This is a genomic window from Vibrio sp. VPAP30 (assembly GCF_001188205.1).
Taxonomy (GTDB): Bacteria; Pseudomonadota; Gammaproteobacteria; order Enterobacterales; family Vibrionaceae; genus Vibrio; species Vibrio bivalvicida.
On sequence record NZ_LBLS01000043.1, the window covers coordinates 576716 to 634386 of the forward strand.

The following is a 57671-nucleotide window of genomic DNA, read 5'->3' on the forward strand; positions in this document are numbered from 1 at the left end:
TGTTGTGGCGTTTGTTCAGCTATCCGCTGTGGCGGGGATTATTGGTAATGTCGCAACTTATATCTTAGTGGCTGCATGCAAGAAATTTTTTAAGAGAGTTTTAGAGCTTCCAGAAATGTTACCGGGCGCGATGGAACAGAGTCGAGTGAAGAGGGAACGTATTGAGCCAACATATAATGCCTTTGAAGTGAGTTCTCAAAAGGAACTCGAAGAAGCTGTTGAAGAACGAAAAAAAATGAAAAAAGAGCAGCTGCACTAACATGCAATACAAAGATATCGAATACAGCTTGAAACAAAGCAAGCGAAAGACCACCAGCATTCTTATCGAGCGAGATGGGAGTGTCACTGTGCTTGCGCCTGAAAACTACGATATTGGAAAAATAGAAAGCATCGTTGAGGAAAAACGCAGTTGGATTTATCGCAACCTTGCAGAGTGGGAAGATCTTAACCGCACCAAAGTCGAGCGGGAGTTCGTGAGCGGTGAAGGCTTCCTCTACCTGGGTCGTAATTATCGCTTAAAGTTGGTGAACGAGCAGAAAGAAGATTTGATCCTGAAAAATGGTTACTTTCTGATGCGCCGTGATAAAGCGGAATATGGTAGTGAGCTATTCAAACACTTCTATCGCACCAAGGGGCTATCTCGCATTAGCAGACGGGTAGAGCATTTCGCCCCAAAGCTAGGAGTGGATTATCGTGCAATTCGCGTAATGGAACTTCAGCACCACTGGGCCTCCTGCTCACCAAAAGGCGACCTCAACTTTCATTGGCGTTGCCTGATGGCACCACTCGCAGTTCTGGATTACATCGTGGTTCATGAACTAGCACACCGCATTGAGCGCAATCATAGTGCTGCTTTTTGGAACCTCGTCGATAAAATTATACCTGACTACCAAAAACATGTTTCTTGGCTAAAGCATAATGGTGCGGGGATGGATTTGTAGTCTGTCGCGGAATAGTTATTGAGGCTAGTAAAATTTCTATTTTTCAGAAAGCTATTGATGAATCGACATTTGTTAGTTACTAAGAAAGAATGATGTGTTTGGCTTTAATATCTGAATTGCAATGGAATACAGTAAGTAATACCTATGGTAATACCATTAAAGTTTCTGTGATATTTTTTGTTATATTTCAGTGTTTTGACTCTCTAACTCTGATGTCTCACTCGCCACATTCTTGAAGAAAGACGTCTTAGGACGCCTTTTTTATGCCTGTAATAAAGTTAAATCAATGACTTAGATTCTATTTTAGACTTTTAGGGGTAAGTGATATTTCTTGTAATCCGCTATCTCGAATTAAAGCGAGCACTTCGGGGAACCTTATATAATTTGTGTAATTTCAAATGAAACTGAGCTTATAAGGCTATTTGCTATTCTCAGTGTTTATCGTTTGTGATTAAATGCGCTCAAATGCTTATTGGAGGGAGTCAGATGGCGCGAAAGAACGATGGAATTATATGGCACTTAATGGACAAGCCTTGGTGGTTAAGCGTTTTACTCTCTGCGAGTATTTATCTCGGTTTTTCATATATCTTACCAAGCATGGCTACAAACAGTGGTAATTTTGTTTTTGATGCTATTGGTCAAAGCCTTCCTCAAATAGCGCCTTACTTTGCGCTTTTATTTTTGCTCCCTGCACCTGTGGCGTTTTTTAAGCAGCATCAGAGAAAGCGCAGCTATGTCACAACGACATCTCGGATTAAATCGCACAAAAGTACCTCGCCATTGCACGCTCTTAGCTGGTTAGAGTTTGAAAGCTATATCGGTGAGTACTTCAAACGCCAGGGATACAAAGTCAAACAGGAGTTCTCACAGAAACCCGATGGGGGTGTTGATATTTGGCTTACAAAGGATGGTGAGTTAAGCCTCGTACAATGTAAACATTGGAAATCTCGAAAAGTTGGAGTGCAAGTGCTGCGCGAGATGTACGGGGTAATGATTGCTAACAATGCCAGTAAAATGATTATTGTAACGTCAGGAGATTTCACGTCCGAAGCTGTCGCTTTTGCGTTAGATAAGCGACTGTGGCTGGTCAATGGTAGTGAACTGGTTCATATGATTGAAGATGGGCGTCGTTTTCAGGATCAGCCATCAGTACCTGAACCAATACCTGCGCCAAAGACAGATTCCGAAGTTTGCCCTAGCTGCCAATCCAAACTTGTGCTGCGCGTAGCTAGGAGAGGGCCAAAAGCAGGGCGTCAGTTTTATGGTTGTTCTGCTTATCCGAAGTGTCGTTACACTAGTGATTTGTGAACGTGAAGCTGAGCAGGTTTCAGGTAAAGGAATTTTCGCTTTAACAGTCGCCGAACTTGCACTGAATAAAACACATTTTTACCCCTAAACAAGCTAGAACAAATACTCTATAAGATCTGTGTCGTTCATTTTACTCTACAAAACGTTATCCGACAGAATGCAACTTACCGCGATTGATCTTTCATTCTGCCTGTTTAACCTATCAAACTGCCTATTTAACTGGTTAAATTATCAGTTTATCTCATTGAGGGTGATAAACCACTGAAAATATTGTTATTATCGTTTTTATTTATCCGTCAAACCGACTCCCATGAGATATGAATCCGCTCCTGTAGCTCCAGAAGTAAGACAAGAAACCACAAGAGAACGTGCAGCACGTCAACACCGAGAACGTCAGGAAGAGCTGAGATATACCGCGAGCGATGAGAAACGATGGGCTGAAATTAGAGAGAGGGTTCTTCGAGACAGACAAGAAGCTGGGTTAGGTCAAATCTCTCATGGGTTGAAAACACCTCAAATTCTGAGTGACTCTATCGGGCTACAGTGTTCGCTTGAAGATGAAATGGCGAAGAATCACCAGCATGTACTTATCACTGATTTAGAAGATGCTCACAAGATATTGCATAACGTTTGGTTGGATTCTGGTAAAGACGTTGCAGCTCTTGCTGCGAGTATAAACACCGCGAAATCATGGTTTAACCACACCGATCCAATGTTTGATGCTGCGTCTATTACTAAGCAATTCGGGGATATGAACATTAAGGCAGATCTCGTAGAGAGCAAAGGAAAAATATTTGTCGCTTTTAATGGGACAGATCAGAACGGAAAAGTACTCAAACATGCGTTTGTGAATAGTACTCGTATCAACATGAACGGAAAAAAATATCCGCTCAACTCATTTAAATCAATGCAAGCTGGTTTTAGCCCGAAATCAAAAGCTGCGAACTTTAAAGGGGCAGGAGTTTTAACGTTTGTGGTATCCGCGAGTATTGCGACCAGTGATTTAGTTTTTAAAGATGACTATCACCTTGTTGATTGGTTTGGAAATGTTGGCTCTGACATGTTCAAATTTATGCTCCAGAGCGCAGTTGGTGAAGCTGCTTTGTTCGCTGTTGCTGCTCTAGGTGGTACTGTTTTAGTCGGTGCTCTGGCGTGTGTTGCTGCCTACGTAATTATAGAGTGGGCTTGGGGTGAGTTTAAAATATCAAAAACAATTGTTAAAGAGTTAGAGAATGTTACCCAAAACTAGCGTTAGGTTTGCAATACTTTTTATGTGGAGTTTCTTTTTTCCTAGTTGGTTCTATGTATCCAAAGGAGTATTAGAAGATTATCTTGATCTGTTGAACCATGCTGACCTTGTACAAGTTTCAATTATTACTTTATGGCTACCTGTAGGTTTTTTTGGACTGTTACTTTATTTGTTATTTTTAACACCTAAGGCTTTCGTCCGTGGTGAAAAGATAAAAGACATTTACCGTCCTCAAACAATAAAAATCTGGGATAAGATTGTAACTATATTTGCTTTATGCGGAGTTGCATTTGCTGCTGGTTGGACATATCACTCTATCGACTTGTTAGAAAAATATGGGTATGTGTACAGTCGAGATTTAACTCAGATAACCCCGACAGGGATTCACTTGATGTACATTAAAGCTACGCTTTGAACATAAAAACATTTAGTGTGCAACTAAAAAAATCAACCTTTTTGCTAGTGCGATTTTACTCATCGCACTAGAACTTCACAACAAATTTGCCATACCTCTGGTTATTCATGTTTTGCTAATACTAAATTTTCCGAAAATGATAATTGTCCAGAACCGTTACAGTCGGCACTTTAAAACACGTGTGAGTGAACTAGTGATTGACTTACACGCTCGACTTCAGCTTTTTAACAGAGAATTTCGTATCTGGCCTCATCGATCCGTATTCTCATCGCAATCCCTCATTCCTTCTTAATACTTTATCGCTATATGCAATCAAGATGGTTATTATTCCTTTAGGGAAACTTTTGGGTATTGGCCATGGATGTAAACCTCTCTTTTTACGACGAAAATGCGGCTCAATTGGCTGAGCAGTATGACTCGGTTGATTTTGAATCCGTACATAGCAGCTGGCGTTCACACTGGCCTCTATCGGGTAGCCGAGTATTAGATGTAGGTGCAGGCTCGGGAAGAGATGCTCAGTGGTTTGATTCACATGGCTGCAAGGTTGTGGCTATTGAGCCTTCGGCAGTTTTTCGTCAGTTAGGCCAAAAGCGTACTTCGGCGGCAATTCATTGGGTCGATGCCCAACTCCCTGACCTTAGCACCCTAGATACTTTATCCCATAGCTTCGACCTTATTCTTGTTTCAGCAGTGTGGATGCATATTCCCGTGTCTAAGCGCTATCAATCACTTTGTTCTTTGGTGGAACGGTTAGCCGAAAGGGGCAGAATAGTCATTACTTTGCGTCATGGTGCGTTCGGTGATGGCCGTACAAGTTATGGTGTCTCTCTGGCGGAGTTAGAACAGATTGCTCAACGGTTAGAGTTAGTGGTTTGCCACGTTGAAGATACTGAAGATGGGCTATCTCGGACAGGGTTGACTTGGCAAACAGTAGTATTAGAAAAAGCGTCAAACATGCAGATAAAGAGGAAATAAGTTGTGTCTCTTGAGTTCTATGTTGAAAAGTTCCAGAACCTGAATATGAACAGTGCTTGTGGTAAGAAAAGCCCGCATAAGGTGTGCATGCTGCTGACGGTCATGGATTTAATTCAAGCTGGTCATCTGGTAAAGAACAGAATTGAGTTCAATCAAGCAGTGAAAGATCGCTTTAGCCATTATTTTGAGAGTTTCGCCCAAGGCAATGATCGTAATACTCCAGAGAACCCGTTTTACCACCTTAAAGGTGAAGGCTTTTGGCACCTGAGCTATCACGCTGGTTTTGATGAGCTAAACACCAAAAGGTATTCAGCTAAAGCGATAGATTATGCCTATTTAGACCAAGAGCTGTTTGACTATATGAATAGCTCTATCGTTTCAAATGAGTTGAAAGATGCCCTCGTGGCGAATTTCGCCGATCTTCCATCCTTGTTCCGCCAATGGCTGCTCGATATTGGTAAGTCTGAGAAAACGGCGAAGAACTACGTGGGAGCGATTCGAGGCTCTATCTCAAATTGGCTCGCAGATGTAGGTGAACTCGAACAGCCACTCACTGAGGTTAAATCTTACAAGCAGTTTATTCGCTATGAGGAGCGAGTCAGGCAGTTGGATGAGTTTAAGATTCGAGACTCGCGTGGTAAAGGGATGTATAGCGCGGCGTTAAATCACTACCACCAATTTTTAGCCGATCTGTCTCAGGTTGATGTTAATGCCGATGTTCGCGGTGTTATGAGCGATAAAAAACTGACTGAAACTGAAAAGGCGATCTTGATTAACACTCGGTTGGGGCAGGGGCAGTTTCGATCAAAACTGATCGAAATGTGGGGCGGTTGCGCCGTGACGGGCTATCGTAATACACAACTTCTGCTCGCTTCACATATTAAGCCTTGGCGTAACTCAAATAACGAAGAGAGGTTAGATAAATATAATGGATTGCTGCTTGTTGCGAACTTAGATAAGGCGTTCGATCTCGGGTTTATATCCTTTACTGATAGCGGCAAGGTGATGATTTCAAAGTATCTAGAAGCGCCCGATGTTCTAGGCCTAAGGGAAGGGATGTCGTTTAATGTCAGACGAGAGAATAAGCCTTATCTTGGCTACCATCGTGGGGTGTTGTTTAAAGGGTTCTAACTTTTTCTGCGCTCCCAATAAAAAAGCCAGACATCGCTGTCTGACGCCACCTTGTCCAGGTGGCGTTTTTGTTTGAATAGTTTTTTCGCTCGGTTAGCTCGTCGCTAGGCAGTGATGAGCTCTGCTGCCTTCTTCATCGCCTCTTTGGTTGAACATTCCACCACGTTAGCGTTGGCAAAACGATGTGCATCTTTCACTTGAATATCGTGAGCTAAGATAACCAGTTTGGCATTAGCAACATCTAGGTCTGTAATGCGGTTCTGAATGCCGTTTTGGCCCTGGGTTTCAACCTTGATCTTAATGCCTGCCACAGCGCCTGCTTTTTCTAGCGCTTTGGCTGCCAAAAAGGTATGTGCAACGCCGGATGGGCAGCAAGTGACAGCAACAATATCGTACTCGCCTTCTCCGGCTTGTGGTGCAACTTGCGCAGGAGTGGCTTCTGATAGCTGTTCTTCACTCTCTTCTTCCGCTACTGGCTTCCAAAAACCGACAATTACAGCCGTTGTTAATGAACCAAGAGCAATGCCCACCACATACATTGGGATGTTACTTGATACAGGCGCTGTGATTAGGCCGCCCCAAGGTGCGTGCAGCAGAACATCGGTTAAGAATCCAAATACACAGCCCACGATGCCGCCAGCCACAATTGAAGGAAGCACGCGCATTGGGTCGTTGGCAGCGAATGGGATAGCCCCTTCAGAGATCCCGATAGAGCCCATGATCGCAGCGGCTTTGCCCGCTTCTTGCTCTTGCTTAGAGAATTTCTTTTTAAATAGGAAAGTCGCAAGCGCCATACCTAGCGGAGGAGTACAAATAGCAATGCCTACACCACCCATCAGCCATGGTTGGGTATCAACCTGAGTTTGGGCAAATAGGGTCGCCACTTTGTTGATTGGGCCGCCCATATCAAAAGCCGTCATACCACCAAGAATGGTACCAAGTACTACTTTAGAAGCCCCCGCCATAGATGCCAAAAACTCGTTCATAGATGCCATAAACAGCTTAATTGGCTCACCAATGCCCCAAAGAACGATACCCGCAGAGATTAACGTGCCGACAAGAGGGTAGATAAAGTAAGCGCCAAGCGCGGTCATATTGGTAGAAAGAGGGATTTTCTTAAGCTGAAAAACCACACCACCGGCGATAAATCCTGCCACAATACAACCTAAGAAGCCGCCACCCATATCGGCCATAATGCCGGAAGAGATCATCGCAGGTGCAAGGGCTGGTTTGTCGGCAATAGAATAGCCGATGAAACCGCCCAAAATAATTGGGAACAGCACTAATCCTTTAATGCCGATGTTGGAAATATCAGCGAGTAGGCCGTCTGCCGGTACAGCCCCTTTACCTGATGCCATTACTGCCAGTGCGAGCAAGACACCGCCCGCGACAATAAATGGCAACATATGTGAGGTACCGAATAAAAGGTGTTGTTTCAGGGTACTGAGGTTTTTTTTAAGATCGCTACTATTAGCAGCTTGAGCGGTTATTGTACTCATATCTATATTACCTTATGAATTAATTAAAATATCTAGGATCAGATGTTCATCTTTTGCTTTTATAATGTTTTCTATAAATTCTTCGCAGGCCTTTCCTACCTGTTCTTGAAGAACCTGAATATTGAGATCAATACGATTTGCTGTGAGTTAAAATTAATTCACTAGGTGGTTTGTCGAAATAGTAAAAATAAGGCTATTGCTATACTTTTGTACCCGCTAAAACTAACTGTGATTGGCGTCATTTTATTTAGATAAGATCACTGTGGAGCAAGCGTAAAAAAGCCTCAGCGGTGTGAGGCTTAATATTGAGTCTGGCTTAACTAGCAGTATGCTCGCGCTACCCGGCCTTGGCAGGTGAGCTGATAATCTTTAGTGTCAGCAGGCACAAAAACAGACTCGCCAACTGCTATTTGGCAAGTTTCACCGTGTGAATCGGTTAGGCTCATCGGATAATCTAACGGTAAAAGAATCTCTGCGCTGGTGGCGGAAATCAGGCGGTTATCAGAGTTGTGAATAATCGCAAACTTAAAGTCTTCAACGGGAACCTGAAATTGTTCAATGCCATTTTCAATACAGGGGTTCAGCCTGAGGTTATTGATTGGCTTTGGAGTAAATCGGGTACATGAGACTAGCTCTTCGACATCTATGTGCTTAGGCGTTAGACCCGCTCTGAGTACATTGTCTGAGTTCGCCATGATCTCTAGCCCTGTTCCGTGTAGATAGGCGTGAGGTGTTTGCGCATCAAGAAATATGGCTTCTCCTGGCTCTAATGTAATAACATTGAGCATCAAGGGGGCAAACAAGCCAATATCTCCCGGATACTGATCTGCGAGTTCTATGATCAGATTAAACACGGGATCAGTAGAAAGCTTAGCTTTGAGCAACAGTATCGTTAGCGCCATTTCTTTTTGTTCGCCTTGCAACGAAAGTATCCCCGCGAAGAAGCTTGCCAATCCGTGTGAGTTGGGCTCCTTGGTTAGCTCATCAAGTAGCAGCTGTATCTCTGCAATCGCAAGTTGTTCAAAATATTCAATGATCTCTGCTATTGGTCGAAAGCCATTCATTGCTTGGTATTGGGTAAGGGCGTATACCAACTCTGGTTTATGGTTGGGGTCTTTGTAATTGCGATTGCTCGCGGTTAATGGCAAACCAAGTTGCTGTTCTTTCGTAAAGCCAGATTCTGCTTGAGCCTTGCTCGGATGGACTTGGATCGAAAGGGCTTGATCTGCTGCCAAGATTTTAAATAGATAGGGAAGTTCGCCGAACTTGGTTGCCGTCTCTTTACCTAAATAACGCTGCGGGTTGGCTGCGATAAGCGCTGATAGAGCAGTGGGAATGCCTTGGTTCAATACACTAGAGCAGCCATTCGGGTGCGCACCCATCCACAGTTCAGCTTGCGGAGTCGAACCTGGATTATCGATGCCAAATAGCTGACCTAGTGACGTTTTACTACCCCAAGCGTAACTTTGAATGACGTTGCTCATAAGGTAGAAGGCTTGGTGAGGCTTGTCTGGGGCTAAACTGTTACTCGGTTCAAATAATTGAGTCGTGGCTGTAGAGTCGTGTTGAGTCTCTGTTATTGAGGTGGTTAGTTCTGGCATTGAGTTCACCATAGGAAGAATGGCCTGAGGGACGCTCAAGCCATTGGGAGTTGTGGGAAAGGTTTAAGCAGTCGCGGTAACTAGCTTTTCTTTGCGAAGTTTTTTCAGTGAGATACACGTTAAGGCGGTGACAACCGTACCTGCAGCCATGCATACCAATGCAAGTAGCGGGTAATTCATTGCGCCAAGTAGTGCCACCACTGGGCCGCCGTGTGCCACGCTGTTAGTGATGCCAAAAGAGAACGCCATTACAGCGGCGACCATAGAGCCAAGAACGTTGGCAGGGATAACAGACATCGGATCTTGTGCTGCAAAAGGAATCGCACCTTCAGAGATGCCCACTAAGCCCATCGCGCCAGCCGCTTTACCTGCTTCCAGTTCTGAAGATTCAAATAGTTCGAATTTGCGTCCAAGTGCAGTTGCTAGCGCCATACCAAGCGGAGCGACCGGGATTGCACAAGCCATTGCACCCATAAACTGAGTTTGACCACTTGCGATCATGCCAACAGAGAATAAGAAGGCGACCTTGTTGAATGGCCCGCCCATATCAAAGCCAGCCATACCACCCAGTACAATGCCAAGTAACACAACGTTACCAGTGCTCATTGAGGTAAGTAGTGCGGTTAAGCCTTCCATCAGTCCTGCAATGGGAGCACCAATGACAAAGATGAATAGGCCAGCAATAAACAGAGAGCCTGTAATGGGAGCGATCATGATAGGCACAAGTGGCTGAATGAACTTGTGATAGTTGATGGATGTAAGCCACTTAACGAAGTAGCCGACAAGTAGGCCTGCAACAATAGCACCGATGAAACCAGTCCCGGCTTCTGCGCCATAGAAAGAACCATTGTTGGCAATCCAGCCACCAATAAGGCCAGGAGTAAGAGCAGGGCGATCAGCAATGGCGTAAGCGATGTAGCCTGCCAGAATAGGAATCATCAAAGTAAAGGCGACGACACCCACTTCTAAGATTTGGTTCCACATGCTGCCCGCCGGAATCGCCATGCCTGATTCAGTGGGTTCACCACCAATGGCAAGAGCAAGCGCGATTAATAGGCCGCCAGTCACAACAAATGGGATCATGTGAGATACGCCATTCATCAAAAAGCGGTACAAGTCAGAGCGAGCCTGAGAAGCTTTATCCGCTACAGAAGATTCATTCGCCCGACTTTCAGCTTGGTAGGTCGGTGCACTTAATGCCTGTGTGATTAATCCTTCGGCATCTTTAATCGGCGCTTTTACATTGGTTTTGACCACACGTTTACCCGCAAAGCGGGCCATATCTACCTGCTTATCACAGGCGACAATAATGGCATCAGCGCGAGCAATTTCTTCTGCGCTAGGGCTGTTTTTTACCCCGATAGAGCCATTGGTTTCGACTTTGATTTCGTAGCCTAGTTTGGCTGCACCTTTTTCAAGCGCCTCTGCTGCTAGGTAGGTGTGCGCAACGCCGGCAGGACAACCCGTTACGCCTATGACAAAGCCGTTAGGTTCATCATGAGTAATCTCGTTTTCAATCTGTTTTTGTAGCAGCAATTCCAATGCTTGTTGGTTTGAAGCGGCACTTAAGAATCGCTCTATAAACCCTTCTTCAATTAACTTAGAGGAGAGCTCTGCCAGCACTTCGATGTGGTGGTTGTCGCCGCCATCGGGAGACGCGATCATAAAGAACAATTTCGATGGCAATCCATCTTCTGCACCGTATTCGATACCTGAGCGGTGGACACCTATCACTACCGCAGGTTCGATAACCGCAGCGCTTTTGGCATGTGGTAGGGCAATACCTTCTTCAAAACCAGTGTTGCCAAGTTCTTCGCGAGCCTTGATGTCAGCGAGAAACTGCTGTCTGTCGGAGATTCTGCCCTGTGAATAAAGTACCTCGATTAGCTCTTGAAAAACCTCTTCTTTGGATTGCGCTTTAAGATCTAGCGTAATCAAATTCTCATTGATGAGTTTGGTGATCATTTTGAACCCCTAATAATTTTAATGTTGTATCAGGGGTATTTTGGAAGCTGTACGAAATGGACTGTAGTGAAGAAAAAATGCATTTACTAGAGGATTGTAACGGCATCTTTGAGGTGTGATTAAGATCGCCTATATCGTCAAGGTTACATTCAGGTTTTTGATTTTATGCTGTTATAAAACAGTGGTTTATGTGTTGTCTTTGCTTGTGGTTTGAGGTGCAATTAACACTAATTAGCTAGAAATTTATTGCTAAAGCTGGATTTTTGTATCATTAATCTTAAATTGTGATTTTGCTCAATAGCATAGAATCTCAACTAGCGGTATACCTATGCCCGTAGCACACGCGCGACTTATTGAGAGTATCCAACATGGTATTTCATGATCTAATTTCTTCTGTACTGAGCGAGAGGGAAGCTTTTCATCACATATGGTTTGCAGGAGATTTTCACACGCCACCAGAATGCAGTTATCAAGTGAACTTTCCGCGCTTGGAGATCGTGTTAGAGGGAGAGTACATTAATGAGATGGAAGACCATGAGCGCAAAGTCACGCAAATTGTCGCTAAGGTTGGAGATGCTATTTTTATTCCGCCTAATTGCTGGAACAAACCCGACTGGGACACCAATTGCTCGGTGCTGAGTATTCTTTTTGGCCGGCGTCAACTGGGGTTAAGTTTGGTCAGTAAGCGCAAGGGAGAAGCGACCTTTTACGACATCCAAAAACACAGTATTCAGACACGCTCTGGGTTTGCGATAGATAATATTCTAGAGGCGCTCAGTTCGCTTGCTAGAGAGTGCACCAAAAAACCGATGGATGAGTTGTTGCTGCAAGCGTTACTTCAATACTGCAAAGCCATGCTTGATGCGCCATTAGAGCAGTCTCATAGCCGAGTTCAGGATCTTTATCAGGGGATCTGTATCTACATCCAGGAAAACTTCCATCGCCAGATAACCCGAGATAGCATCGCGACGCGCTTTAGTATCTCGGCCAACCACTTATCGCGCTTATTTCGCCAGCAAGGGCACATGACATTAGCCGACTACATTACGTGGGTAAGAATCGAACGTGCTAAGTTTATGCTCAAGAAGTATAACTTCAAGCTCAACGAGGTGTCGGTAAGGTGTGGCTTTAAGGATGTGAACTACTTTTGTCGAGTATTTAAAAATCGTACTGGAAGAACGCCATCTGATTATCGTGGATCTATTTAGCGGCTAAGCGATCAATCGTGACATGGAATACATCAGCAGGGCTTGCAGATCGATACTGCTTTTGGTCATTAATAAACGCTCTGCAAACGTTCCATACAGCAGGTTTCTGGTTAGGTTTGTTGCGGTCACTATCTGTTCACGGGACGGTGATGAAGGCATCACCAGTGCTATAGCCAAGTGAACCTCCCCCACTTTTGAAGCCCAATCTATTGGGGTATCGCTGCTAATCACGGCAATGGAGATTTGGTCGATATCATCAAACATGACATGGGGCAAAGCAATACCCGCTGTAACACACGTTGATGAACGCTCTTCGCGTTTAATGAAAGCAAGGATCAGGTCATCAGCAGAGCACGGGTAGATCAGTTGAGCCAATCCTTTTAAGCATTCAAACTTGGTCAGCTCGGTATGCGCTTTGGCATAGTGCCAGTTAATTTCACTGGGTGTACGAAGCTGAGGTAATCGCTTGGCAAGTTGGTCGGAAAACTCATAGTTAATGTTGGATCCAACCAAGGCATAGTGCTCTGCGACGATATCTTTTAGTACAAAACAAGCAAGCTCAGCGTCAATGCCAAAAGCAGTTATCTGGCACAAATCCCCCTTTACTAGCCCAGCTTGCAGCAACGCAACAGACTTGGCCATATCAGCACTACGATTTCGGGTGATGTTGATAATATCTATGCTACTTTTGAACTTTCTAGCAAGACTGCACAAGGGCTTGCTAGCGTGAGCACTCGCATTGGAGTCTTCGACAAGAAAGGTGATTTGATACTCTGTCATGACAGTTCGCTACGTTCTGCAGTGGAGAATAAAAACTTTATCAACGTTAAGCAGTACGTCTTCGATAGGGATTTGTACACAGGGTAAGCCGTCGAATCGATTTGCCTGTTCAATCTCAATATCCGAGACAATCAACACCTTGTCTGCATGGGTAATATCGTGAGGTGTTAGCGGGTTCTCGATTCCCATTGCACCTTGGGTCTCAACTTTAATTTGCACGTTATGTTTGGGCGCAGCTTTGGTTAACGCGTCTGCTGCCATATAAGTATGTGCAATGCCTGTTGGACAAGCAGTGACAGCAATGATTTTCATAATAGTTCTCTGTGGCTATTTTGGCGGATATTAACACAGCGCCGTGTGATTGCCTCGACCAAGAGCAACAATTTGAAAGATAGGCTTCACACTTTTTATGGGGTGTTACAATAATCCAGTTAATGCCGTTTTAGTCCTATATATCGGGCGAGGCGAGGTGATTAATCTATGTTCGAGCGCGAGCATGGCAAGGCAAGAAATAATGGATATTACAAACCTAGTTCAATCAGAGACCATCTGTCTCGACTTAAAAGCAACCACAAAAGAGGCAGCGCTCAAAGAGTTGGTGGAATTGCTTCATGATGCCAAAAAGCTAACTGATAAAGATCAGTTTCTCGCTGATTTATGGGCAAGAGAAGAGATTGGTAATACCGGGTTTGAAGATGGGATTGCCATTCCACATGCCAAAAGTTCAGCGGTGGCAAAACCTGCCGTTGCAGTTGGCATTAGCCGTAGTGGTATTGATTATGGCGCCGAAGATGGCGAGCGATCGGATGTGTTCTTTATGCTTGCTTCCCCAGATGGCGACGACCACCATCATATAGAGGTGTTGGCGCAGCTTTCTACCAAGTTGATTGAAGAGGAGTTTATCGATCAGCTTAAACAGGCAGAAAGTATAGAGGCGGCTTTATTGCTGATCACTGAAAGTACGCCAGAACCATATTTTGAACAAGATAACCTTGCGCAGGCGTTAAGCATAGAGCCACTAAGCCCGTTAAAAAGGCATTTAGCGCGAGTGAAAGAACACTTACTGTTTGGCACATCGCACATGATCCCCTTTATCGTTGCGGGTGGTGTGCTGCTCTCACTGTCGGTAATGATGACAGGCCATGCAGCATTGCCAGAGCAGGGCGTTCTGGCTGATATGGCGCACATGGGCATTGCCGGATTAACGCTTTTTACTGCCGTTCTGGGTGGATACATCGCTTATTCGATTGCAGATAAACCGGGGTTGGCACCGGGGATGATCGGTACATGGGTAGCGGTAGACCAATACAATACCGGGTTTCTCGGTGCCATAGTTGTCGGTTTTTTTGCTGGTTACTTTGTGCTGCTACTTAAGCAGATTAAATTGCCTGATAGCATGACTTCGTTAGGCAGTATCTTTATTTATCCTTTGGCCGGAACATTTGCCACTTGTGGGCTCGTCATGTGGTTAATAGGAGCACCTATTTCAGCCACCATGAATGCCTTGAATTTACTGTTAACGGATATGGCAGGTTCGGGGAAAGTGGTGTTAGGCGCAGTGCTTGGTGCGATGACCGCGTTCGACATGGGCGGGCCAGTGAACAAGGTAGCCACGTTGTTTGCTCAAACTCAGGTTAATACTCAGCCTTGGCTTATGGGCGGCGTTGGTATTGCAATCTGTACACCTCCTCTGGGGCTAGCATTAGCGACGCTGCTGTCACCGAATAAATTTAGGCGTGATGAACGCGAAGCAGGAAAAGCAGCAGGTATAATGGGTATGATTGGTATCAGCGAAGGAGCGATTCCTTTTGCTGCTGCAGATCCTACTCGGGTTCTTCCGGCTATTGTTGCTGGTGGGATTGTTGGTAATGTCATTGGCTTTATGTTCCACGTTATCAATCATGCACCGTGGGGAGGTTGGATCGTACTTCCTGTCGTTGATGGTAAGTTGGGCTATATCGTCGGAACCGTTGCGGGCGCACTCACGACGGCGTGTATTGTCATTCTATTGAAAAAAACGGTACGAGAAGATGAAGAGTATGACTCGTTTCGCCGCGCATACTCATCAGTGCAAACAGAGGGGGAAGCCGATGTACTTGCGGTGACTTCATGTCCTTCCGGTGTTGCCCATACGTTTCTAGCGGCTAAATCATTGGAGAAAGCAGCCTATTCTATGGGCATCAAAATTAAAGTAGAAACCCAAGGCGCAGATGGCATTAACAACCGCATCACCGAACTAGATATCGCGCGAGCAAAACTGGTGATCTTCGCTCATGACGTGGCAATAAAAGAGCCAGAAAGGTTTAGCAATATCGCGATTATCGATGTCAGTACCAAAGATGCTATGCATAACGCCGCTGCGTTGATCAAATCCAAACGGAGTTTAGTCAAATAGTTCCCCCGAACTATTTATGCTCCAAGCTCCATCAGTCGATGGAGCTTTTTCTTATCTGAATGAATACTGCTATCGAACTATTGCGGGTTATTCGACCTTAAATTGTTGAACCAAGCTTTGCAGCTCTGACATTGAGTTCGATAGCTCTTGGCTTACCCTAGCAGATGAGTCTGCTTCTTGGCTGACCGCTTGGCTAACATCTCTTATATTAGTGACGTTGTGGCTTAACTCTTCAGCGACGCCACGTTGTTCCATTGCCGCTTCAGATATGCGGTTGCTGATTTCATCAATACTGACGATATGGGTAATGATTTGCTCTAATACAGTTACAGTATTGTTGACTTGTTCTGCGGTCTGTTGAGCATTCTCATTACCTTTTTGTACCGCAACGACGACTTCGTTAGTACCTGTTTTCAATTGGTTGATGACTTCGCGAATTTCACTGATAGAGTCCTGAGTTCTTCCCGCGAGGGTTCTTACTTCATCAGCGACAACGGCGAAACCTCTGCCTTGATCTCCGGCACGGGCGGCCTCAATTGCTGCGTTAAGTGCCAGTAAATTGGTTTGTTCGGCGATGCTCTCAATAACCACCAAGATAGAGGTGATATTTTCGCTGTTTTGGGCGAGATTATCGGCTATCGGGACGGCAGCACTTACCTCTGCAACCAGTGATTCCATTGCATGCGTTGTAGAGTCAATGACGACTTTCCCTTGCTCTGCCGCATCGTTGGCTTCTTTGGCAGAATTTACAGCCTGGCTAGCACTGTTGGCGACTTCTTGTGCGGTTGAAGCCAGTTGAGCAGAGGCGCTCGCGACCAGATCAATTTCGGTAAACTGCTGCTGCATTCCCTGATTAGTGCGTTGAGAAATACTTGACGCTTCTTCTGCGTTTAGTTTTGCTCCCGCGACAGAGGTCGAAATTTGAGCCACTATACCTTGAAGTTTGCTAACAAATTGGTTGAAGCCAGAAGCGAGAGCACCGATTTCGTCATTACTGTTTACCGCCAATCGTCGGGTCAAATCCCCTTCGCCTCCTGCGATATCTTCAAGACTACGGGAGACAACGCGTATGGGGCTGACTAGCTTGGAGGCCACAAGCGCATTTAATATGAGAACGGTGATGGTAATGAATATGCCAATCAGAAAGATATTCGTGACAGACTCTCGATTGGCTTGATTTAAGGTCTTTTCTAGTTCCAGCGCTTGCTGCATAACATCTTTACGCGGAACGTCGAAAACTAGCCCCCATGGCTGCGCATTAGCTGACAACTGAACGGGAATCTTGGCGCGAAGTGTTTCACCGTTGTCCTCCCAGTTGACCGAGTAGGTGGGCTGACTAAGCCAGCTAAGCAGAGAATCAGAGCCAGTAATACTGGCTTCGGATAAATGTGTACCCACTAAACTCTGGTCAACATCGTAACCGACAATGAACCCGCCATGACTGAGCAATAAGACTTGGCCATGTCCAGAGAACATATTCTGGTCGGCCTCAGTGATTAGGGTTTGGATTTTATTTAATCCAAAATCGACCCCTAGCATACCGACAAGCTGCCCTTTCGACACAATGGGTAAGGTAAGCGAGGTCATCAGTATTTCTTCATTACCCACAGTATCTAGGTATGGGTTGAGAACACAGGCATTTTGATTGCGTATTGAGCATGCATACCATTCATTGAACGGCGTATTGGTTTCGTCGAGTTCAGTATCATTGATGTCTTCTTCAACCAGAACTTCAAGCTCTACGCTTCCATCACTTGAGCGAGCCCAGTACGGAGCAAATCGACCGACTTCATTGGACGCAGCTTCTTCACTATTAACGTAATACACATCACTGTTATCGAGCGCCTCTGTTTCTGAAACCACGTATAGGCCTAGCATCTCGCTGTGGTCACTCACGGTTTTTTTGATGATTTGATTCAGGAGAGGCCGCAGTGAATCGGAGTCAACTAATCCTTGGTCGGTGTTTTCTTTAAGAGAGACAATGTTTTTCACCAACATATCAGCTCGATCAAACGAACCGTCAAAGAAGCCCTGCATCTTTAAAGATTGCTGGTTCGCGAGTTCATTGATGTATTGTTCAGCGGATTGTTTTAAATTGTTTTCAGTCTGTCGACGGACTAGCTGCTGAGCCTGGTCACTGGCGTACAAAAATGAAACCATCAGTGCCGAAGCTGTAATAATTAGGCTTCCCCCAGCCGCGAGCAAAAACTTCCAGCGTACGGACAAGTTGCCAAAGAGGCCGACGGATTGCGTGTTTTTCATAGCGCATCTCACTTTACTTCTTTCTGCTAAGGATAGTAAAGCTAGTGCTATTCACCAGTGTCGAGGTAAATAGATAAAGCGTTTGTCACGACAATGCCATCTGGCTGGAAAACAACGTCAACGGCCGTGGGTGCCAATGGTCAATTCTGTGTATCCAGTCTGGGGATCAACTTCACGGCTAAAGCTCAGCTTGTGATACTGATGAATGATCAGCTCTGCAGTGGTATCAATTAAGCAACCTTCCAGCAGGTGACCTCCCACAACCTCTCCGTTTTGTCTGGCCACCGAGATATGAATGTGTTGGTGGTTGGGCGTTAGCGTGCCCATGATAGAGACGATCTCTAATGGTTCGTTTAATTCTAAAGTGTCAGTTGCGCCCGCCAACCGGATATGAAAGTGAGTAAAGCAACCTACGCAAGAGGCGATTGTCCCAGCGTTGATACTGTGTTTAGTGACCAAGTCCTGAATACTATGCTTAAGGTCGTCACCTTTAGTTAGACGAGTGGCTATTGGTGTGATCAAAATGTGCCTTGTTTATTGGTAGAACATACGCTAGTTGACTGAATATCGCTTGACGGGTTTTTCTGCGGGCTCTTGATTAGACGATTCTGCCGCTTCATGCTCATCAATACTGTGCCACTTTAAAGCGCCATTGGATTCAAAATCATTGGCTGACGAACAGATCATATAATATTCGTCGACTTGGATAATTGCGCCATCAGAATAAGCTTGATCTTGGTAATAACAGACGCGTTTACTAATCTCACTAGCGTTAATACCAATGATGGGTTTCGCGGGTGTAGTGATGATCGTGTTCGCGAACAGAGGTAAAGAGAGCGTAGCAAGTAGCAATATAATGTATGACTTCATATTTATTCCCCAAAGCGTTCACCAAATTTTCGCTCGTAGCGCGGCAGCATACTTTCATTGCCGAGCAAACCACCTTGATGAACATAAATGATGCTCTTATCTTGGTTTTCTTTATACCATGATTGTAGACACTGCCACATCATCGGATCATAGAGAAGATCGAACTCTACGTGGGTTTCGGCGAGAAGCTGCTTCCAGATCCGATAATCTTGCTCATACAGTTTGGCGAAATGATGCTTGGTCTCTAACTCGAGGATGTGTGGGAAATCATTCTCGCCCAGCTCTTCAAACTGCTGGATCAAGTACTCTTTTCCTCCTACGCAAGGGCAAGTTATAACTGGGATTGAATGTGGTTTCAGATACTTGTGCAGATACAGTGCAGTCGCGCCAGTCCCTGCTGGGAGGGCGACAACGAACTGATGATTGGGTTCGAATCTTGTCCAAGACAGGATTTCAGCCGCTAGCTGATCAACACCTTGTCTCGCGAGCTTAGAGCGTCCACCTTCAGGTAAAACCAAGCACGAGTTATCTGGTTGTCGAATCTGCTCGATGTAGTCTTTGGGGTGAAGGTGATAATCGGCGGTTGGAATGATCTTAGCGCCGAGCTCTAAAGCGCCGCGATAGTTTCCTAGCGGGGTATCACTCAACCACGATGGGATTCGGTCTACGTAAAACTCCAGTTGCCAGCCCTTAATGGCCGCCAGAGCTGACAAGGAATAGAGCGAGTTAGATTGGGTACTGCCATAACTGATTAGTGTTTGAATTGATGGGTAGTCTTGCTCTAGCACGGCCATAAACTTACGTGCTTTATTGCCGCTGAAATGGCTGTGCAGTTGATCATCACGCTTTAAGAAAAACGGAATAGTTCCAAACTGGTGCTGGGTTATTGGCGTGTTGGCAAGCTTCATAGAGAGTGATAGTAAAAAATTGGCCGACTATCTTAACGGATTAGCGGCTACGAGTATCAATCTAGATCAAAATTTAATGGTGGCGCAGCAGCCACGCTTGTCATGATTGGTCAACTCAAATTGCCATTGGTAGCGTCTACACAGGTCTTCAACGATCAAAAGGCCAAGCCCATGACCTTCAGAATCGGGTATTTCTGTTAGACCCGGACCATCATCAATCACTTCTATGTGCTGAGAAGAAACTTCAACGTCGATTCTGCCATGATCTGACGCTGCGATTGCATTGCGGATAAGATTACCTAGCACCATGTTTAATACCGCAGGTGTGGCTCTGAGCTGTGGTTGACCATTAAAGCGGACATCAATCTCAAGCTGTTTCTCTGTCGCATGCACCTTATTAGCAGCAACAATGTTCGCTATCTCTTGCGGCTGGATAGATCTAAGTGGCGCATCATCAACATTGCGCTCGTAACGCACAATAGAGAGCAGTGCATCGACCAAAGTAATCATTTCAAGTGCTGCGTGCTCAATACGTGTGACTTGTCTGTGCTGAAACTCGCTGAGACTAGAGCGAGTCAATAGCTTATTTGCCCCTTTTACCACAGTAAGCGGTGTTCTTAGCTCATGGCTAGCATAGCGTGCGAAAGCTTGTTCTCGTTTTAACGCGAGATTAAGTTCTTTGCGATACTGATTGAGGTGAGTGGTAAGCAACTGAAACTCTTCCGCTGCTTCATGATGAATATCGAAAGCTTGGGTTGTATCACCTGTGAGGTCGTTGAGCTGTTTGGTAATGTCGTTGACAGGTTCAATCAAGCGCCTGGAAAGACGAAACAGCAGCGCACCGAAAGTAAACATAAGCAGGGAAACAAAGCTTATGACTATGATTCCAGAATAGAGAATTTCTTCATTGCCAAACTCGACTTTGTCGATCAAAGAGAGCAACACAATGATCTTTCGCTCTCCTTTGTCTGAGTAATAGCCTTTGTATACCATATGTCCATGAGGAGAGAGCAGAGACCCCACTTCACCTAGAAAGCTTTCATGATCATCGACATACTTTCGGTACTCTTTGGGGACCAAATTCACGTCATTGTAAGCTACGGTTAACGAATCGAGGCGAATCTCTCCTTTTTCTCCTGCGAGAAAGCGTTCTACGGCGCTATCGCGGTCAATTAAGATGCGTCGTTCACCCACGCGATCTTCTGACCATTGCAGAGCAAAATAGAAAATTAAGAAAGTGACGATGCCAATCACGCAAGACATGCCAGTAAAGAATACTGCAAGTCGACCAGTCAGAGTTCGGGTGTTAGACAAAAAACCGTGCGGCATCAGATGTCCTCTAAGCGAAAGCCAATTTTGGGAATGGTCGTCAGCATAGGGGCATGGAAAGGTTTATCGAGCTGATTGCGAAGTTGATAAATATGGCTGCGTAATACGTCATTGTTTGGTTCGCTCTCTTGCCAAAGTTTTTCAGATACTTCTCTACGAGTGACTACCTCTGGGGCGCGCTGGCAAAGCATTTCTAAAATAGTGTAGGTGGTTGGGTTTAAAGCCAGTAGTTTGCTGTGGCGGTATGCTTGACGAGTTTTCTGATCAATTCTAAGGCTACCAAATTGTAAAATGGAGTTGGCGACTTGCCCTTTGTAGCGTTTGATCAATGCATGAATTCGCGCTTCGAGGATCTCTAAATCAAAGGGCTTGGTTAGGTAGTCATCTGCACCATGTTTAAAGCCGTTAAGCATGTCGTCACGATTGTCCAGAGCGGTCAACATTAACACGGGCGTATTGATGCCAGCTTCTCTTAGTTTATTGCAAACCGTCAGCCCATCCATTCTAGGCAGCATCAGATCAAGCAAAATGATGTCGAATGCTCCTTCAAGCGCTAGTTGAAGACCCAACTCACCGTTGTCGGCGTAGTCTAATTCCATACCTTCATACTCAAAGTAGTCGAACAAGATCCCCGCAACTTCGCGATTATCTTCAACCAGTAGCACTCTATTCATAACACACTCTCATTTTAAGGGGGTTGATGATCTCAATGGGAGCGTGAAAAAAGCGTGAACAACAAGCTTTTCACGTCTCTACTGATAGATTCGATTGCAATGAAGCAGTTCGACAGAGCTGCGTTTGAGAACCTAATCCAACATAGGGGGCAATATGGGTTATGTAACCTCAGTGCCAAGTCGTACTCAGTCACCCATCACACTCAGTGTTATCGTTCCTTACTTCAACGAACAAGATGCCCTTCCAGAGCTGCACTCTCGTCTTACCTCTGTGCTCGAACGGCTGCCTGATAGCAGTGAAATTATCTATATCGATGATGGTAGCACAGACCGTAGCTTATCGGTTGTCGAGAGTTTTATTAGTCGTTCTTCGTCGATTCAAAGTGTTGCCTTAAGCCGTAACTTTGGCAAGGAGGCTGCGATGAGTGCTGGTCTAGAGCATTGCAACGGGCTCGCGGTGATCTTAGTTGACGCTGATTTACAAGATCCACCAGAGCTGATTCCTCAGATGCTAGATAAATGGCGAGAGGGATATGATGTCGTTAACATGCAGCGCGCAGAAAGGCTAGGGGAGACGTGGTTTAAACGTAAATCTGCCGCCGCGTTCTATCGGATTCTGAATTCGATGGTTAAGTCTAACATTCCTGAAAATGTTGGTGATTTTCGACTTCTATCAAGAGAGGTTGTTGACCATATCAATCGGTTACCTGAGCGCAATCGTTATATGAAAGGCATTTTTGCATGGCCTGGTTTTAAGCAGGCAACGATTCAGTTTAAACGCGATGCGCGTTTTTGTGGTGAAACGAAGTGGAACTACCTAAAACTTATCGGTTTGGCGGTGGATGGCATTACTTCTTTTTCTATTCGTCCTTTGCGAATTGCGACATTCCTAGGATGTTTAATTGCTGGTGGTGCTTTTATCTATGGTGTGATGATTGTGGTTAAAACACTGTTGTTCGGTGATCCTGTCACGGGTTATCCGTCAATGATGGTGGTGCAACTCGCTTTGGGTGGAATCCAGCTGCTCAGTATCGGTGTATTAGGTGAATACATCGGACGAATTTTCATCGAAACCAAACAAAGACCTTTATACCTCGTGCAATCGGTTACTGAGAAGCAAGCACTGCATCAGAATCAAAAAGCGGAGAAACAAGCATGAGTCTTAACCGAATTCATTTGTGGGCCATTTTAGGTGCCGCTCTGTTTATCCGACTGGTTACCCTTGGTGCCTACCCATTAATGGATACTACTGAAGCCAGATACGGTGAAATGGCGCGTTTGATGATAGAAACCGGAAATTGGGTCACACCGCAGTTTGATTACGGGGTGCCTTTTTGGGGTAAGCCACCATTATTTACCTGGATGAGTGCGCTAGGTATCGAAACATTCGGTGTTAATGAATTTGCGGTTCGAGTGCCGCACTGGATTGCAGGTGTGTTCATTCTGTTATTGATGGGGTTATTCGCAAAGCGACTGGGGTACAGTGGTTTAGTCACTTCGTTGGTCTTGGCGACCTGCGGAATCTTCTCGATTGCAGCGGGTGCTGTGATGACAGATATGGCGCTCACATTCGGCATGACAATCGCAATGATAGGCTTTTATCTGTGTTGGTTGAGCTATGAAAGCAGTCATCCTAATAAAGTATGGGGCTATGTCGGTTTTATTGGCTTAGCTATTGGTTTGTTGGCGAAAGGTCCGCTTGTTGTTGTGCTAATGGGATTGGCTGTCGGGCCTTGGCTGATCTTGCAGCACGGTTTTGTTCATGCATTCAAAGTGATATGGCAACGTTTTCCACTTGTCGGAGGCACTTTACTTATGTTGGCGATCGCACTGCCTTGGTATGTACTGGCAGAGCAAGCTACCCCGGGGTTTTTAGATTACTTCATCATCGGTGAACACTTTAAGCGCTTTTTGGTCAGCGGCTGGGAAGGTGACCTTTACGGGACTGCACACAATGAGGCTCGCGGCACTATTTGGCTATTTTGGCTCTATTCCGCTGCACCGTGGTCTATTGTGTTACTAGTTTTATTATGGAAAAAACGTCGCATTTTGAAGTCAGCTATTAGTGCTGAAAATGGCATTGTCAGCTTCCTCCTGCTTTGGCTGATTGCGCCACTCGTTTTGTTTACTTTTTCGGGAAACATTTTGCCTGCCTATGTACTGCCTGGTGTGCCAGCGATCGGTTTGCTGATAGCCATCCTAGTATCGGATGCAAAACAAGATCACAAGTGGTTTAAGGTTACTGCTACCATCGTGCCTGTATTACTGCTTGTTGCTATCGGGTTTATTCATTTTGATGTCGGTGATAAGCGCAGTGATAAAGTCATTCTAACGATGGCTGACCCGAGTGTAGCGACTTACTACGTTGGGTCTCGTCCTTTTTCGGGCCAGTTCTACAGTTTTGGTCAGGCAAAATTATTGGGTGATGAAACCGTGCTTGACTCGTTGCCTCAGGTGCAGTTGATTGGTGAACGCACTGCTGTCGATAAGCTTGTTCAAGAGAAACAATTAAGTTGCATCATCGAGTTTACCTCTAAGAGTCGCCGCTCGCTGTATCGTTGCGGTCAACAGTCGTGAGTGTGAATGTCAGACTTGTACGCTTTGCGCTGATAGGAAGCATCGGCTTTATCGCCGATGCCGTGGTTTTTTCGGCTCTGTTTTATCTAGCAGACACGTCAATTATGCTTGCTCGTGCGATAGCGTTTGTTGGCGCGGCTACGGTGACATGGTTTGGTAATCGTACCTTCACTTTCTACAGCACAGAACAAAAAGCTTTTCAGCAATGGATGAAGTTTATGTGTGGAGCGAGCTTTTCTGCCTTGCCGAATTTTATTGTGTTTAAGGTGCTGTCATCAGTTTTAGGAGAGGCTGGGGTTGGGCCGTTGATTGCCTTAGTTGCTGGGATACTGGTAGGGATGGTGAGTAACTACTTGCTAAGCTCGCGCTGGGTTTTTGCTCAGGTTGGTATTAAACGCGCAGAATAAAAAAAGCCCAGAGCAATCGGGCTCTGGGCGGATACAAATAAACATAGGAGTTAAATAAGAAAAAGCAGCGTAAATTAGTAGCTTCAGTAAGAAGACAAGTTGACGGCCTGTAAACTTAATGGGTTGTTCAAACCCTCGAATGCTCTGCTAACTACAATTATTCAGACCGGGCGTTTTCAAAACAGTTCCAACTTTTTTCAAAAAATATTTAATTTTCTTCTTTCAGGTGCTTAGAACCCTTCTCCGATCTTCTGGTCAGACCAATATCTAAAAGTGTGATGTTAATGGCTTGTTGCCTTTCTGTTTCGATTGTATATTTCAAACAGTTGTTTAATACGAGTGATTAAAATGCCAAGTAAAAACTCCACTAAAGAGAAAATTCTTGATGTAGCAGAGGCACTTTTTGCAGAGCATGGCTTTAAAGATACTTCTCTACGTACGATTACCAGCAAAGCTGGCGTGAATCTAGCGTCGGTTAATTATCACTTTGGTGACAAGAAAACTTTGGTGAGAGCCGTACTTAATCGTTACCTAGAGGCATTTATGCCGGCTGTGCAAGATGCATTAATCAATCTCAACCTTAACGAGCGTTATGAGATGGCAGACGTGTTTGAGTCTTTACGCGGGCCGTTACGTAATCTAAATGATGTACGGCCAAATGGAACCAGTCGGTTCATGCTATTGATTGGTCGTGGTTACACAGATGTGCAGGGGCACCTCCGCTGGTTTATCACCACTCGTTACTCGGATGCGCTTTCTCTATTTACAGAATCAGTAATGAAAGCCAATCCGAAACTGTCTCAAGAAGAGCTGTTCTGGCGTCTGCATTTTACGCTCGGTACTTGTGTATTCACAATGGCTTCGAGCCAAGCACTGCTTGAGATCGCAGAAAATGATTACGGAAAAGCAATGGATGCTAAATCGGTTGTTGACCAACTAATTCCATTCTTAGCAGCAGGCGTCGCTGCGGAATAGAAGTTTTAACTAGTACTTACAAAAAACAAATAACAAGAATATTAGACCAGACAAATAGCGAACAAAAGGATCTGATTATGGGCTCTCTAAGAAGAAAATGGGTAAGTGACCCTGCTTTCAAAATGTTTAAAAAAGTGTTGCCACCTCTGTCGAGCACAGAGAAGGAAGCAATGGAAGCGGGTAGCGTTTGGTGGGATGGTGAGCTGTTTTCAGGTCGACCTGATTTCACCAAACTGCACCAGTACCCAAAACCAACGCTAACAGCAGAAGAACAATCGTTTATGGATAACGAGCTAGAGACCCTGCTAGCAATGTTGGATGACCACAAGATCGTAAAAGAAGATCGTGATTTGCCTCCTGAAGTATGGCAATACTTGCGCAAAGAGCGTTTCTTTTCTTTGATCATCTCAAAAGAGTATGGTGGTCGAGAGTTCTCTTCTTTGGCTAACTCAACAATTGTGACCCGTATTGCAACGCGCAGTATCAGCGCTGCGGTATCTGTTATGGTACCAAACTCGTTAGGTCCAGGTGAGCTGCTGTCTCACTATGGTACGCAAGAACAGAAAGACTACTGGCTGCCACGTTTAGCTGACGGTACTGATATCCCTTGTTTTGCTTTGACAGGCCCAGAAGCGGGCTCTGATGCGGGTGGTATTCCTGATGAAGGCATTGTTTGTTATGGCAAGCACGAAGGTAAAGAAGTCCTTGGTGTTCGTCTTAACTGGAACAAGCGCTACATCACACTTGCTCCTGTGGCAACTGTACTTGGCTTGGCATTCAAAATGTACGATCCAGAAGGCCTTATGGGAGACAAGAAAGAGCTTGGCATTACTTGTGCCCTTATCCCTGCTGACCACAAAGGTGTCGAGATTGGTGAACGTCATGACCCACTAGGGCTCGCGTTTATGAACGGCCCAACATTTGGTAAAGATGTTTTCATTCCTATGGATTGGCTAATTGGTGGTCAAGACTACGCAGGTAAAGGCTGGCGTATGTTGGTTGAGTGTCTTTCTGCCGGTCGTGGTATTTCTCTTCCTGCCCTTGGTACTGCGGTTGGTCACCTGACTTCTCGTACAACAGGTGCCTACGCCTACGTTCGTAAGCAGTTCGGTATGTCGATTGGTAAGTTCGAAGGGGTAGCAGAAGCACTTGGTCGTATTGGCGGGTTAACGTATTTGTTAGAAGCGAGCCGAACGCTAACAACGACCTCTCTCGATCTGAAAGAGAAACCCGGTATCGTAACAGCGATTGCTAAGTACCATATGACAGAAATGGCGCGTACCATTCTTAATGACTCAATGGATATTCACTCTGGTCGTGCCATTCAAGATGGACCAATGAACTACTTAGCATCACCATACCTCGGTATTCCAGTCGCTATTACGGTAGAAGGTGCGAACATTCTTACTCGTAATCTGATGATCTTTGGTCAAGGTGCGACACGTTGTCACCCATACGTACTGAAAGAGATGGAAGCGGCAGCAAACCCAGATCAGAAACAGGGTGCGAAAGAGTTTGATGACTTATTGTTCAAACATATTAAGCACGCAATGGGCAACACGTTCGGTGCGTTCGGCGCAGCTTTAACAGGTTCTCGCTTTATTAAAGCAGACATGAGCGGTGCGACTCAGAAGTACTACAAAGAGATGACGCGACTAAGCCGTGCGCTTGCCGTCAGCGCTGATATTGCAATGGCGACACTGGGTGGCGATCTGAAGCGTAAAGAGATGATCTCAGCTCGCCTAGGTGATGTTCTAGCTTACCTATATATGGCGTCAGCAGCACTTAAGAAGTATGAAGATGAAGGGCGTCAGCAACAAGATCTAGACTTTGTTCACTACGCGGTTCAGCACTGTTTGCATAACGCGGCAAATTCGCTTCAAGAGGCGTTTAGCAACTACCCGCAAAAGGCAGTTGGCCGCTTACTGAAAGTACTTATTTTCCCATTGGGCAACCATTTTGCTAAACCAAGCGATGACTTAACAGTGAAACTTGCAGAAAGCCTGATGACTCCAGGCGCACAACGCGATCGACTCACTAAGCTGTGCTACGTAGGTAAAGAAGAGAATGACAGCGTTGGCCTAATGGAAACGGCATTCTTAGCGATGTACGACGTCAAGAGCCTGGAACGTAAGCTTATGCGTGCCGCAAAAGAGGGCAAAGTAGCTCGTAAGGGCCTACTGGCAGACAAATTGGCACAAGCATTAGAGGCTGACGTGCTGACTCAAGAAGAGGTTGATAAGATTGTTGCGGCGGACAAGCTGCGTTATAAAGCAATTCAAGTTGACCACTTTAGCCATGACTTCAGTGATGTTCATACCAATGGCAAGCCAAAAAAGGGTAAAGCTAAGCTAAATACAGCGGCTTAGCAGAGCAAATTAAAAGATACGAAGGGCGCCAGTGGGTGCCTTTCTTTTTTGCTCTAGATCTCTCTGGTGTATGTAAGTGCTCCAACCACTTACATTTTCACGATATTTTTACAGAAATTAGATGCGATCTTCAGATGAACCTTTTATCCTAGCGAGGTTTTTTAAAGGAAGTTGAATATGATCATCAAACCTAGAATTCGTGGATTTATCTGTACCACAACGCATCCTGTGGGTTGTGAAGCTAACGTAAAAGAACAAATTGCTTACACAAAAGCACAAGGCCCAATCAAAGACGCACCTAAGCGTGTACTTGTTGTTGGTGCTTCAAGTGGCTACGGTCTATCTTCTCGTATCGCTGCGGCATTTGGTGGCGGTGCTTCAACTATTGGTGTTTTCTTTGAAAAAGAAGGCACAGAGAAAAAACCAGGCACAGCGGGTTTTTACAACTCAGTTGCGTTTGAAAAGCTAGCGCGCGAAGAAGGCCTCTATGCGAAAAGCCTAAATGGTGATGCTTTTTCTAACGAAGCTAAGCAAAAGACAATCGACCTAATCAAAGAAGACCTAGGTCAAATTGATATGGTGGTTTACTCACTGGCTTCTCCAGTACGTAAACTACCAGAAACGGGTGAACTAATCCGTTCATCACTAAAACCAATCGGCGAGACTTACACTTCTACAGCCGTTGACACAAACAAAGACGTGATCATCGAAGCAAGCGTAGAGCCTGCAACTGAAGAAGAGATCAAAGACACTGTGACTGTAATGGGCGGTGAAGATTGGGAACTTTGGATCAATGCGCTTTCTGAAGCGGGTGTACTGGCTGACGGCTGTAAGACAGTAGCATACAGCTATATTGGTACTGAGCTGACTTGGCCAATCTACTGGGATGGTGCGCTAGGTAAAGCGAAAATGGACCTAGACCGTGCAGCGACGGCACTAAACGACAAGCTTTCTGTAACAGGTGGCACGGCAAACGTAGCGGTACTTAAGTCTGTTGTTACTCAAGCAAGCTCTGCTATTCCGGTAATGCCTTTGTATATTGCAATGGTATTTAAGAAGATGCGTGCAGAGGGTGTACACGAAGGCTGTATGGAGCAGATCTTCCGCATGTTCAGCGAGCGTTTGTACAAAGAAGATGGCAGCGCAGCAGAAGTGGATGATAAAAACCGTCTGCGTCTAGATGATTTGGAATTGCGTGACGACATTCAGCAACACTGTCGTGACCTATGGCCTCAAATTACTTCTGAAAATCTAAAAGAGCTAACTGACTACGTTGAGTACAAAGAAGAGTTCTTGAAGCTATTCGGCTTTGGTGTTGAAGGCGTAGACTACGAAGCTGACGTAAACCCAGATTATAAAGCAGATTTCATCGCGATCTAATAGGGGACTACGTCCTTAAGAACGTTTCACTCAGAGTCGAGATTGGGCTTCGCCCTTCGAGATGAACCCCGTGCATTACTCGGTCATTCCATAGAGTGACGAAGGAGCGAGTAGGGAATCTCAATCGATTATCTACTTGTTTGAAGAGATCCCCAACTCGGTCGTGCCTCCCTCTCGGGGATGACATAAAAAACAAAGGGTTGACACAATGTGTCAACCCTTTAATTTTGTCCAGCTACTTAAACGTCGACCAAATCGGTGCGTGATCTGATGGCTTCTCAATGCCACGTAATTCGTAGTCAACATCTGACTCGATACATTTCTCGGCAAGCTTCGGTGTGGCTAGCACCACATCAATGCGTAGGCCGCGGTTATCTGGGAATCCTTTTGAGCGATAATCAAACCACGAGAAACGATCGTTTACGTCGGGGTGGATTTGTCGGAAAGTGTCGACAAAGCCCCAGTCTAATAATGTCTTCAACCATTCACGTTCTTCCGGCTGGAATGAACACTTACCAGTTTTTAGCCAACGCTTACGGTTTGGTTCACCAATGCCGATGTCTGCATCAATTGGGCTGATGTTAATGTCACCCATAACGATAAGCTGTTCATCGTTGTTGTGGTGATCATTGAGATAAGTCATCAGATCTTTGTAGAACTGACGCTTATATGGAAACTTGGTCTCGTGGCTGATGTTGTCGCCTTGAGGGAAATAGCCATTAAGTACCGTGACTTTTTCACCATTCTCGTCTTCTAGCGTTACCATGATCATACGCTTTTGATGATCTTCATTATCGGTAGGGAAACCTTTTTGAACTGAGATAGGCTCTTTCTTACATAGCATGGCAACACCGTAGTGCGCTTTTTGCCCGTGGAAGTAGACCTTGTAACCCATAGCTTCAACATCTTCTAAGGGGAATGCTTCGTCGTGCACTTTGATTTCTTGCAGGCCGATAACATCCGGTTGGTGCTTATCGATCACGGCTTGTAATTGATGCAGGCGGGCACGAAGACCGTTGATATTGAATGAAATAACTTTCATTTCAGTTCCTTGCTTGTGGCTGTTCGAATTTTTGTAAGCCAATACTAGCATCAATTTTCAGTTGCAGCGAAGGCGATGAACCCACTTAGCAGTTATTAACATTTTTTTAAACTTTAGATTGATATCTACTATGTTTGTGGTGTAATTCCATTGATACTTATCTCTATTTAAAACACCGAGTTTGCTAAAAGGACGTACTATGCGAACGTTATCAGTGCAGTGGAAAATTACGCTTCTAGCAGGGTTCTGCCTGCTTGTGACTTCTCTTTCTTTGATTGGTTTTTCCGTTTACAACGCAATTTCTAATCAACATCAAATTAAACAGCAAAGTTCAGAATCTGTAATTGACAAGTCAGAGCAGATCGTTGAAACGCGCGCCTTGCTTAATGCCACGCAGGTTTCAGAGTTTCTCAATGAAGCCCTATATCGAGCCGAGATGCTTGCCTCTAGTGTGATGTTTCAAAAGAATCTAAGTGAAGAAAATTTTGGAGATAGTGAGGAGCTAAGGACTGCATTGGATGAGATGGTTCGTCGAGCAGTGGTTGATTTTGACAGTGTTCAAGGTGCCTACTTAGTCTTTAAGCCTGAGATGTTGGATAATGAAGACAGTAACTACGTTGACGCTGAGTATGTTGGTTCGAATGAAAGAGGTCGTTTTGCTCCGTACTGGATGACAGCGCAAAACGGTGAGAACATTGTTTCAAGTGTTTTATCTGAAGCATTACTTGATGACGCAACAAATAGTGAACGTTTTTATTGTCCACTAGCTTCGGGTGAAACTTGTATTACCACTCCAAGGTTTGTAACCCAAGATGGCGGTGCTTTCTTAACCAGTTCAATTTCAATTCCACTCTTGATTGATGATACAACAATTGGTTTCTTTGGCATCGACCTGCGATTAGATGGTCTGTCAGGGATTGTCGTTAACTCTGATCAACAGCTGTTCTCCGGTAGTGGTAACGTCAATCTGATCAGTTTGGATGGTTCATTGATCGCCAGCGATAATCCATCTAGTTCGGTCGGCCAGCCATTTGTGAGTGATATTGTTTCTCCGGATAAGTTAACTGACCTATTGTTTGGGCAATCTGTTCAGACACAGTGGAGTGAAGACGGCCAGTGGCTTAATGTTTTTGCGCCAATTATGGTCGCGAATCAGACTTGGGGTGTGCTATTTGATCTACCTCGCTCTAGTGTGCTTGCAGATGCTGAAGCGTTAGATGCAATTATCAGTCAGCAAGTAGAATCTAGCGTTACTACTGAGCTTGTCGCAGGTATTGTTTTGGTATTGCTAGGGCTTGCGACGATTGCTTTCTCTGCATCACGCTTAGTGAAACCGATTCGAGAAGTGGCTACTCGACTAGACGATATCGCCTCAGGAGAAGGTGACTTAACTCAACGCTTAGAGGTGAAATCACAAGACGAAATTGGCCAGCTCGCGATAGGCTTCAATAGCTTCTTAGACAAGCTGCAATCTATCATCAGTGAAGTGGTCGATACGACTATCCAGGTCGGTACAACCACTCAGCAATCCCGGATCGCGGCGCAGCAAACTCGCACCAGTAGCGACTCGCAGTTTAAAGAAGTTGATTTGGTTGCAACGGCTTCAGAAGAGATGACCCAAACGGCGGGGTTAGTGGTTCAAAATGCCGAAATTGCAGTCAGAGAGGCAGAAAAAGCGAATGAGGCAGCGGTAAGTGGGCAATCAGTGGTTGAGAAATCTCAACAAGAAATGATGCGTTTGGTGGAGCGTATGACAGCGGCTGTTCCTGTTGTTGAAGAGCTCGCCAACAATAATGCCAATATCACAGAGATCTTGTCGGTTATTGAAGGTATTTCAGAGCAAACTAACTTACTTGCGCTCAATGCCGCTATTGAAGCTGCGAGGGCAGGTGAGCAAGGACGCGGCTTTGCAGTTGTCGCGGATGAGGTGCGAAACCTAGCTAGTCGAACGCAAGAATCGGTCGGTGAAATTAGGCAGGTGATTGAAAATGTGCAGAATGGCACCCGAGATGTAGTTCAGGCGATTCAAGATGGTAATGATCTAGCGAATGATTCAGCTACACAAGTGCAAAATGCCGCCAAAGAGTTGAACCAGATCTTTACAGCCATTGCGTCGATCAACGATATGAACTCGCAGATTGTTAAAGCAGCAGAAGAGCAGCAATCAGTATCGGCAGAAGTAAACCAAAGCGTGACCAACATCCGTGATTTAAGTGCTCAAATACTGAGCCAAGCAGAAGAGTCCGAGATGGTAAGTTCGCAAATCGCCGATTTATCTGACAAGCAGCAGCAATTAGTTAATCAGTTTAAAGTCTAATCGGATTTAGATGGCTAGCGGAAAGCAAAAAGGGCTTCGTAATCGCGAAGCCCTTTTTATTGTCGAAAAATTTTGCTTAGTCGAGGTACCAGTACCCTTTGTTCACTAAGTCAGTTAGCAGCATAATGGTTTGCTCATCGGTCACTTTAGCGAAAGACTGAACATTGATCGCTTCGTGATTGCACAACGCATCAACTAGCCACTCTTCTCTCACATCAAACGTCTCGCCATTGATATAGATTTTGTCTGTTGCTTCTTGGTGATAGAGTGCTCGAATGCCTGAAACTTTGCGCAATGTGCCTAACGTATTTAAGTGTTCAAAAACTTCTGATGGCCTCAATTGAGCTTCGGGTTCGACAATATCAAGCTGGTGGCGTGACTGGCTGAGCATCGATCCCAAAAATTGCTTAATATCGTTGCCTGAGTTTAAAGCGGATCTGAGCATGTCGATAAGTAAGTCTGTATCAGAAGATAGGATCTCACCGTAGTGTGCTTGACTACGTAGCTGCGGGTTATGCAAGTGAACATCTCCCATGTCATGAGCTAGTACGTAGTCTGCAAAGTTGCTCAGTAGCTCTTGCTCTTTTGGAGAACGATAGCCAATAGAGTAACTCATACTTGGCTCAAGCGTATCACCTTCATGAGGAAAGCCCGGTGGGATATAAAGAATATCGCCAGGCTCAAGAATCTCGTCAATAATTGCATCAAAGCCTTCAATTTGTCTTAGTGCGCCAGCTTGAATGGATTCTTTGTACTGGCCAATGTCTTTATCTCCAACTCGCCAATGACGTTTACCGCTTCCTTGGATGATAAACACGTCATATTGGTCGATATGTGGACCTACACCCCCTTTAGGAGCCGAGAAGCAGACCATTAAGTCATCAAACAGCCAGTTAGGTAATTGTTTAAACGGCTCAATAAGCTCAGCGGATCCTAAGTGCCAATGGTTGCAGGCCTGAACCACTAATTGCCAGTGTGACTCTTCAAGAGATTCGAAATGAGATTGAGAAAATGGACCGTGTTTGGCTGTCCAGTTGTTGTCTTTATTGGTGATAAAGCGCGAGTCAATCTCTTCCTCCATCGCTAGACCTGCTAACTCATCTGGGGAAATAGGATCGATGAAATTCGCGAAACCACCTTTAATGACAGTCGGCTTTTTATGCCAGTGCTCCGCAAGGAAAAGGTTGAGATCAAAACTTAGCTGGTACATGAGTTCTCTAGCTTACTCTCTAAATCTGCTTTTACTATCTTAATGGCTTCGAGTGCAACTTTTGGATCGACTTGATTGCTTTCCAGTAGGTAAATAAGATCGACGGCAAGTTTGACCTCATCTGGTGCATTATCTAATCCTGAGTTCGATGAAGGCATTACGGGTTTCTCTCTCTGTAGGTAATTTGTTTTTCTATCTTGAGCTTTGCTTCTTGGCAGCGCTTAAGCCTTTGCTCGGTTGCCATAAGGGCTTGCTGAGCTGATTGTTGCTGGAAAGGTGGTGCGTACTGGAGTGCAAGTTCCTTATCTCGCACCATTTCCACTAAACGACGTTCCCACTCTTGATGCTGAGAAAGGTGTTGATATAGCTCGTTGATGGGTTTTCTGAAGTAGCTGCTATGTTTCGGCTCGTTTTTGCGAATCTTAGTGGTCGCCAGTTCACGTTGTATTGCTCCGACTTGCGCGAGCAAACGCTCGGTAAGATACTCTGCACGCATAGCGGTTAGCTTACCAGCGTCTTCTTCTCGAATAATGCTCTCTAGCGTTGACTGGGTTTCTTTGACACAAGGCACTAAAAGCTTGGCTTTACACTTGAAAAGCCGTTCATCGAAAAGCGCCAAGTGGTGCTCACCACGCTGACGATCCAAAGCCGCCGCGTTGATGGCGAGTTGCTCTAGGGTCGATTGTAGCTGCTTAACTTTACTCATAAGTACTGCCTAAAGGTTCACAAACCAAGCTTCGTAAGCGAGTTTGACCGCGAGAATGCTTACTACGGTAACAAACACAGGGCGAATGAACTTGGCGCCGAATCGAATTGCAGAGTGCGCACCAACAAAAGCGCCTGCCATTAAGCATACACCCATAGTCAGGCCGAGGACCCAATCGATATGTCCAAGTATCGCGAAGGTCACCAAAGAGGTAAAGTTACTGGTGAAGTTCATCGCCTTTGCCAAACCAGAGGCGAGCAAAATGTTGAGCCGATATAGTGCCATTGAACTTACTGTCCAAAACGCACCCGTACCGGGACCTGCTACACCATCATAAAACCCAAGTGTTAAACCCTGAGCATACTGTTTCTTATTTAATACCGGACAAGGTTGTGGAGATTCGTTATTCACGTTGCCCGGCGTTTTGTGCCAGATGGTATAGACCGCCGCAGCAAGAATGATCAACGGCAATATTTTTTCGAGCCACTGGGTACTGATGAGATCGACAAATAAAGTACCAAGGATGGCGCCAACCAAAGTAGCGACGAAAGCACGTAACCAACATTGTGGCTTAAATAGCTTTTTACGGTAGTAAGTAAATGCTGCCGTTGATGAGGCAAAGGTCGCGGCAAGTTTGTTGGTACCAAGTGCAATATGGGGAGGCAATCCCAAAGACAGCAGCGCTGGTACAGTAAGCATACCGCCACCACCTGCAACTGCGTCGATAAAACCAGCCAAAAAAGCGACAAGTGCCAACACCAACAGCATGGTTGGCTCAAAAAGTTCCATATAGTTATTCTTCTTTATATATAGAGTAGGAGCAGGTCTATAGACCTTTATCATTCAATAATGCGTTTAAACGGAGGTAATGAGTCTAGTAAAGCGCTGCCGTAACGTTTAGTCACTACTCTTCGATCAAGGATGATGACTTTACCAGAATCGCGCTCTTTACGCAGCAAACGCCCGACTGACTGAATCAATTTTTTGCTTGCTTCTGGTACTGCAATTTGCATAAAAGGATTACCGCCACGACTTTCGATGTATTCGGCATGAGCTTGTTCAACAGGCGAAGTTGGCACAGCGAAAGGTATCTTGGTGATAATCAGATTTTCTAATAGTTCACCTGGTAAATCTAAGCCTTCGGAAAAGCTTCCTGTACCAAATAACACGCTTGTTTTCTGGCACTGAACCAAGGTTTTATGTTTTTTTAGCATCGCCGAACGAGACTCTTGCCCTTGTACCTGTAGCGCCCAGCCTCTTTTTACAAAATCTGTTGAGAGTGCGTCAGCGACTTGATTCATTTGCCAGTAAGAGGAGAAGAGTACCAAGTTTGCCTTATTGCTCTCAATCAGGTTAGGGAGCTTTTCTATTAAGTGGTCTGTAAATTGTGGCGCGGAAGGTTCGCAATCCATTTTTGGTATATGCAGTTCCGCCTGATTCTGATAATCGAATGGGGAGGCGAGGGCAAGGAATCTCACCCCATCATCTGGCCTCTCGCTCACGCCAGACTGGCGGCAAAAGAAGCTAAATGAGTTTAATGCACGTAAAGTAGCGGAAGTTAATACCGCGCCGACGCAACGACTCCATAGCTGTTGGTCTAGCTGCCAACCGACTTCGAGTGGAGAAACATTAACAATGAAGTCACCTTCACGATCTGGGCTGACTTCCAACCACCTTGCTAGCGGAGCGCCTTTTTCTCGCAATGGTTCTGCCATTAAATTCCAAACTTGAGCAAGGTTGTCCATACGTTGGATATAAAAGCCGAGTTCAGCTAGAGCAGGTTCCGCTAATCGATTGGTGAGTTCGCCATCTTTTACACGCTCTGAAATCAGATCCGCCACTTTCGCCACGGCTTGAGCGCCTTTTTGCGACAGCTTTTTCAGCTCCTTAGCTTCCTCTTCCAGCCAGCTGGGTAGCTCGCCATTCTCGAAGCGATAAATTTTTTCTTCAAAATGGACAGGATCAAAACGAGTCGCCAGTTGGCTAAGCGAAGGAATTAACTGCTGCACAGAGTCTTGCAATTCATTCCTAAATCGAGCAACTCTCTTTTCATCAGCCATATTGGCAAATTTAGTTACTGATTGATTCAGCCTTTCCAGCCAACTTGCCGCACCTTTTAGGCTAGCAGCGGCAGAGGAGTGATCGCGTGCTACATGTGGTAGGTGGTGCGCCTCATCAAACACGTAGATGGTATTCTCAGGTTCGGGAAGAATCACGCCGCCGCCAAGATCCGCGTCGGCCATGACTAAACTATGGTTAGCAATGATGACATCGGCTTTATCAAGTTCAGAACGAGCCTTTTGGAAAGGGCAGTCTCTGTGCGCGGGCAAACTCAGATTACAGCTATGCTTGTCGCTGACTATCATCTGCCAAATTTCATCTTTGATTGGTTTTGGCCAACTGTCACGATCGCCATCCCATTTTCCTTGAACTAGCGACTTATACATCGTCTCAAGCTGCTCTATATCTTTTTTCTTTGGTTTGGACTCGAACATAGCTAATTGACCACCATCAACCCCGCTCGCAGATGCCAGTTTTTCAGCACAACAATAGCGTTGGCGCCCTTTTGCTAAGATAAAGGAAAACTCTCGGTCAGTGAGCCTTCTATATAGAGGAAGATCTTTTCCAACGAGCTGCTCTTGAAGTGCCACGGTGGCGGTTGAAATAACGACCTTACGATTGTTGAGTACAGCAACAGGAATAGTTGCCATTAAATAAGATAGAGATTTGCCGATTCCAGTCCCTGCTTCAGCCACAATCACCCGAGTTGATTTGTGATATTCACCACACAATGTTTTGGCTATCTCAGCAACAAGATAGTTTTGCGCTCGACGAGGTACAAAGTTTTCGAGCTGTGACTGCAAGTTTTGATAACTTGTGCGAATGGACTGTTGGATTTTACTGGTTATCATACTGTGACCTATATAGCGGGTGCCGCATCATAGCACAGTTCTCTAAGTACTACTTAGTTCACGAAATAGAATCCCAATTGGCCAAATGTGGATCTTGTTCACAAAAAAAAACTGAACCTTCAGGTACTTACAATTAATTCTAAATGTAAAAAATATATCACGCCAAAGCTTTTGGTTTAACAGTTGATAATGCCAAGGATCTCTACTAAGTGAGTATTTTGTGGTATAAAAGTCTAAATATGAACTAAATCAAAGGGGCTGATAGACTCATTATTAATCTATGAAGTCGCTCGAATTTTGAGCCTAAAAATATGCAAGTTGTTGTTTTACATTGGTTTTATGTTTTTTTATGTGGGTGTTTTAGAACATTTGACACTTCGCATAATCTTTTGCAATCTAGACCCCGAAATTAAGTGGCGATGATATCCGACCATTAAGAGATTGGAGTCATCATCAAAAAACATAAAGGGAACCGGACAAGGAATTCCCATTCTATAGAAAAGGCAGTGGATTATTATGAAAAAGACTCTAGTAGCTCTTTCAGTACTTATGGCAGCGACGTCTGCTCAAGCTATCGAACTTTATAACCAAGATGGCGTTACAGTTAACATGACTGGTGACGTAGAAGTTCGTTACAAAAAAGACATCGGTAAAGATCAAAACACTAAGCAAGAAATCGATGATGCAGATTTCGGCTTCGACACTCGTTACGCAGTAAACGATGACCTACAAGTTGGTGCTTTCCTAGAATTCTCTGGCGACAACAGCGACCGTGCTAACGACAAAACTTCAGTTGGTAACGTATACGTTGGTTTCTACCACGGCAGCTACGGCGACCTAAAAATTGGTAAACTAGATACTCAGCTAGATGATGCTGGTATTGGTAACGACTACCTATTTGGTGTGAACTCATTCTTCAATAACGCTAACTTTGGTGGTGAAGAAGCAATTCGTTACGATCTAGATACTGGCTCTTTCTACATGGGTCTTGGTTTAATTCAAGACAAGCACGAAGCTCAAGCTATTGGTAAAGACGGTCACTATGTTGATGTTAAAGTTGGCTACCGTGTAGCAGATTTTGACTTTACAGCTTTCTACGGCGACGCAGAGCTTAAAGGTAAAGTTTTAAGCGACCAAGTGACACTAAACCAAGATGAAACTCTAGTTGCTTTAGAAGCACGTTACGCTGGTTTTGAAAACCTAAACATCGAGCTAGGTTACTACACTGTTGATACTAAAGAGAAAGGTGGCGATAAGATCGAAGCTGATACTATTGCTATTGCTCTAGACTACACATGGAACAAGTGGAACTTTGCTGGTGGTTACAGCGATACTGACTACAGCGACAACTACATGATCGGTTCTGTAAGTGGAACTACAGTAACTTATGCAAAAGCCGAAGACCACGGTCAGTGGTTCCTAAATGCTGGTTACGGTATTGCTCCTAATACTACAGTATATGTAGAAATTGGTGATAACGACAAAGCTAACTCTGACCTAGGTTACGGTATCGGTGTTAAAGCTACATTCTAATTGAATAATGTTAATTGGAATACGAAGCCACTCATTGAGAGTGGCTTTTTTATTTGACTAACAATAGTTTATTGCTTTTCACAGATGAATTGCCTTGCTAAAATTGACTGATAACTAAAGCGGGAACACAGAGTAATATCATGAAAAAATGGATGCTAGCATTATGTACTTTCGGCGCATTTTCTGTCAGTGCAGCAACATTAATGCCTGAGCAAGGGCTATCAGTTCTTTATATCAATGGTCAAAAATCGGAATCGAAAATTGGCACGCAAGAAATTCCAAATGGGGATGTTCAACTCGTTGTTAGAATGGACAAAACTTTAGGTCGAGGTAACTCTGCAAAGGTATTTACGTCAGATCCTTACGTTCTATCATTTATAGTAAACGGTGAGGAAATTAAAATTGAGAACCCACCAGTCAGCAGCGCGCAAGCAGCGACAAAAGAATTCAAAACTGAGCAACCAGGTTGGGAACTAGTTCAAGATGACGTCCCACTGAGTTACTCGCAAGAAAAACTACCATCAAAAGGTGGGTTATTCCCATACTTATCGATGGACAATCTTGTAGCTGAGTACAACCAATCTAAGGGGATTCACTTCAACAACGGCCAGTTAATTGACAAGCCTGTTGAAGCCCAAGCGATTGCTGTAGCAGCAACGACGACAGCTGCTGTGACTTCTACTTCAAGTAAGGTAGAAAAAACCTCTCCGGCTAAACCAGTGGCGACTAGCAATGTAGAACAGCTAAAAGCTTGGTACCTAAAAGCATCTAAAGAAGAGCGTAAAGCGTTCCGACGTTGGATGATTGACCAAGAGTAATGGTTACTAGATTTGAATCTAAAACAGGCTTCCAATTGGAAGCCTGTTATGTTTTTGCGAGAGTAATACAAAAAACTAAATAAAACACTCAGGGCAGTTTAGCGCAGACTCAATTGCTGAAACTAGCTTTTCGATATGTTCTGCTTGGCTGATGTAAGGTGGCATCATATAAATTAGTCTGCCAAATGGGCGAATCCAGACGCCTTGTTCAACAAACAGAGCTTGAATCGCTTCCATATTGACTGGTGTTGTCGTTTCAACCACACCAATCGCGCCTAACCAGCGAACATCTTTAACCAATTGATATTTTTTTAGCTTAGGCAGTAGCTCTGAGAATAGCTGCTCAATTTGTGTTGTTTGTTTTTGCCACTGGTTTTGCTCAAGTAACTCCATACTCGCAGTCGCGACAGCACAGGCCAGTGGATTACCCATAAATGTTGGCCCATGCATAAAACAGCCCGCTTCACCACCACAGACAGTATTAGCGACATCACTGGAGGCTAGGGTCGCTGAAAGCGTCATATAGCCACTGGTTAGTGCTTTGCCTACACATAATATATCTGGCTGAATATCGGCATGCTCACAAGCAAACATTTTGCCCGTACGGCCAAATCCGGTTGCGATTTCATCGAGAATCAGCAGTACACCAAATTGATCGCACAGCTCTCGAATTCCTCTGAGGAAATTCGGATGATAGATTCTCATTCCTCCGGCCCCTTGGACGATCGGTTCCAAGATTACAGCAGCGATCTCTTTGTGGTGCTGTGAAATTCTGGCTCTAAAGTCATTTAGGTCACTCTCATCCCACTCTTGCCAATAACCTGTTTTTGGAGAAGTAGCAAAAATATGCTCAGGAAGAAATCCTTTATAAAGCGAGTGCATCGAGTTATCAGGGTCGGTCACAGACATGGCGGCAAAGGTGTCACCATGGTAGCCATCGCGCAGTGTTAAGAACTTAGGTCGAGACTCTCCCTTAGCGTGCCAGTATTGAAGAGCCATTTTAAGACTGACTTCCACGGCAACGGAACCTGAGTCAGCGATAAATACATGTCGCAAGTTGCTAGGCGCAAATGACAGTAATTTCTTACATAGGTTGATTGCGGGTTCGTGCGTAATTCCGCCAAACATAACGTGTGACATTTTATCAATCTGAGCATGGGCAGCGGCATTTATATGCGGATGATTATAGCCATGGATCGCAGACCACCAAGAAGACATGCCATCTACGAGCTGTTTTCCATCTTCCAGTTGCAGGTAAACACCATCTGCTGAAGTTACAGGATAGCAGGTCAGAGGTGTAAGCGTTGATGTGTAAGGATGCCATATATGATGACGGTCGAAAGCGAGATCCATGTCCAGTTCCTGAAATTGAAGTGGTTAATATGCAATCAAATGTAAACTTTTGATTTTTTGTTGTGTTGACAGTTTACCCCGTGTCAGTAGACTAGCCAAGTAATCAAACCAACAATAATCAAAGGAAAGCACGTGGAAGTACGTCACAACTGGACTATTGAGCAAGTTCGCGGCCTTATGGAAAAGCCATTCATGGATCTAGTCTTCGAAGCGCAATTGGTTCACCGTCAATATCAGCAACATAACCATGTGCAAGTCAGTACTCTACTGTCCATTAAAACAGGTGCTTGCCCTGAAGATTGTAAGTACTGTCCGCAAAGTGCCCGCTATACAACGGACATTGAGAAAGAGCGCTTAATGGAAGTTGAGCGAGTTCTCGATGCTGCTCAAAAAGCGAAAAGTGCTGGTTCAACGCGTTTTTGTATGGGCGCTGCTTGGAAGAATCCAAAAGAGCGCGACATGCCGCATCTGACTGAGATGATCAAAGGTGTTAAAGGGATGGGCTTAGAGACCTGTATGACTCTAGGGATGCTCACGCCAGATCAAGCGAATTCTTTGGCACAGGCGGGTTTGGATTATTACAACCACAACTTAGATACGTCACCAGAGTTCTACGGCAGTATTATTACCACGCGAACGTACCAAGATCGTTTAGACACGCTGTCACATGTGCGTGATGCGGGAATGAAGATTTGTTCTGGTGGTATTATCGGTATGGGCGAGAGCGAAAATGACAGAGCGGGGTTGCTGGTTGAGCTTGCGAACCTACCTACTCACCCTGAAAGTGTGCCAATCAATATGTTGGTTAAGGTGAAGGGAACGCCACTTGAAGAGGTTGAAGACGTTGAGCCGTTCGACTTTATTCGCCTTATCGCTATTGCGCGTATCATGATGCCAAAATCAGCGGTTCGCTTGTCTGCAGGTCGAGAAAACATGAACGAGCAGATGCAGGCGCTATGTTTTATGGCTGGTGCTAACTCAGTTTTCTATGGTTGTAAACTTCTGACAACACCTAACCCGTCAGAAGACAAAGATATGCAGCTATTCAACAAACTAGGCATTAACAGCCAAGAGGTTTCTCAAAAGCCAGATGAAATCGAAGAGAACGATCTGCTTGACCGCGTAGTAGAACGTGTCGCGGCAAGGCCAACGAAAGATGACCTATTCTACGATGCAAGTGTTTGAGCAACGTATTCATTCAGCCCTTAGTGATCGACAAGCTAAAGGCCTTAGCCGCTCTCTGAGCGCTATCGAACTAAGCAGCGCGCCAAAGCTCATCTACAGTGATAACGAGTATCTTAACTTTTCCAGCAATGATTACCTTGGGTTAGCGTCTGATAAGGAGTTAACCCGAGCGTGGCAGGAAGGGCTAGATCTATATGGTAATGGTAGTGGTGCATCTCCACTGGTCACTGGATTTTCTGTTGCCCACCAAAAGCTTGAAGAGACCTTGTGTGGTTGGTTTGGGTTTGACCGAGCGGTTTTGTTTGGTTCTGGATTCTCAGCCAACCAAGCACTGCTGTTCTCGTTACTGAAGAAAAATGATCTGCTGCTGCAGGATAAGCTAAATCACGCTTCCTTGATTGAAGCGGGTGCGCTATCTCCTGCCATCATGAAGCGCTTTAAGCACAATGACGTTGCCCATTTAACATCTTTGCTTAATCAAGGCACTTTGGTGGTGACTGAAGGCGTATTTAGCATGGATGGCGATCTTTCTCCTCTGAAAGAGATCAAAATGTCGATTGAAGACAAAGCTTGGTTGGCAGTTGATGATGCTCACGGCGTTGGTGTCTTGGGTGATAAAGGTCAGGGGAGTTGTGCATACGCAGGTATTCAGCCAGACATCCTTGTTGTGACCTTTGGTAAAGCGTTTGGTCTGTCGGGTGCGGCGATTTTGTGTAGCCATTCTGTGGGAGATTACTTAACCCAGTTTGCTAAGCACCATGTCTATTCAACAGCTATTCCTCCTTCGCAAGCGGTTGCGCTTAATAAAGCCGCGCAGATGATTCAAGTGCAAGATTGGCGCAGAGAAAAGCTAGGCGAGTTGGCTGATCGTTTTCATGAGCAACTGAAAGATTTTGAAGGCTATAGGGAGACGGTCACCCCAATCAAACCGTTTGTTCTGGGCTCGCCCCAACAAGCACTTAAAGTTGCAGATGAACTGCGTCAACAAGGAATTTGGGTCACAGCGATTCGTCCACCTACGGTACCCCAGGACAGTGCTCGATTGAGAATCACGCTTACCGCTAAACATAATGAGCAACATGTCATCAAGTTGACCAATACGTTAAAGCAAGCATTGAAAGGGATATAAATAAATGAATCAAGCTGTACTTGTGGAGCCAGAAGAAACGGTGAACAAAACGGCAATAGCTGAAGCGTTTGGGCGTGCGGCCACTACCTATGACCAACACGCTGCTTTTCAACGTGATGTTGGTCATCGGTTGTTAGATAAAATGCCTCGCGATCTATCAGAACAAACAGTTTTAGATATTGGTTGTGGTACAGGGTACTTTGCTCAAGAGCTGTTAAAGCGCGGTGCGACGGTGGTGTGCTTCGATTTGTCAGACAAGATGCTTGCTGAAGCGAGGATTCGATGTGGTGAGGTGGGTATCTACTATCAGCAAGGAGATGCCGAATGTCTACCATTTGACAGTGATAGCTTTGACTGCGTCTTTTCTAGCCTTGCCTTACAGTGGTGTGAAGATTTGAGCGTGCCCCTGAGAGAGATCAAGCGAGTTGTGAAGCCTAAAGGGTCAGCATATATATCCACATTGCTAGATGGTTCTCTGCTAGAGCTTAAAAAGGCGTGGGCAAAAATTGACTCATATCAACACGTGAATGACTTTATCTCATTCAATCAGGCAAAAATTGCGTTAGCGCAATCTGAATGCCATGCGCATCAACTAGACTTATCGCCAATCACGGTTTGGTATAAAACGGCTTTTGCTCTTATGCGTGACTTGAAAGGCATTGGTGCTACTCACATTGATGGCCGTTCGAATAGCCTGACAAGTCGTAGAGCCTTGCTAAAAGTTGAGCATGAATACCAAACTTACCGAAATCATCAGGGTCTTCTGCCTGCAACATATCAGGTCTGTTTAGGGGTTATTAATCTATGATTGATGCATTTTTTATTGCGGGTACGGATACCGATGTTGGAAAAACGGTTGCTTCAAAAGCAATCTTAAATGCGCTAGCAGAAAAGGATTTAAAAACGATTGGTTACAAGCCTGTAGCCGCTGGGAGCGATAAAACAGAGCAAGGTTTTCGTAACTCAGATGCCTTGTATCTACAAGAAGCGGCAACAGTTAACGTTGCATACGACGATGTAAACCCATATGCGTTGGAGCTTCCTGCTTCTCCTCATATTGCGGCTATTCGTGAAAACATCGACATTGAGTACTCAGTGCTAAGTGGCAAACTAAAGTTGCATAAGCAGAATTCAGACATTGTCCTTGTTGAAGGTGCAGGCGGCTGGCGTGTACCTGTTTCGAAATCTGACTGTTTATCAACTTGGGTGCAGCAAGAGAAACTCCCAGTCGTTTTGGTGGTGGGTATAAAGTTAGGTTGCCTGAGTCACGCGATGTTAACACTGGATGCGATTAAAGCGGATGGCGTAGAGGTCGTGGGTTGGGTCGCCAACCGAGTGAATCCAGGTACTGAGCACTACGCAGAAATCATTGAAATGCTAGAGAATAAAATCGCAGCGCCAAAACTGGGTGAAATCCCCTATGTACCAAAAGTGAAGCGCAAAGATTTGGCTAAATACATTGATGTCTCACCACTTCTAAACCGCTAAAAAAGCAAAAGGCTGCCAAACTGGCAGCCCTTTTTATATTAGTATTGTTTACATCTCTTGGTTTAAGCCCATCAACGCACCTTGTGTTTCAATAATGCGCTTTTGAGTTTTATCTTCTACTGAGATCCCAAGTTGTTGTTTTGCCTCATCTTCAGAAATACCGAGGTGGCAGCACAACAGATCAATAGCCATTTGATAGTTGTTAGTTTCTACCATGATTTCGTTCCCTTATTACATGGATTCTTTAATCTCAACTAAATCTAGCACGTTTGGTAAGAGTCACAATACGACCAAAGTCTAAGGAGAAAATCTTAGGCTTATCGTTATGTCGTCAATTATTCCTCAGGTCAATTATTTATCAGTTGTTAATCTTAAGCTTACTTTTTAGAAATCAAATGTTTCAATTTACTTCTTAACCTTGTAATCAAAGGGGATAGACTATATCTATTAGGTAAAGAATAGTCCCAAGAGTTGATCTTGAGGGCAATAATAAGATGCTTCCGTTTTTTGGAGAAAAGTAATGAAGCGAGTAATGTTATTTCTTGCAACCAACTTAGCTGTTGTTCTGGTATTGAGTGTTGTTCTGAACATTGTTTATGCAATGACAGGGATGCAGCCTGGAAGTCTGTCTGGCTTGTTGATAATGGCAGCCGTTTTCGGCTTTGGTGGGTCGTTTATCTCACTGATGATGTCAAAAGGTATGGCTCTGCGCTCAGTGGGGGGAATGGTAATTGAAAGCCCACGCAATGAGACAGAGCACTGGTTACTAGAAACAGTTCGTCGCCAATCTGAGCAAGTAGGGATCGGTATGCCTACCGTCGCTATTTACGATTCAGCTGACATCAACGCCTTTGCAACTGGCGCAAAACGAGATGATTCTTTAGTTGCGGTTTCTACAGGTCTACTGCACAACATGACTCGTGATGAGGCAGAAGCGGTACTTGCCCACGAAGTTAGTCATATCGCCAATGGTGATATGGTGACAATGACACTGATGCAGGGTGTGGTGAACACATTCGTTATCTTCTTATCGCGATTTATCGCCAACATTGTTGCATCGAACGACAATGAGGAAGAAGGCGGAAGTAATATGATGGTTTACTTCGGTGTAAGCATGGTGCTTGAGTTGGTATTTGGCTTCCTAGCGAGTTTTATTACAATGTGGTACAGCCGTCATCGCGAGTTCCATGCTGATGCAGGTGCTGCTCACCTAGTTGGCAAACACAAAATGATAGCTGCGCTAGAGCGACTAAAAGTAAGTCACGAATCTCAACTAGAAGGCTCAATGATGGCGTTTGGTATTAATGGCAAACGTTCTGTGACAGAATTATTGATGAGTCATCCACCGCTAGATAAACGTATCTCAGCTCTACGCAATTCGTAGATATAACACCTAATTAATTGAAAAGGCTTGGTTTATAACCAGGCCTTTTTTTGATCTGTTTTAAAAGTCCTCACGTACAAGTTATACAAACTAAAATTTGTACAACTTTCAGAAATCACCTATGGTTAGGTTGTTGTACAAAATAATATTATGTATAAGGTTGTGAGAGGTATTTTGAATGGATGTACAGACGGTAGGCGAAGTTTATCAACAGTTGAACAAATCAAATCTTCATCTGTTGTCTGACGTTTATCATGACGAGGTAGTGTTTGAAGATGCTGCGCACAGATTAGAAGGGTGGCAAGAGTTAGAAAACTACTTCGAATCCCTTTATAGCAATGTAACGCGCTGCGATTTCAACATTCTTGAGCACCAGCAAACGGGAAACAGCGGCTTTCTAACCTGGCAGATGGCGCTGGAGCATCCAAAGCTATCAAAAGGCTCAGCGGTGTACGTCAATGGTGTTAGCCATCTGAAGTTTTCGCAAGGTCGGGTCATATACCATCGTGACTATTTTGATCTTGGTGAGATGCTCTATGAAAATCTACCTCTACTCGGTTCGGTAATCAAAACGATTAAGCAAAGGTTAGGCAAATGAAGACGGTTCTAATAACGGGAGCCACTTCAGGGATTGGGCTCCAGCTTGCAAAAGACTATGCCGACGACGGTTTCGAGGTCTATGCCTGCGGTAGGAATGAAGAACGATTAAGTGAGCTTAAAGACACGTTTACCAATTTACATCCTATTGCTTTTGACCTAACCGACCTAGAGGCGACGACTATTGCTCTTAACTCCTTACACAGCATTCCTGACCTTTGGATTTTGAATGCCGGGGACTGCGAGTACATCGATGACGGCAAGCTCGATGCGCTGCTTATGAAGCGTGTTTTCGACATTAACGTTATTGGGCTTACCAACGCCATCGAGGCTTGCCAGAAGTATTTTGCGCGTGGACAACGGCTCGCCATAGTAGGGTCGATAGCGAGTGAATTGGCCTTGCCGAGAGCAGAAGCTTATGGTGCATCAAAAGCGGCAGTGAGCTATTTGGCGCGAACACTTCAGGTTGACCTCAAGCCGCAAGGTATTGATGTTTCGATTATTTACCCGGGTTTTGTCAAAACTCCGCTAACCGACAAAAACACCTTTGAAATGCCCATGTTGGTTTCTTCACAGCGGGCGTCTCAGGAGATAAGAGATGGGCTTGCGAAAGGAAAAGACCACATCTATTTCCCTAAGAAATTTACTTCCATTTTACGTTTGATCGGCGCTCTTCCATACAGCTGGCAAAATGCACTGACTGCCAAGCTACTCGCTCAAGGATAGGAACAGGACAATGAAAATAGCAATTATTGGAACGGGAATATCAGGGTTAACTTGTGGTTACTATTTACATAGAGAGCACGACGTCACCTTGTTTGAAGCGAATGATTACATAGGCGGACACACCGCAACCGTTGATGTCGAAGTCGAAGGTTGTTCTTATTCTGTAGATACAGGCTTCATTGTCTACAACGACAGAACATACCCTAACTTTATCGCTTTGATGGAAGAGATCGGAGTGGAAGGCAAACCAAGCCAAATGAGTTTCAGCGTAAGAAATGATAGCAACGGCCTTGAGTATAATGGGCATACTGTGTCGACACTGTTTGCTCAAAAGCGCAATTGGCTAAATCCTAAATTTTACTCTTTTATCTTTGAAATTCTCCGCTTTAATAAAGAAGTCAAGGAGATAGCCAACCAGCCTAACATGGCCGATTTAACACTCGGAGACTTCCTCACTTCGCGTGAATTTAGTGACTACTTCTGCGACAACTATATTTTGCCGATGGGTGCGGCTATTTGGTCTTCGACATTAGCAGATATGCGAGCGTTTCCGTTGCCCTTCTTTGCGCGATTCTTTCTAAATCATGGCTTACTTGATGTGACCAATCGGCCGCAATGGTATGTAATTAAAGGTGGATCAAGCACTTACATCAAGCCACTTACCAGAGGGTATTCAGATAAGATACGTCTAAACACCCCCGTTGATTCTGTAGTAAGAGATCAAGTAGGTGTGACGCTGCATTTTAATGGTCAGACGGAAAGGTTCGATCAGGTTGTGTTTGCCTGCCATAGTGATCAGGCTCTACAGCTTTTGCAAGATTCGAGTGCGACCGAGCAATCTGTACTGTCCAACTTAGCTTATCAAGCGAATGAAGTCATTTTGCATACTGATGAAAGCTTACTGCCAAAACGAAAAGCCGCTTGGGCGTCTTGGAATTATTGGCTTGAAGGTTGTAAAGGTGAAGAAGGTAGAGCACCAACATTGACTTACAACATGAACATATTGCAGCACATTGATGCACCGTCAACATTCTGCGTCTCTTTAAACAGTAATGAGCAAATTGCGCAGGAAAAGATATTGAAGCGCTTTGTTTATCACCATCCGGTTTTCAACCAGCAATCGATAGAGGCACAGGCACGACGCGACGAAATTAATGGCCTATCTCGAACTTGGTTCTGTGGTGCATATTGGTATAACGGCTTCCACGAAGATGGTGTACGTAGTGCGTTAGACATAGTGAGAGGAATTAATCTACTTGATTCCAATCTGGGTTCTCAGGGAGCGGCTTAAGATGTCTGAAGGGAAGGGTAGCTGCCTTTTTGTTGGGGATGTAAGGCACCGGCGCTTTACTCCAGTACAACACGCGTTGAACTACCGTTTGTTTATGCCATGCCTAGACTTAGATGAGCTTGAATCTTTGCAAAACAAGGTGTGGGGGTTCGGAACTCGTTGGTGGCATTGGGCTAGGTTTAAACGCGATGATTACTTAGGTTCTGGGGACTTAAAACAGGCGGTATTAAACAAGGTTGTAGAACTTGGTGGAGAGGCTACTAAAGGAAGCGTAAAAGCTGTAGTGCACCTAAGGTATTTTGGTATCTACTTTAGTCCGGTTAATTTCTACTACATCTATGACGAGAGTGAAAACTGGCTTTACCTACTGGCTGAAGTTAGCAACACACCTTGGAATGAACGTTACTACTATTTATTAGATGCAAATGATGAGAGAACCTGGAAGCACGCAAAGGCGTTTCATGTCTCTCCATTTAATCCTATTGAGCAAGAATACGTATGGAAAATCAAGCCCATAAATCAGCGTCTCTCTATTCATTTGGAGTGTCATCGCAGTGACAAAGAGTTTGATGCCACAATGAAAATGGTTAGAAAGCCATTGTGTTCGCGAGTTCTACTTAAACATTTGATCGTTACTCCAATAATGGCAGTAAAAGTGACTGTGGGCATTTATTGGCACGCATTAAAACTATGGATCAAAGGAGCGCCGTTTTATTCGCACCCCAAATATAGTCAGGGTGATGAAATTGAACAGAATCACAGCGCGAAAATAGAAAAATAACAAGGAGCCTAAGAAATGATTAACTCACAAACGCTACCTTTGCCTGCGCAATTAACTTCGGTGCAGAAAACAGCCCGAAACATCGCATTTTCATGTTTGTACAAGATTCAGTTTGGTTCGTTGACCATCATTGAGTCTTTTGGTTCGCAAGGTGCTACGCAAGTCAGAGAGAGCTTTGGTCGCCCGCAGAAGGGTCAACCTAGTGCCATTGTTGAAGTCAAAAATCCTGCGTTTTATGCTCGCTTACTGAAAGGCGGCAGTATTGCCGCTGGTGAAGCGTATATGGATGGATGGTGGGAAAGCCCTGATCTCACAGCCGTAATGGAGCTAATGGCAATGAACCTTTCAACATTAGACACTATCGAAAGTCGTTCAAGTTTTTTGTCGAAACTTATATATCAAGTTGGGCACTGGTTGAATCGCAACACAGTCGAGAACTCTGCAAGAAATATTGAAGCTCATTATGATTTGAGTAATGAACTATACGAAACTTTTCTTGATAGTCGCATGCTCTACTCGTCAGGGATTTACGATTCGCCTAATGACACGCTAGAGCACGCCCAGATCAATAAAATGGATCGCCTGTGTAAGCAACTGAAGCTCACATCTAATGATTCCGTGATTGAGATAGGAACGGGGTGGGGGTCAATGGCTATCTATATGGCAGAAAACTATGGTTGCCATGTTACCACTACAACTATTTCAGAACAGCAGTTTCAATACGCTAAGCAGAAGATAGAAGAGAAGGGTTTGCAAGACAGAATAACCCTGCTTAAACAAGACTACCGTCTGTTGGAAGGGGCTTTTGATAAGCTGGTATCGATTGAGATGATTGAGGCAGTTGGCAAGCAGTTTCTTACCTCTTACATTCAAAAGTGCCAGTCATTATTGAAGACTGGTGGACTGATGGCGATCCAGGCCATCACCATTGCAGACCAGCGCTATGATTATTACAGTAATAATGTTGATTTTATTCAAAAGTATATCTTCCCAGGTGGCTTTTTACCTTCAATTACCGCATTAACACATGCCACGACAAAACATAGCGACCTCATTCTAAGAGATCTTTACGATATTGGTGAGGATTATGCCAAAACTCTTAGAGACTGGTATCTGAAGTTCAACCAAGCCCGTGAACAGGTTTCTGACTTGGGGTTTGATGACAGGTTTGTACGAATGTGGAATTACTACTTTTGCTATTGTGAAGGTGGCTTTCGTGCAAAATCAATCAGCACTGTTCACATGACGTTTCAGCGTCCATAGAAGCTGAATTAAAGGGGCATGCTATGAAGCGGTTACTTATGGTGTCAACTTGGTTTCAAGCTATATGGTTCTGCGCCGTAATAGGAAACTATGAGCTACAGTACGTGACATTATCGCTTGTCGCGATAACGCTGGTTGTGTCGACTATAAAAATGAAGCTCAATTGGATTAGGGTTGTTCTTGTTGTTGCTCTAGGTATTGTGGTCGATTTTACAAATATGACCTTTGGATTGCTTCAGTTTCAATACGAATATTTCCCATTATGGTTGTTGGCATTGTGGCTGATATTTGCTTGGTACGCTTATTTTTTATATCCGATAGTGAGCCAGTATCCACTAACTATCGTATCAATGGTAGGAGGGATTGGAGGTGCACTAAGTTATGTTGCGGGTGAAAGCCTTGGAGCCGTTTCATTTGGGGTTTCTAACATCACCATTGTAAGCATATTACTCGTTGAGTGGACTCTAATCATTGCTTTGATTCTTAAGGTATATGGATATGAAGTGCGTAGCAATAATAACAGCGTTCCTAGTGCTGACTAGTAGTGCTTTTGCGTCTGAGTCATCAAGGCATAATGCTGAAAGCTGGAGAAGTTGGACTAGTGTTGGTCAGGCTCAGTTAACAATGTTTTTCTTTGATATTTATGAGTCGCAATTGCTGACGCCAAATGGCGGCTATGTTGTTGAAAAGGATATTACACCTCACCCCCTTGCACTTTCTATTACTTACCAAAGAGACATTTCTCAAAAACAACTGCTAGACGCTACGGTTGAACAGTGGGAAAAGCTCGGCTATGAGCAAAGTGATACGGATTATTGGGCGTCAAGGCTAGAAATCATCTTCCCTGATATTGAAGAAGGTAACAATTTGACCTATGTGACAGATGGTTACCGGGGCAGCTTTTACTATTCTAAACCAAAGACAAACCAGCAACTTATTGGCTCTATTGAAGAAGAGGCTTTTAACGATGCTTTTCTAGCAATATGGTTATCACCAAACACTGAGTACCCGCGGCTCAGAGAACGTTTGATTGGGAGAAACTAATGTTTAAACGCCTAAAGCTGACGATCATGGTGCTGTTATCTACGCTGCTGATTATAGGTTGCTCTAGCGACTTAGATGACTACAGAGAAAGCAAACCTGAATTCAACTTGTTCGAGTACTTTGAAGGCAAGTCAATGGCTTGGGGAATGGTGCAAGATTACACCAACAAACAGACTCGCCGCTTTGAGGTGGTGATTGTCGGCAGTGTGAAAGAAAACACTCTCACACTTGTCGAAGATTTTGTATTTGATGATGGTGAGAAATCCCAACGAATCTGGACCATTGAACGCTTAGGCAATGGTTACTACCAAGGAAGCGCTGACGACATTATTGGTATTGCGACAGGGAGAGAAGTTGGCAATGCACTTCAGTGGCAATATGACTTCGAATTACAACTAGAAGACTCGACAGTTGTTGTGTCATTGGATGACTGGCTATACCGCCAGGATGAAAAGCATGTTTTTAATCTAACCAAAATTAAGAAGTTTGGCATTGAAGTAGGGAAGATCACGCTGTTTTTTCAAAAAAAATAGAGAGCTAAAGGGGATGGGTAAGCGGAAAATGTTTCTGCTTGACATTATATCCCTCATCCCCGAGAGCGAGGAACGAAGGGGGGGGGATCTCTAAAAGTTGATAGAAAAATTAATGAGATTCCTTACTCGCAACTTCGTTGCTCTAAGGAATGACCGGAAACAGCACGGCTGAATATATATTTAGATTGAAACGAAGAAGGGTTGACGCTTTCACGTCAACCCTCACAATTAAACGATTCTCGATTCTCGATTCTCGATTCTCGATTCTCGATTCTTTTACAGCTTATCAGTTAGCTCAATTGCCTGACCGATGTAGTTAGCTGGTGTCATCTCTTTTAGACGTGCTTTCTCGTGCCCTGGTAGTTCAAGGCCATCGATGAAGTTACGCATAGCTTCACCGTCGACACGTTTGCCACGAGTTAGCTCTTTTAGCTTCTCGTATGGCTTTTCGATACCGTAACGACGCATAACTGTTTGCACAGGTTCTGCAAGAACTTCCCAGTTTTGGTCTAGCTCAGCAAGAAGCGCTTCTCGGTTAACTTCTAGCTTACTGATGCCTTTTAGTGTTGAAGTGTACGCGATGATTGCGTAGCCCACACCAACGCCTAGGTTACGTAGAACTGTTGAGTCAGTTAAGTCACGCTGCCAGCGAGAGATAGGGAGTTTCTGCGCTAGGTGGCCGAATACCGCGTTTGCTAGCCCTAGGTTACCTTCTGAGTTTTCAAAGTCAATTGGGTTCACTTTATGCGGCATGGTTGAAGAACCGATTTCGCCAGCAATTGTTTTTTGCTTGAAGTGACCTAGAGCAATGTAACCCCAAACATCACGATCGAAGTCAATCAGGATAGTGTTGAAACGTGCAACCGCGTCGAATAGCTCTGCGATGTAATCGTGTGGTTCGATTTGAGTTGTGTATGGGTTCCAAGTAACACCAAGAGATTCAGTGATGAACTCTTCAGAGAATTGGTGCCAGTCTAACTCTGGGTAAGCAGAAAGGTGAGCGTTGTAGTTGCCTACGGCACCATTGATCTTACCAAGAATTTCTATGTTAGCGATCTGCTTGTACTGGCGCTCCATGCGGTACGCCACGTTAGCCATTTCTTTGCCCATAGTAGAAGGAGAAGCAGGTTGACCGTGTGTACGAGATAGAAGAGGAATATCACGGTATTCAACAGCAAGCGCTTTGATAGCGTCGATGATGTTTTTGATTTCAGGAAGAATCACTTCATCACGTGCTTCTTTGAGCATTAGCGCGTGAGAGGTGTTGTTGATGTCTTCTGAAGTACAAGCAAAGTGAATGAACTCATTCACTGCGTCTAGCTCTGGTAAACCAGCGACTTTCTCTTTAAGGAAGTACTCAACGGCTTTCACGTCGTGGTTAGTTGTACGTTCAATCTCTTTAATGCGTGCCGCATCTTCTTCAGAGAAGTTTGCTGCTAACTCATCTAGGAACTTGTTTGCTTCTGCGCTGAATGCTGGTACTTCGGTGATTGCATCTGTAGCTGCAAGCTTTTGTAACCAACGAATTTCAACGATAGAGCGGTACTTCAGTAGTCCAAATTCACTAAAGATGCTGCGAAGTGCGATTGTTTTGCTTCCGTAACGACCGTCTACTGGTGAAACAGCAGTCAATGCTGACAGTTCCATGATGTTCTCCTGAAAATTGAGTTTCTAAATTTTGTGTGCTTTATACCAATTACCAAAGCTTTTGTCACGAACATTGCGCAAACGTTTGCTTTACTCTTATTTTGGAAGAAAGTGCTTTGGTATAAAAGAAGAAGCTCGCGTCCTGCGCGAGCTATTAATTTTACGTTAGATTCGAGCTAATAGTATTTGTGCCTGTTCAACCATTTTTTTACGGCCAAAGATAAGGTGACGACGTTTACCACCGACCTGACGCCATAGTACGGCACTGCGAATACCTGATAGAAGAAGAGCGCGAACTTTGTGTTGGTTAGACGTTTGTTGCAGTACTGACGGTGTACCCGTAACTTGAATACGCGGGCCTACAGGGCTAATCACATCAAGATAGACGCTTGCAAGATTGCTAATCATTTGCTCGTCTAGCAGTTCAAAGTGATCGAGCTGACGTTCTAGCATTTGGATACGATCACCCAACTGAGACATGGCGTCATTGCGGGATTGCAGCTTACGCTCCAGCGCCATTAGGCTGATAATGTAACGCGTAATTTCGCTACCATTTGGAGTGCTATCGATACCTTTGACTAGGCATTCTAAGCCAAGCTTTAGGTCAGATTCGCGACCGAAAACACCCACGGTATTATTTGGGTTGGTGCTTAAGATCGCTTTTAGAGAAGTTTCAAACGCGTCAGAGTCACAGTGACCGTTTTTTGCGACTTGTTGTACCAAAGCGACAGCTTGGCAAATTCCTGCAAAGGCGATTGTACGGTCGTATAGTGTGTTAGCCACGTAGTTCTACTCCTAAAAAATTAAATGCGTTCTTCGATGATTCCACCACCAAGGCAGACGTCATCTTGATAGAAAACAGCAGATTGACCTGGTGTAACGGCAATTTGAGGCTCGTCAAAGATCACTTTAATGCTCTCATCATCGATAGGGATGATAGTACATGGGATATCTGTTTGACGGTAGCGTGTTTTTACTGTGCATTGTAACGGATCTTTAATTGCTTCACGATCAACCCAGTGTAGTTGTGATGCTAGTAAGCCTTGGGATTTAAGCATTGGGTGGTCTTTGCCTTGAACTGCAATCAGCACATTACGCTTAAGATCTTTGTCACCAACGAACCACGGGTCTTCATTGCCACCACCGCCTTTTTGGCCACCGATATGTAGACCTTTACGTTGACCCAGCGTGTGGTACATCAATCCGTTGTGTTTACCGATGACTTTGCCTTCTGGTGTTTCAATGTTGCCTGGCTGTGCTGGGAGATAACGGCCTAGGAAGTCAGTAAACTTACGTTCACCAATAAAACAAATACCAGTTGAATCTTTTTTCTTCGCTGTGATCAGATCTTGCTCTTCCGCAATGCGGCGAACTTCAGGTTTCTCTAAATCACCCACAGGGAAAAGGCTACGCGCGACTTGTTCGCTGCTTAAAGTGTATAGGAAGTAGCTTTGGTCTTTGTTGCTATCTAGTCCGCGAAGCATGCGTGGTTTCTCACCATTTGCAATGTCTTCCGCGGTTGGAAAAGTGCGGCGAACATAATGCCCCATCGCGATGTAGTCGGCATCTAGAACTTCATCAGCAAACTCCAAAAACGCTTTAAACTTAATCTCTTTGTTACACAGAATATCTGGGTTTGGTGTACGACCTGCTTTATATTCAGCAAGGAAATACTCGAATACGTTGTCCCAATACTCGGCAGCAAAGTTAATTGTGTGTAGATATATGCCTAGCTTGTCACAAACAGCTTGCGCATCGGCAAGGTCTTCAGCTGCTGTACAGTATTCTTCGTTGTCATCTTCTTCCCAGTTCTTCATAAATAGGCCTTCGACTTGGTAGCCTTGCTGCTTAAGAAGATACGCAGATACAGATGAATCAACGCCACCGGACATGCCAACGATGACTTTCTTTTGACTGTTGTCAGACATTACTAAACACCACTTAAATTAACTGGACGCAGATTTTATCAGAAAGCACAGCAGGGTGACAGTTCCGAGACCGAAATCACACTTCGAATTCGGACGATTATTGTGCGCTTGCATAGTTAAAACTGCAAAATTTGACTATTAAACTTGTATATATGGCATAGTGACGAAAATTCAAGAGAGTCAGAATTAATCTAATGAGCGAAGAAAACCAAATCATCGAAGAAGCGCAGCTAATCGAAGTTATCGAAAACCAGCTAGAAGATGGAAACCCAGTGAAGGTGAAAGAAACCTTGATGCGTTTGATGATGACGGGCACGCCTCGTGAAGACGCTATCGCTATGATGGCGTGTGCGGTAGCGATTGAAATCTTTGATGTAATGAAAAACGAAGGTGAGTTCAACTTAAAGCGCTATGCTGATAATTTAGATCGCCTGCCTGACTTAAGTTTTATGGAAGGCGAATAAGCCCAATATACAGACATTTAGAATGGTAACACTCGCTGTTTTACTTTCCAAAGCACTGACATAAAGTGAGTGCTTATCCTTATTTTTACCCCATTTATCTATTACATTCAGATTCACTCGTATATTAATTGCTCGTGCAAACGTTTGCTATAATACCTTTTGTTGCCGTGCTACAAGCTGCGAGGTAGAATCCGGCATCCTTTCATCCCTTATTTACATTCCTTTACTGCAGAAGCATTGTTATGAAATTTCCTGGTCAACGTAAATCGAAGCACTACTTTCCTGTTCACGCACGTGATCCATTAGTCAGTCAATCTCAAGAAAGTAAAAAAATGTCGCGTACGCACATTATCGGTATTGATCAAACGCTCGTTGATATAGAAGCCAAGGTAAGCAGTGAGCTTATTGATAAGTACAAATTGAGTAAGGGGCACTCACTTGTCATAGATGACGAAACTGCTGAAGCATTATATAACGAGCTAAAAGAGCGTGACCTTATTACCAATGAATATGCTGGTGGTACTATTGGCAATACGCTTCACAATTATTCGGTGCTCGCTGATGATCGTTCGACTTTGTTAGGCGTGATGAGCCAAGATATTAAAATTGGCAGCTACGGCTACCGCTACTTGTGTAACACATCAAGTCGGATGGACTTAAATCACCTGCAAGGTGTAGATGGTGCAATCGGTCGTTGTTTTGCACTTATTACCGAAGATGGCGAACGTACATTTGCAATTAGTGAAGGTCAGATGAATCAACTTCATCCTGATAGTATTTCAGAAAAAATATTTAAAAATGCTTCAGCGTTAGTACTGACCGCTTATTTGGTGCGTTGTAAAGAGGGAGACCCAATGCCTCAAGCAACAATGAAGGCAATAGAATATGCCAAAAAGCATGACGTGCCGGTTGTACTGACTTTAGGTACTAAGTTTGTCATTCAAGATGACCCGAAATTTTGGCAAGAATTTTTAAATGATCATGTCTCAGTGGTAGCGATGAATGAGGATGAAGCCGAAGCGTTAACCGGCGAGTCTGATCCCCTTGCTGCATCTGATAAAGCGTTAGACTGGGTGGATTTGGTATTATGTACTGCTGGACC

General features: G+C 44.5%; 55 protein-coding genes and 1 pseudogene (2 of these 56 running past the window's edge). 33 read left to right on the forward strand and 23 right to left on the reverse strand.

Annotated features, from left to right (window positions below):
• The 7 genes from ZX61_RS22790 to ZX61_RS22820 form a co-directional block, all read left to right on the forward strand.
• A protein-coding gene (locus tag ZX61_RS22790; protein WP_049846864.1) for a type I restriction endonuclease subunit R crosses the window boundary here: on the forward strand, window positions 1–259 show its end. It extends 3716 nt beyond the left edge of the window; only the last 259 of its 3975 coding nucleotides appear in the window; its start codon lies beyond the left edge, outside the window; the stop codon is at window positions 257–259.
• A 1-nt stretch (window position 260) separates the two neighbouring features.
• A complete protein-coding gene (locus ZX61_RS22795) occupies window positions 261–941 on the forward strand; it encodes a M48 family metallopeptidase (RefSeq protein ID WP_049846865.1) in 681 nt (226 codons plus the stop codon).
• A 486-nt stretch (window positions 942–1427) separates the two neighbouring features.
• Window positions 1428–2249 (forward strand): restriction endonuclease, encoded by an 822-nt coding sequence (locus ZX61_RS22800; RefSeq protein WP_049846866.1) that lies wholly within the window; start codon window positions 1428–1430, stop codon window positions 2247–2249.
• A 310-nt stretch (window positions 2250–2559) separates the two neighbouring features.
• Window positions 2560–3498, forward strand: a complete 939-nt coding sequence (locus ZX61_RS22805) for a hypothetical protein (protein WP_049846867.1) — start codon at window positions 2560–2562, stop codon at window positions 3496–3498.
• Window positions 3482–3913 carry a hypothetical protein gene (locus ZX61_RS22810; protein ID WP_049846868.1) on the forward strand — a complete coding sequence of 144 codons (432 nt, stop codon included), beginning with the start codon at window positions 3482–3484 and terminating at the stop codon, window positions 3911–3913. Before ZX61_RS22805 ends, ZX61_RS22810 begins: the two co-directional genes overlap by 17 nt.
• 357 nt (window positions 3914–4270) lie before the next feature.
• Window positions 4271–4888: a class I SAM-dependent methyltransferase gene (locus ZX61_RS22815; protein WP_049846869.1), complete on the forward strand. Its 618-nt coding sequence runs from the start codon at window positions 4271–4273 to the stop codon at window positions 4886–4888.
• A gap of 3 nt (window positions 4889–4891) precedes the next feature.
• A complete protein-coding gene (locus tag ZX61_RS22820; RefSeq protein WP_049846870.1) occupies window positions 4892–6019 on the forward strand; it encodes an HNH endonuclease in 1128 nt (375 codons plus the stop codon).
• 104 nt (window positions 6020–6123) lie between these two features.
• Here ZX61_RS22820 and ZX61_RS22825 read toward each other — a convergent pair whose 3' ends face one another.
• The 4 genes and pseudogenes from ZX61_RS22825 to ZX61_RS22835 all read right to left on the reverse strand — a co-directional run bounded on the left by ZX61_RS22825 (window position 6124) and on the right by ZX61_RS22835 (window position 11084).
• Window positions 6124–7518: a fructose-specific PTS transporter subunit EIIC gene (locus ZX61_RS22825; RefSeq protein ID WP_049846871.1), complete on the reverse strand. Its 1395-nt coding sequence runs from the start codon at window positions 7516–7518 to the stop codon at window positions 6124–6126.
• Between the two features lie 12 nt (window positions 7519–7530).
• Window positions 7531–7656, reverse strand: a pseudogene (locus tag ZX61_RS24620) (PTS sugar transporter subunit IIA); the annotation flags it as partial.
• A gap of 182 nt (window positions 7657–7838) precedes the next feature.
• Complete coding sequence (gene manA / locus ZX61_RS22830; protein ID WP_049847008.1) at window positions 7839–9002, reverse strand: mannose-6-phosphate isomerase, class I; 1164 nt, start codon at window positions 9000–9002, stop codon at window positions 7839–7841.
• A gap of 180 nt (window positions 9003–9182) precedes the next feature.
• The gene (locus ZX61_RS22835; protein WP_049846872.1) at window positions 9183–11084 is read right to left on the reverse strand and encodes a PTS fructose transporter subunit IIABC; all 1902 of its coding nucleotides are present in this window, start codon (window positions 11082–11084) and stop codon (window positions 9183–9185) included.
• Between the two features lie 368 nt (window positions 11085–11452).
• Between ZX61_RS22835 and ZX61_RS22840 the strand changes: the two genes are divergently transcribed.
• Entirely contained in the window at window positions 11453–12292 is an 840-nt protein-coding gene (locus tag ZX61_RS22840) for an AraC family transcriptional regulator (protein WP_049846873.1), read from the forward strand.
• A gap of 3 nt (window positions 12293–12295) precedes the next feature.
• On the opposite strand, the gene ZX61_RS22845 is transcribed toward ZX61_RS22840, so the two are convergent.
• The gene (locus tag ZX61_RS22845) at window positions 12296–13072 is read right to left on the reverse strand and encodes a PTS sugar transporter subunit IIA (RefSeq protein ID WP_049846874.1); all 777 of its coding nucleotides are present in this window, start codon (window positions 13070–13072) and stop codon (window positions 12296–12298) included.
• Between the two features lie 9 nt (window positions 13073–13081).
• Window positions 13082–13384, reverse strand: a complete 303-nt coding sequence (locus tag ZX61_RS22850; protein ID WP_049846875.1) for a PTS fructose transporter subunit IIB — start codon at window positions 13382–13384, stop codon at window positions 13082–13084.
• A gap of 202 nt (window positions 13385–13586) precedes the next feature.
• Between ZX61_RS22850 and ZX61_RS22855 the strand changes: the two genes are divergently transcribed.
• Window positions 13587–15467: a fructose-specific PTS transporter subunit EIIC gene (locus ZX61_RS22855; protein ID WP_049846876.1), complete on the forward strand. Its 1881-nt coding sequence runs from the start codon at window positions 13587–13589 to the stop codon at window positions 15465–15467.
• Between the two features lie 87 nt (window positions 15468–15554).
• On the opposite strand, the gene ZX61_RS22860 is transcribed toward ZX61_RS22855, so the two are convergent.
• The 6 genes from ZX61_RS22860 to ZX61_RS22885 all read right to left on the reverse strand — a co-directional run bounded on the left by ZX61_RS22860 (window position 15555) and on the right by ZX61_RS22885 (window position 21510).
• Window positions 15555–17729, reverse strand: a complete 2175-nt coding sequence (locus tag ZX61_RS22860; RefSeq protein WP_049846877.1) for a methyl-accepting chemotaxis protein — start codon at window positions 17727–17729, stop codon at window positions 15555–15557.
• Window positions 17730–17846: 117 nt separating this feature from the next.
• Entirely contained in the window at window positions 17847–18251 is a 405-nt protein-coding gene (locus ZX61_RS22865) for a PPC domain-containing DNA-binding protein (RefSeq protein WP_049846878.1), read from the reverse strand.
• Between the two features lie 30 nt (window positions 18252–18281).
• Complete coding sequence (locus ZX61_RS22870; RefSeq protein WP_049846879.1) at window positions 18282–18599, reverse strand: DUF1496 domain-containing protein; 318 nt, start codon at window positions 18597–18599, stop codon at window positions 18282–18284.
• 2 nt (window positions 18600–18601) lie between these two features.
• Entirely contained in the window at window positions 18602–19507 is a 906-nt protein-coding gene (locus ZX61_RS22875) for a 1-aminocyclopropane-1-carboxylate deaminase/D-cysteine desulfhydrase (protein WP_049846880.1), read from the reverse strand.
• A 66-nt stretch (window positions 19508–19573) separates the two neighbouring features.
• Window positions 19574–20836 (reverse strand): sensor histidine kinase, encoded by a 1263-nt coding sequence (locus ZX61_RS22880; protein WP_049846881.1) that lies wholly within the window; start codon window positions 20834–20836, stop codon window positions 19574–19576.
• Window positions 20836–21510: a response regulator transcription factor gene (locus tag ZX61_RS22885; protein WP_049846882.1), complete on the reverse strand. Its 675-nt coding sequence runs from the start codon at window positions 21508–21510 to the stop codon at window positions 20836–20838. The genes ZX61_RS22880 and ZX61_RS22885 overlap by 1 nt, the downstream gene beginning before the upstream one ends.
• Window positions 21511–21664: 154 nt before the next feature.
• On the opposite strand from ZX61_RS22885, the gene ZX61_RS22890 reads away from it, so the two are divergent.
• The 6 genes from ZX61_RS22890 to fabV all read left to right on the forward strand — a co-directional run bounded on the left by ZX61_RS22890 (window position 21665) and on the right by fabV (window position 29218).
• Window positions 21665–22669 (forward strand): glycosyltransferase family 2 protein, encoded by a 1005-nt coding sequence (locus ZX61_RS22890; protein WP_049846883.1) that lies wholly within the window; start codon window positions 21665–21667, stop codon window positions 22667–22669.
• On the forward strand, window positions 22666–24087 hold the full coding sequence (locus ZX61_RS22895; RefSeq protein ID WP_049846884.1) for an ArnT family glycosyltransferase: 1422 nt from the start codon (window positions 22666–22668) through the stop codon (window positions 24085–24087). Before ZX61_RS22890 ends, ZX61_RS22895 begins: the two co-directional genes overlap by 4 nt.
• Before the next feature lie 2 nt (window positions 24088–24089).
• Window positions 24090–24494, forward strand: a complete 405-nt coding sequence (locus tag ZX61_RS22900; RefSeq protein ID WP_049847009.1) for a GtrA family protein — start codon at window positions 24090–24092, stop codon at window positions 24492–24494.
• A gap of 348 nt (window positions 24495–24842) precedes the next feature.
• Window positions 24843–25469 (forward strand): TetR/AcrR family transcriptional regulator, encoded by a 627-nt coding sequence (locus ZX61_RS22905; protein WP_049846885.1) that lies wholly within the window; start codon window positions 24843–24845, stop codon window positions 25467–25469.
• A gap of 77 nt (window positions 25470–25546) precedes the next feature.
• Window positions 25547–27838, forward strand: a complete 2292-nt coding sequence (locus tag ZX61_RS22910; RefSeq protein ID WP_049846886.1) for an acyl-CoA dehydrogenase — start codon at window positions 25547–25549, stop codon at window positions 27836–27838.
• Between the two features lie 177 nt (window positions 27839–28015).
• Window positions 28016–29218, forward strand: a complete 1203-nt coding sequence (gene fabV, locus ZX61_RS22915) for an enoyl-ACP reductase FabV (RefSeq protein WP_049846887.1) — start codon at window positions 28016–28018, stop codon at window positions 29216–29218.
• 235 nt (window positions 29219–29453) lie between these two features.
• Here fabV and xthA read toward each other — a convergent pair whose 3' ends face one another.
• Window positions 29454–30260: an exodeoxyribonuclease III gene (xthA, locus tag ZX61_RS22920; RefSeq protein ID WP_049846888.1), complete on the reverse strand. Its 807-nt coding sequence runs from the start codon at window positions 30258–30260 to the stop codon at window positions 29454–29456.
• A gap of 199 nt (window positions 30261–30459) precedes the next feature.
• Between xthA and ZX61_RS22925 the strand changes: the two genes are divergently transcribed.
• Window positions 30460–32577, forward strand: coding sequence for a methyl-accepting chemotaxis protein (locus ZX61_RS22925; protein WP_049846889.1), 2118 nt, complete (start codon window positions 30460–30462; stop codon window positions 32575–32577).
• 76 nt (window positions 32578–32653) lie between these two features.
• Here ZX61_RS22925 and ZX61_RS22930 read toward each other — a convergent pair whose 3' ends face one another.
• Genes ZX61_RS22930 through dinG form a run of 5 tightly spaced genes read right to left on the reverse strand, consistent with a single transcriptional unit; the run spans window position 32654 to window position 37405 of the window.
• Window positions 32654–33787 carry a ribosomal protein uL16 3-hydroxylase gene (locus ZX61_RS22930; protein WP_049846890.1) on the reverse strand — a complete coding sequence of 378 codons (1134 nt, stop codon included), beginning with the start codon at window positions 33785–33787 and terminating at the stop codon, window positions 32654–32656.
• The gene (rsmS, locus tag ZX61_RS22935; protein WP_049846891.1) at window positions 33775–33945 is read right to left on the reverse strand and encodes a pleiotropic regulatory protein RsmS; all 171 of its coding nucleotides are present in this window, start codon (window positions 33943–33945) and stop codon (window positions 33775–33777) included. The genes ZX61_RS22930 and rsmS overlap by 13 nt, the downstream gene beginning before the upstream one ends.
• Complete coding sequence (locus tag ZX61_RS22940; RefSeq protein ID WP_049846892.1) at window positions 33945–34493, reverse strand: primosomal replication protein; 549 nt, start codon at window positions 34491–34493, stop codon at window positions 33945–33947. The genes rsmS and ZX61_RS22940 overlap by 1 nt, the downstream gene beginning before the upstream one ends.
• 9 nt (window positions 34494–34502) lie before the next feature.
• Window positions 34503–35282, reverse strand: a complete 780-nt coding sequence (locus ZX61_RS22945) for a sulfite exporter TauE/SafE family protein (protein WP_049846893.1) — start codon at window positions 35280–35282, stop codon at window positions 34503–34505.
• A 50-nt stretch (window positions 35283–35332) separates the two neighbouring features.
• Entirely contained in the window at window positions 35333–37405 is a 2073-nt protein-coding gene (dinG, locus tag ZX61_RS22950; protein WP_049846894.1) for an ATP-dependent DNA helicase DinG, read from the reverse strand.
• Between the two features lie 516 nt (window positions 37406–37921).
• Here dinG and ZX61_RS22955 point away from each other — a divergent pair.
• Together ZX61_RS22955 and ZX61_RS22960 are read left to right on the forward strand one after the other, a co-directional pair.
• Complete coding sequence (locus ZX61_RS22955; RefSeq protein ID WP_049846895.1) at window positions 37922–38938, forward strand: porin; 1017 nt, start codon at window positions 37922–37924, stop codon at window positions 38936–38938.
• A 140-nt stretch (window positions 38939–39078) separates the two neighbouring features.
• Window positions 39079–39756 carry a YccT family protein gene (locus ZX61_RS22960; RefSeq protein ID WP_049846896.1) on the forward strand — a complete coding sequence of 226 codons (678 nt, stop codon included), beginning with the start codon at window positions 39079–39081 and terminating at the stop codon, window positions 39754–39756.
• A 75-nt stretch (window positions 39757–39831) separates the two neighbouring features.
• Here the strand turns inward: ZX61_RS22960 and bioA are convergent, their stop codons facing one another.
• Window positions 39832–41109, reverse strand: coding sequence for an adenosylmethionine--8-amino-7-oxononanoate transaminase (gene bioA / locus ZX61_RS22965; RefSeq protein WP_049846897.1), 1278 nt, complete (start codon window positions 41107–41109; stop codon window positions 39832–39834).
• Window positions 41110–41241: 132 nt separating this feature from the next.
• On the opposite strand from bioA, the gene bioB reads away from it, so the two are divergent.
• Genes bioB through bioD form a run of 4 tightly spaced genes read left to right on the forward strand, consistent with a single transcriptional unit; the run spans window position 41242 to window position 44911 of the window.
• The gene (gene bioB, locus ZX61_RS22970; RefSeq protein WP_049846898.1) at window positions 41242–42294 is read left to right on the forward strand and encodes a biotin synthase BioB; all 1053 of its coding nucleotides are present in this window, start codon (window positions 41242–41244) and stop codon (window positions 42292–42294) included.
• On the forward strand, window positions 42281–43423 hold the full coding sequence (gene bioF, locus ZX61_RS22975) for an 8-amino-7-oxononanoate synthase (RefSeq protein ID WP_049846899.1): 1143 nt from the start codon (window positions 42281–42283) through the stop codon (window positions 43421–43423). Before bioB ends, bioF begins: the two co-directional genes overlap by 14 nt.
• Window positions 43424–43427: 4 nt before the next feature.
• Window positions 43428–44231: a malonyl-ACP O-methyltransferase BioC gene (bioC, locus tag ZX61_RS22980; protein ID WP_049846900.1), complete on the forward strand. Its 804-nt coding sequence runs from the start codon at window positions 43428–43430 to the stop codon at window positions 44229–44231.
• On the forward strand, window positions 44228–44911 hold the full coding sequence (gene bioD / locus ZX61_RS22985) for a dethiobiotin synthase (protein WP_049846901.1): 684 nt from the start codon (window positions 44228–44230) through the stop codon (window positions 44909–44911). The genes bioC and bioD overlap by 4 nt, the downstream gene beginning before the upstream one ends.
• Before the next feature lie 48 nt (window positions 44912–44959).
• On the opposite strand, the gene ZX61_RS24195 is transcribed toward bioD, so the two are convergent.
• The gene (locus ZX61_RS24195; RefSeq protein ID WP_150115042.1) at window positions 44960–45127 is read right to left on the reverse strand and encodes a hypothetical protein; all 168 of its coding nucleotides are present in this window, start codon (window positions 45125–45127) and stop codon (window positions 44960–44962) included.
• Between the two features lie 304 nt (window positions 45128–45431).
• Here ZX61_RS24195 and htpX point away from each other — a divergent pair, with 304 nt between their 5' ends.
• From htpX to ZX61_RS23030, 9 genes are all read left to right on the forward strand, one after another.
• On the forward strand, window positions 45432–46295 hold the full coding sequence (gene htpX, locus ZX61_RS22990; RefSeq protein WP_049846902.1) for a protease HtpX: 864 nt from the start codon (window positions 45432–45434) through the stop codon (window positions 46293–46295).
• 178 nt (window positions 46296–46473) lie between these two features.
• The gene (locus ZX61_RS22995; RefSeq protein ID WP_049846903.1) at window positions 46474–46893 is read left to right on the forward strand and encodes a nuclear transport factor 2 family protein; all 420 of its coding nucleotides are present in this window, start codon (window positions 46474–46476) and stop codon (window positions 46891–46893) included.
• Window positions 46890–47618 carry an SDR family NAD(P)-dependent oxidoreductase gene (locus ZX61_RS23000; RefSeq protein WP_049846904.1) on the forward strand — a complete coding sequence of 243 codons (729 nt, stop codon included), beginning with the start codon at window positions 46890–46892 and terminating at the stop codon, window positions 47616–47618. Before ZX61_RS22995 ends, ZX61_RS23000 begins: the two co-directional genes overlap by 4 nt.
• A 10-nt stretch (window positions 47619–47628) precedes the next feature.
• Window positions 47629–48909, forward strand: a complete 1281-nt coding sequence (locus tag ZX61_RS23005) for an NAD(P)/FAD-dependent oxidoreductase (RefSeq protein WP_049846905.1) — start codon at window positions 47629–47631, stop codon at window positions 48907–48909.
• 1 nt (window position 48910) lies between these two features.
• The gene (locus ZX61_RS23010) at window positions 48911–49690 is read left to right on the forward strand and encodes a DUF1365 domain-containing protein (RefSeq protein ID WP_049846906.1); all 780 of its coding nucleotides are present in this window, start codon (window positions 48911–48913) and stop codon (window positions 49688–49690) included.
• Window positions 49691–49705: 15 nt separating this feature from the next.
• Complete coding sequence (locus tag ZX61_RS23015) at window positions 49706–50953, forward strand: SAM-dependent methyltransferase (RefSeq protein ID WP_049846907.1); 1248 nt, start codon at window positions 49706–49708, stop codon at window positions 50951–50953.
• Window positions 50954–50976: 23 nt separating this feature from the next.
• Complete coding sequence (locus ZX61_RS23020) at window positions 50977–51495, forward strand: DUF2878 domain-containing protein (RefSeq protein ID WP_049846908.1); 519 nt, start codon at window positions 50977–50979, stop codon at window positions 51493–51495.
• Window positions 51452–51997, forward strand: coding sequence for a chalcone isomerase family protein (locus ZX61_RS23025; protein WP_049846909.1), 546 nt, complete (start codon window positions 51452–51454; stop codon window positions 51995–51997). The genes ZX61_RS23020 and ZX61_RS23025 overlap by 44 nt, the downstream gene beginning before the upstream one ends.
• Window positions 51997–52530 carry a DUF3833 domain-containing protein gene (locus tag ZX61_RS23030; RefSeq protein ID WP_049846910.1) on the forward strand — a complete coding sequence of 178 codons (534 nt, stop codon included), beginning with the start codon at window positions 51997–51999 and terminating at the stop codon, window positions 52528–52530. Before ZX61_RS23025 ends, ZX61_RS23030 begins: the two co-directional genes overlap by 1 nt.
• 276 nt (window positions 52531–52806) lie before the next feature.
• Here the strand turns inward: ZX61_RS23030 and purB are convergent, their stop codons facing one another.
• From purB to mnmA, 3 genes are all read right to left on the reverse strand, one after another.
• The gene (purB, locus tag ZX61_RS23035) at window positions 52807–54177 is read right to left on the reverse strand and encodes an adenylosuccinate lyase (RefSeq protein ID WP_049846911.1); all 1371 of its coding nucleotides are present in this window, start codon (window positions 54175–54177) and stop codon (window positions 52807–52809) included.
• 165 nt (window positions 54178–54342) lie between these two features.
• Entirely contained in the window at window positions 54343–54960 is a 618-nt protein-coding gene (gene hflD, locus ZX61_RS23040) for a high frequency lysogenization protein HflD (RefSeq protein ID WP_049846912.1), read from the reverse strand.
• Window positions 54961–54980: 20 nt separating this feature from the next.
• Complete coding sequence (gene mnmA, locus ZX61_RS23045; protein ID WP_049846913.1) at window positions 54981–56105, reverse strand: tRNA 2-thiouridine(34) synthase MnmA; 1125 nt, start codon at window positions 56103–56105, stop codon at window positions 54981–54983.
• 194 nt (window positions 56106–56299) lie between these two features.
• Here mnmA and ZX61_RS23050 point away from each other — a divergent pair, with 194 nt between their 5' ends.
• Window positions 56300–56569, forward strand: coding sequence for a hypothetical protein (locus tag ZX61_RS23050; protein ID WP_049846914.1), 270 nt, complete (start codon window positions 56300–56302; stop codon window positions 56567–56569).
• Between the two features lie 242 nt (window positions 56570–56811).
• Window positions 56812–57671, forward strand: partial view of an inosine/guanosine kinase gene (locus ZX61_RS23055; protein ID WP_049846915.1) — the 5' portion only. The gene runs 445 nt beyond the window's last position; the window shows 860 of its 1305 coding nt (coding positions 1–860); it begins with the start codon at window positions 56812–56814; its stop codon lies off the right edge, out of view.

Coding starts and splice junctions, on each gene's coding strand:
- ZX61_RS22795 (WP_049846865.1), top strand. CDS start 261: ATGCAATACAAAGATATCGAATACAGCTTGAAACAAAGCAAGCGAAAG.
- ZX61_RS22800 (WP_049846866.1), top strand. CDS start 1,428: ATGGCGCGAAAGAACGATGGAATTATATGGCACTTAATGGACAAGCCT.
- ZX61_RS22805 (WP_049846867.1), top strand. CDS start 2,560: ATGAGATATGAATCCGCTCCTGTAGCTCCAGAAGTAAGACAAGAAACC.
- ZX61_RS22810 (WP_049846868.1), top strand. CDS start 3,482: ATGTTACCCAAAACTAGCGTTAGGTTTGCAATACTTTTTATGTGGAGT.
- ZX61_RS22815 (WP_049846869.1), top strand. CDS start 4,271: ATGGATGTAAACCTCTCTTTTTACGACGAAAATGCGGCTCAATTGGCT.
- ZX61_RS22825 (WP_049846871.1), bottom strand. CDS start 7,518: ATGAGTACAATAACCGCTCAAGCTGCTAATAGTAGCGATCTTAAAAAA.
- manA (WP_049847008.1), bottom strand. CDS start 9,002: ATGAGCAACGTCATTCAAAGTTACGCTTGGGGTAGTAAAACGTCACTA.
- ZX61_RS22835 (WP_049846872.1), bottom strand. CDS start 11,084: ATGATCACCAAACTCATCAATGAGAATTTGATTACGCTAGATCTTAAA.
- ZX61_RS22840 (WP_049846873.1), top strand. CDS start 11,453: ATGGTATTTCATGATCTAATTTCTTCTGTACTGAGCGAGAGGGAAGCT.
- ZX61_RS22845 (WP_049846874.1), bottom strand. CDS start 13,072: ATGACAGAGTATCAAATCACCTTTCTTGTCGAAGACTCCAATGCGAGT.
- ZX61_RS22850 (WP_049846875.1), bottom strand. CDS start 13,384: ATGAAAATCATTGCTGTCACTGCTTGTCCAACAGGCATTGCACATACT.
- ZX61_RS22855 (WP_049846876.1), top strand. CDS start 13,587: ATGGATATTACAAACCTAGTTCAATCAGAGACCATCTGTCTCGACTTA.
- ZX61_RS22860 (WP_049846877.1), bottom strand. CDS start 17,729: ATGAAAAACACGCAATCCGTCGGCCTCTTTGGCAACTTGTCCGTACGC.
- ZX61_RS22870 (WP_049846879.1), bottom strand. CDS start 18,599: ATGAAGTCATACATTATATTGCTACTTGCTACGCTCTCTTTACCTCTG.
- ZX61_RS22875 (WP_049846880.1), bottom strand. CDS start 19,507: ATGAAGCTTGCCAACACGCCAATAACCCAGCACCAGTTTGGAACTATT.
- ZX61_RS22880 (WP_049846881.1), bottom strand. CDS start 20,836: ATGCCGCACGGTTTTTTGTCTAACACCCGAACTCTGACTGGTCGACTT.
- ZX61_RS22885 (WP_049846882.1), bottom strand. CDS start 21,510: ATGAATAGAGTGCTACTGGTTGAAGATAATCGCGAAGTTGCGGGGATC.
- ZX61_RS22890 (WP_049846883.1), top strand. CDS start 21,665: ATGGGTTATGTAACCTCAGTGCCAAGTCGTACTCAGTCACCCATCACA.
- ZX61_RS22895 (WP_049846884.1), top strand. CDS start 22,666: ATGAGTCTTAACCGAATTCATTTGTGGGCCATTTTAGGTGCCGCTCTG.
- ZX61_RS22905 (WP_049846885.1), top strand. CDS start 24,843: ATGCCAAGTAAAAACTCCACTAAAGAGAAAATTCTTGATGTAGCAGAG.
- ZX61_RS22910 (WP_049846886.1), top strand. CDS start 25,547: ATGGGCTCTCTAAGAAGAAAATGGGTAAGTGACCCTGCTTTCAAAATG.
- fabV (WP_049846887.1), top strand. CDS start 28,016: ATGATCATCAAACCTAGAATTCGTGGATTTATCTGTACCACAACGCAT.
- xthA (WP_049846888.1), bottom strand. CDS start 30,260: ATGAAAGTTATTTCATTCAATATCAACGGTCTTCGTGCCCGCCTGCAT.
- ZX61_RS22925 (WP_049846889.1), top strand. CDS start 30,460: ATGCGAACGTTATCAGTGCAGTGGAAAATTACGCTTCTAGCAGGGTTC.
- ZX61_RS22930 (WP_049846890.1), bottom strand. CDS start 33,787: ATGTACCAGCTAAGTTTTGATCTCAACCTTTTCCTTGCGGAGCACTGG.
- rsmS (WP_049846891.1), bottom strand. CDS start 33,945: ATGCCTTCATCGAACTCAGGATTAGATAATGCACCAGATGAGGTCAAA.
- ZX61_RS22940 (WP_049846892.1), bottom strand. CDS start 34,493: ATGAGTAAAGTTAAGCAGCTACAATCGACCCTAGAGCAACTCGCCATC.
- ZX61_RS22945 (WP_049846893.1), bottom strand. CDS start 35,282: ATGGAACTTTTTGAGCCAACCATGCTGTTGGTGTTGGCACTTGTCGCT.
- dinG (WP_049846894.1), bottom strand. CDS start 37,405: ATGATAACCAGTAAAATCCAACAGTCCATTCGCACAAGTTATCAAAAC.
- ZX61_RS22955 (WP_049846895.1), top strand. CDS start 37,922: ATGAAAAAGACTCTAGTAGCTCTTTCAGTACTTATGGCAGCGACGTCT.
- ZX61_RS22960 (WP_049846896.1), top strand. CDS start 39,079: ATGAAAAAATGGATGCTAGCATTATGTACTTTCGGCGCATTTTCTGTC.
- bioA (WP_049846897.1), bottom strand. CDS start 41,109: ATGGATCTCGCTTTCGACCGTCATCATATATGGCATCCTTACACATCA.
- bioF (WP_049846899.1), top strand. CDS start 42,281: ATGCAAGTGTTTGAGCAACGTATTCATTCAGCCCTTAGTGATCGACAA.
- bioC (WP_049846900.1), top strand. CDS start 43,428: ATGAATCAAGCTGTACTTGTGGAGCCAGAAGAAACGGTGAACAAAACG.
- bioD (WP_049846901.1), top strand. CDS start 44,228: ATGATTGATGCATTTTTTATTGCGGGTACGGATACCGATGTTGGAAAA.
- ZX61_RS24195 (WP_150115042.1), bottom strand. CDS start 45,127: ATGGTAGAAACTAACAACTATCAAATGGCTATTGATCTGTTGTGCTGC.
- htpX (WP_049846902.1), top strand. CDS start 45,432: ATGAAGCGAGTAATGTTATTTCTTGCAACCAACTTAGCTGTTGTTCTG.
- ZX61_RS22995 (WP_049846903.1), top strand. CDS start 46,474: ATGGATGTACAGACGGTAGGCGAAGTTTATCAACAGTTGAACAAATCA.
- ZX61_RS23000 (WP_049846904.1), top strand. CDS start 46,890: ATGAAGACGGTTCTAATAACGGGAGCCACTTCAGGGATTGGGCTCCAG.
- ZX61_RS23005 (WP_049846905.1), top strand. CDS start 47,629: ATGAAAATAGCAATTATTGGAACGGGAATATCAGGGTTAACTTGTGGT.
- ZX61_RS23010 (WP_049846906.1), top strand. CDS start 48,911: ATGTCTGAAGGGAAGGGTAGCTGCCTTTTTGTTGGGGATGTAAGGCAC.
- ZX61_RS23015 (WP_049846907.1), top strand. CDS start 49,706: ATGATTAACTCACAAACGCTACCTTTGCCTGCGCAATTAACTTCGGTG.
- ZX61_RS23020 (WP_049846908.1), top strand. CDS start 50,977: ATGAAGCGGTTACTTATGGTGTCAACTTGGTTTCAAGCTATATGGTTC.
- ZX61_RS23025 (WP_049846909.1), top strand. CDS start 51,452: ATGAAGTGCGTAGCAATAATAACAGCGTTCCTAGTGCTGACTAGTAGT.
- ZX61_RS23030 (WP_049846910.1), top strand. CDS start 51,997: ATGTTTAAACGCCTAAAGCTGACGATCATGGTGCTGTTATCTACGCTG.
- purB (WP_049846911.1), bottom strand. CDS start 54,177: ATGGAACTGTCAGCATTGACTGCTGTTTCACCAGTAGACGGTCGTTAC.
- mnmA (WP_049846913.1), bottom strand. CDS start 56,105: ATGTCTGACAACAGTCAAAAGAAAGTCATCGTTGGCATGTCCGGTGGC.
- ZX61_RS23050 (WP_049846914.1), top strand. CDS start 56,300: ATGAGCGAAGAAAACCAAATCATCGAAGAAGCGCAGCTAATCGAAGTT.